Raw genomic sequence first — 57671 nt, 5'->3', positions numbered from 1 at the left:
AGCATTTCTACGGCGTCAGCATCATAATTTTCAATGACAATTTTGACCGGATCCAGAACCGCCATCGCTCTGGGCGCATTCTCGTTCAGATCATCACGAATACAAGACTCTAATGAACCAAACTCAATCATATTCTCTTGCTTCGTCACACCAATGCGTTTACAGAATTCACGAATCGAAGCAGGTGTGAATCCACGACGACGTAAACCAGAAATAGTCGGCATCCGAGGATCGTCCCACCCTGAAACCAGCTTTTCTGACACCAACTGATTCAGCTTACGTTTCGACATCACCGTATATTCAAGGTTTAAGCGGCTGAATTCATACTGTCTTGGATGACAAGGGATGGAGATGTTATCCAGAACCCAGTCATACAGGCGTCGGTTATCCTGAAACTCCAGAGTACATAAAGAATGAGTAATGCCTTCCAATGCGTCCGAAATACAATGGGTCCAATCGTACATCGGATAAATGCACCATTGATTACCGGTTTGGTGATGCTCAGCAAAACGCACCCGATATAAAACCGGATCACGCAAAACAATGAAAGAAGAAGCCATGTCGATTTTGGCACGTAAACAGGCTTCCCCCTCTTGAAATCCACCATTGCGCATTTTTTCAAACAACGCGAGATTTTCTTCAACACTGCGATCACGATAAGGACTGTCTTTCCCCGGCTGAGTTAAGGTCCCTCGGTATTCGCGAATTTGCTCGGGTGTCAGTTCTTCAACATAAGCCAGACCTTTCTCAATCAACTCAACCGCATAGCGATAAAGTTGTTCAAAATAATCAGAGGAATAGCACACCTCACCTGCCCATTGAAAACCTAACCAGTTGACGTCTTTCTTAATTGACTCAACATATTCAATGTTCTCTTTTTCCGGGTTTGTATCATCAAAACGTAAGTTACACTGGCCCTGATAATCCTGAGCAATACCGAAATTCAAACAGATTGATTTCGCATGTCCGATATGAAGATAGCCGTTCGGCTCTGGGGGGAATCGGGTATGCACACTGGTATGTTTGCCTTCCGCCAAGTCTTTATCAATAATTTGACGGATAAAATTCGATGGACGAGCCTCAGCTTCACTCATCTATAACACCTCAATAATTTTGTATTCTCAGGACCGTGACCCATCTGTTTGAATCCAGACAAGTACACCGCGAATAATTTTGCTGTTAGGACATAAAAATTAACACCCCTAATGATCCACAATTCTTTGTGATTACACAATATGATTCAGGGATATTCTTCAGATTATTTCCTGAGATCGATCATTTTAAATCGATAAAGCGGTCTTTCTGGTTTTTAACACCGGAATCGACATTAAAAAATCCCGCCAATGAGGCTCCCTATCCGGGTAAATATTGCGAAAAGTAAACTTAGATGGCGAAAGATTAGTGACCAATGCCACAGCTCCGGTTGGAGAGGACTTTATTTTCTTAGCAATAAGGCAGTATATTACCGCTTTGGCGGGTCATTCGGGACTGAAACAATGACTTAAAATCAGCCATCATCTCACGAGCAAGCTCAGTGAATATACCATCGTCTGCTGGTATAGAAGAAAGTAACATAGACATCACGCTACCAAACCGACACAATAAGCACAATGAATACGTGGTTAGGCTATCATCGATAAAAAATTTTACAATCCGATGACAAGATAAGAAATGATCAAGACGAGCAGCATAAGCAATGAATGATACGCAAAAAGGTAATGTAGATTTAGTCAAACAACTTAATAGTGCCGCTGTGTATCGGCTCATCGATCAACAGGGTCCGATTTCTCGAATTCAGGTTGCAGATATTAGTCAGTTAGCACCAGCCAGTGTCACTAAAATTACCCGTCAACTGCTGGAAAAAGGCCTCATTAAAGAAGTCGCCCAACAAGCATCGACCGGTGGTCGCCGGGCTATCTCACTGGAAACCGAGGTACTTCCTTTTCATTCCGTTGCAGTCAGATTGGGCCGAGACTACGTCCAGATCAGTCTTTATGATCTGGGTGGTAACGAAATAGTTTCCGATTATCATGAGTTTCAATATCTGCATCAAAAAGAACTCATCGAGGGCTTACTGCACTACATTCACCAATTCATCCGAGAAAAACAAACTTATATTCAACAATTAATTGCCATTGGTGTGGTTCTTCCCGGGCTGGTCAATCCAGAAACAGGGGTCGTTGAATATATGCACAATGTCGATGTTGATGAACTCGCGATGGGAGATATCATCAAAAATCACTTTGGCGTCGAGTGTTTTATCGGCAATGACATCCGAGGGCTTGCTCTCGCAGAACATTATTTCGGGTCAAGTCAGGATTGTCAGGATTCGATTTTAATTAGTGTCGGCCGTGGTACCGGGGCCGGGATGATTGTCAATGGCCGGATTTTCCTCGGGTTTAACCGCAACGTCGGGGAAATCGGTCATATTCAAATCGATCCCTTAGGCGCACAGTGTCAATGCGGTAATTTCGGTTGTCTGGAAACCGTCGCCTCTAACCCGGCAATTGTGAAACGGGTCAGACAATTTCTAGACCAGGGCTACCAGTCAACCCTGTCAGATTTAGATCAGATTACCATTAACGACATTTGCGAGCATGCCAATCAAGGCGATGAACTGGCACGTCAGACCTTGATAAAGGTCGGTGATCATTTAGGGAAAGCCGTCGCGATTACCGTGAACTTGTTTAATCCGCAAAAGATTATCATCGCCGGAGATATCACCACGGCGCAGGATCTGATTTTCCCGGCGATCGAACGTAATGTACAGAATCAATCTCTGAAAGCATTCTATAAAAATCTCCCGATTGTGGCCTCACAGGTTTATAAACAACCGCCGATTGCTGCTTTTGCCATGATTAAACGGGCAATGCTCAACGGTGTTCTACTCCAAAAGCTGCTCGAAGAGTCATCATAATATTGTTCAGTAAGGCAACCCGACGGGTTGCCTTACTCTATCCTTCCGACATCTCCCTAGCGTTTGATAATACATATCGACAGTTACATCTGAATAAAAATAAATCAAATCCGCTCCAAAATTAAATTTTATTTAATAAATAAAATTAAAATTAAAATTAAATTCACCACAAAACCAGTTTTAATGGAAATACACTGAACCAAGGGTTGTCTTTTTCAGAAAAAGTGGCACATTAGCATTCAAAGCAAAAATCATAAGGGAATGAGTATGTGTTCTATATTTGGCATCTTAGATATAAAAAGCGATGCATCGAAGCTACGTCCACTGGCACTGGAAATGTCCAAAAAACTCCGTCACCGTGGTCCGGACTGGTCTGGTATTTATACATCGGACCATGCAATTCTGGCGCATGAAAGACTGGCTATCGTTGGTCTGAATAGCGGCGCTCAACCAATCTATAGCCCGAATAAAAAGCATATACTCGCTGTCAACGGTGAAATCTATAACCATAAAGAAATCCGTGCCCGTTACGAAGATAAGTATGATTTCCAGACCGATTCTGATTGTGAGGTCATTCTTGCCCTTTATCAGGACATGGGTGCAGATTTACTCGAAGAACTTAACGGTATCTTCGCTTTCATCCTGTACGATGAAGAAAAAAACCAATATCTGGTCGGTCGTGACCACATCGGTATTATCCCACTCTATCAAGGCACCGATGAGCATGGAAACTACTATATTGCTTCCGAAATGAAAGCACTGGTTCCGGTTTGTAAAACCATTAGCGAATTCCCTCCGGGTTGTTATTACGGTTCATCCGATCAAGAACCGGTTCGCTACTACATGCGAGACTGGAACGACTATAGTGCCGTTGAAGAGAACATGACTGATAAAGAGCAGTTGACTCAAGCCTTGGAAGCCGCGGTCAAACGGCAACTTATGACTGACGTGCCTTACGGTGTCCTGCTGTCCGGAGGACTGGATTCATCGATCACTTCCGCAATCGCGAAACGCTTCGCTGCAATGCGGATTGAAGATGATGAGCAATCGGCAGCCTGGTGGCCTCAGTTGCACTCATTTGCAATTGGTCTGGAAGGTGCCCCCGATCTCAAAGCTGCCCGGGAAGTCGCAACAAAAATCGGCACAGTTCACCATGAGATGACTTATACCATTCAGGAAGGTCTGGATGCCATCCGCGATGTGATTTACCACATCGAAACATATGATGTGACCACGATTCGGGCATCCACACCGATGTTTTTGATGGGACGAAAAATCAAAGCCATGGGGATTAAAATGGTCCTTTCCGGTGAAGGTGCTGATGAAATTTTCGGGGGATATCTTTATTTCCATAAAGCCCCGAACGCGCGCGAGTTCCACGAAGAAACCGTTCGCAAACTACTGGCACTCAACATGTTTGACTGTGCCCGGGCTAACAAATCGCTGGCCGCGTGGGGTGTCGAGGGACGAGTCCCATTCTTGGATAAAGAGTTTATCGATGTGGCAATGCGTTTAAACCCGAAAGATAAGATGTGCGGCAACGGCAAAATGGAAAAACATATCTTACGTGAATGCTTTGAACACTATCTGCCTGATTCAATCGCCTGGCGGCAGAAAGAACAGTTTTCCGATGGGGTCGGCTACGGCTGGATTGATACTCTCAAAGCGGTCGCGGAAGAAAAAATCACCGATCAGCAAATGGAAACGGCACAGTTCCGCTTCCCTTACAATACACCGACAACCAAAGAAGGTTATGTATACCGGGAAATTTTTGAAGAACTGTTCCCACTTGAATCGGCAGCAAGATGTGTTCCGGGCGGACCATCGGTTGCCTGTTCATCGGCAAAAGCCATTGAATGGGATGAATCATTTAAAAACTGTATTGACCCATCCGGACGAGCAGTCAAGAACGTTCATCAGGAAGCTTACTAATTTCAGGGCTTGGGCTTCATTGGGAGTCAACGAAAAACAGCAGGAGAACATCCTGCTGTTTTTTTATGAGGGTAAGACTGACCTGCTTGAATGAGTTCTCATAAAAAATCGTCTAAGAAAACTCCAAATCTCGATTATCAAAGCTCATCGCAACGGTCTGGCTAATCATTTTCACCAACATGATCGAACGCATTTCTCCATCCGCTTCCTGATAAATGGCATCAATTCCGGCAAATTGCCCACCTTTCACCCGAACGACCTGCCCACGCTGTGGCATCCTCTGGAGAGACTGAGGGTTGGCTTCCAACGCTTTTAAGTGTTCGACCAACTCAGCACTCACTTCTTTAGGATGCTGCCCGAAACGGATAAAATCCGTCACACCTCTTGTTGAACGAACGGATACAAAGCTAGGGCCGACCTCATAATCAAAACAGACAAACATATAAGAAGGGAACAGCGGCTCAAGCAAGGTTTGTTTTTTCCCTCGCAGAATTTTCTCAACTTCAATCTCAGGGTAATAGCATTCAACGCCCTGATTCTCCAAATGGCATTTGGCCCGCTGCTGTTCTCCACGCTTACAATAAAGTAAATACCATTGCTTCATATTCTGATAACCACTTTTCGCTTTTACCTTATATAAACCCTAGCAATAGTTTGACAGAAGGTACATGGATAAAAACTCATTCAGGTTTATTTGTTGAATGTTTCACCAATTCAGCGAATAAAGATACATAGGTATCGGAATCGTTCAGACAACCAATGAAGTTGTAAACCTCTCCGCCGGCTTGGAGAAACGTCTCTTTACCCTCTTGTGCGATTTCTTCCAGCGTTTCCAGACAGTCCACCGCAAACGCCGGAGAAATAATATCCAGACTCTTCACACCGTTTTGGGGGAGGTTTTCTAATGTTTTATCGGTATAAGGCTGTAACCACGCTTCTTTACCAAAACGAGACTGATACGTCGTACCGATTTGATGCTCGTCTAACCCCAGTTCAGCCGCGAGAAGCCGGGTGGTTGCGACACAGTGCTGAGGATAAATATCGCCATTATCAGCATAGCGTTGCGGAATCCCATGATAGGAACAGAGCAGATAATCTCCCCGGCCATGCAGCGCCCAAGACTCACGGACTTTCTCAGCCAATGCTTTAATATAAAGGGGATGATGATAATGATCGCGGATGATACGAAGTTCAGGGACGACCGAAAATGACTTCAACGCATTGGCAACCGCATCATAAACCGCGGCTGTTGTTGTACCTGAATATTGAGGATAAAGCGGCAATACCGTGACAGATTCAACTTGCTGTGCCATTAAACGCTGCAATCCATCCCGAACACTGGGCTGGCCGTAAGTCATTCCGACTTCAACCGGCATATCAAGCAATTTTGCCAGTTTGTCACGCTGGCGCATTGAGTACACCATTAACGGAGACCCGCCATCCATCCAAATCTGTTGGTATAAACGCGCAACTTTCGGTGAACGGATCGGTAAAATGACACCATGTAATAATGGGCGCCAAACCCACGGAGAGAGATCAATAACACGCGAGTCAGAGAGGAATTCAGCCAAAAACGCTTTCACTGCAGCGGGTGTTGCTGCAGCCGGCGTTCCCAAATTAACTAATAGTACACCTTGTTTTTTTGCCGGATACATCACGTCAGATTTCACCTATTCAGTAAGACAATCTTCAAAAATGTTATGGGTCATACTCTATCACGATTTTTAACGAGCGCAGCGACTGGATAAAAAAAATCCAGCACCTCGAAAGTACTGGATTTTCTCCATCAAAATAGTCCGTTCTTCATGACTATCAGTCAGCAAGCGCCAAGGATCAACCTAATGCTTTTTCAATATCAGCGCTGACTTCGGCAACCTGTTTCGTCCCATCCAATTTCAGATAACGGGTCTTTCCTGCCGCCGCTTCTTTACTGTAGTAGTCAATCAGTGGTGCAGTCTGCTCATGATAAACGGCCAGACGAGAACGTACGGTTTCTTCTTTGTCGTCATCACGAATCACCAGTTCTTCACCGGTCACATCATCTTTTCCTTCAACTTTCGGCGGGTTATATACCACATGATAAGTCCGGCCTGAGGCCAGATGAGCACGGCGCCCAGCCATCCGTTCAACAATCACTTTATCGGCGACATCGAACTCAATCACGTAATCAATCTCAATCCCCATCGCTTTCAAACCATCCGCTTGAGGGATTGTCCGCGGGAAACCATCGAGCAAAAAGCCTTTTTCACAATCTGGCTGAGCGATCCGTTCTTGAATCAGTCCCAGAATAATATCATCAGAAACTAACTGACCAGCATCGATAACTGCTTTGGCTTGCTTACCAAGTTCAGTGCCGGCTTTAATTGCAGCACGAAGCATGTCACCGGTAGAAATTTGTGGAATCCCATATTTCTCCATAATGAACTGAGCTTGTGTCCCTTTACCTGCACCTGGAGCACCCAGAAGAATGATGCGCATGTTTAATCCTCTTTAGAAAATGATGAATTATACCGAAACTCACTGCATTCACGTTGTCACGGAAAGTTTCGGTATAAGCGTATAATTCAAGTCATCAGACCATTCAATAGGCGAGCAAAATACACGCCTTCCCTAAGACATTCAAGTCTGGAATTCTACCATAAGGATTCATTCTTTAACGTCGGATACGACTAAAGATGGAGAGATATCTAATGTTTTGTGCCAAATATGATACAAAATATCAAACATTTTCATCAAGTTACAGACGCGAAAAAAATAAGCCCGCGGTGCGGGCTTATTGGCATATTCACAACCTTATTGCACCTTAGTCAAGAGTCGGTTGACCGCGCTCAGGAATTGAGCAGGATCTTCCATTGAACCTCTTTCTGCCAGCATTGCCTGACCAAGCAGAATTTCGACCCAGCGACCAAACTGCTCTTCATCCGGTTCATCTGCCATTTTCTTAACCAGATCATGCTCGGGATTAAGCTCCAGAATATATTTCACTTCCGGCGCTGCCTGCCCTGCCGCTTCTAATAACTTCGCCATCTGTGTACCGATCTCATAATCATCGGTGACCACAACAGCAGGCGTAGAAGCAAGTTTAAAGGTGGTACGTACTTCTTTGACACGATCCCCTAAATAAGACTGTGTTCTTTCGACAACGGTTTTAAACGCTTCTTCAGTCTCTTTATGTTTTTCTTTCTCAGCTTCATCTTCAAACTGGCTCAAATCCAGTCCGGCCTTGGTGATAGACTGGAATTGTTTGCCGTCAAACTCAGTGAGATAGTTCATCAGCCATTCATCAATCCGGTCGTACATCAGAATGACTTCAATGCCTTTCGACTTAAACTGTTCTAAGTGAGGGCTATTTTTCGCTGCCGCATAGCTGTCTGCAGTCAGATAGTAGATCTTATCCTGACCTTCTTTCATCCGTTCAACATACGCTTTCAGCGCGACATTCTGCTCAGAACTTTCTGTATGTGTTGAGGCAAACCGCAACAAGCCGGCAATTTTCTCACGGTTTGAAAAATCTTCCGCAGGGCCTTCTTTCATCACCAGCCCGAATTCTTTCCAGAATGTCTGATATTTTTCTTCATCACTGGACATGCGATCCAGCATTGACAGGACACGTTTTGTACATGCACTACGCAGTGACTGAGTCACTTTATTATCCTGCAAAATTTCCCGGGATACGTTCAACGGCAAGTCATTTGAGTCGATCAAACCACGGACAAAACGCAGATAAGAAGGCATAAACTGCGCGGCATCATCCATAATAAACACACGCTGCACATAGAGCTTCAAGCCGCTTTTATGATCGCGGTTCATCATGTCCCACGGTGCTTTAGAAGGAATATACAGCAAGCTGGTATAGTCGTTCTTTCCTTCAACCTTGTTGTGGCTCCAGACAAGTGGATCAGCAAAATCATGAGACACATGCTTGTAAAACGCTTTGTACTCGTCTTCACTGATTTCGGATTTGGGTTGTGTCCATAGCGCTTCGGCTTTGTTTACTTTTTCCCACTCAGTTTCTCCGGTTTCCTTACCTTCTTCATCTGTTTTTACCGACTGAATATAAACCGGAATACCAATATGATCAGAATATTTGGAAACCAGTTCTTTCAAACGCCATTCAGATAAGAACTCTTCACCCTCTTCGCGCAAGTGCAGAATAATATCCGTACCACGACTCTCTTTATGAATCGTTTCCAGCGTATATTCGCCTTCGCCCTGAGAATGCCATAACACCCCTTCATCTGCCGAAAGGCTGGCATCACGAGTCCGGACCGTCACTGCATCAGCAACAATAAAAGCAGAATAAAAACCGACACCAAATTGACCGATTAACTGTGAATCCTTGACCTGTTCATCAGACAGCTTGGCAAAAAATTCTTTGGTACCCGATTTGGCAATCGTCCCAAGGTTATCAATCACACTGTCCCGGCTCATACCAATACCATTGTCTGATATCGTGAGCGTCTTCGCTTCTTTATCGAAAGACAGACGAACGGCAAGGTCAGCATCGCCTTGATATAGCTCTGGATTCGACAGCGCCTGAAAACGTAATTTATCAGCCGCATCAGATGCATTGGAGATCAATTCCCGTAGAAAGATCTCTTTATTTGAATAGAGAGAATGGATCATCAAGTTCAGCAATTGCTTAACTTCTGACTGAAAACCTCGAGTTTCTTTGTTGTTCGTAATCGTTTCGCTCATACTAGCTCCATGACTTCATGCATTCATACCGATTCATAAGGTATACAAATATTATTGCTTGCTAGTAAAATATGGGTCATGAAAGTGAATTCAAGGTTAGAGAATCTAAAAACAGTGTTTTTTTCTAAAAATTTTATTATCCTGTGCTCAAGAAATCTCAATATATCTAAATGGCACCAAGAAAACTTAACTCGCCCTTAACTCAGACATTGAGATAATCACTAGACAAATCGTCAGTATTCAATACATAAAAAGAAGACATTGATGAATACCATAAGCTCAAAGTTCATCCTGGCTGAACGTTTTACATTCGTTCCTAACAATAATTCGTTGGTCGATAAAGAAAATGATAATGAAACGATCCGGCTAGGCAGTAACGAAAGTAGAATTCTATTAATGCTTGCCCAGCATCCTAATGAGGTCATTCGTCGTAATGAACTCCATGATTTCGTATGGCGTAAGCAAGGTTTTGAAGTCGATGACTCCAGCCTCACACAAGCAATTTCAACGCTGAGAAAGATGCTCAATGACTCGACGAAGTCACCCCGGTATATTAAAACCGTTCCCAAACGTGGTTATCAGTTGATTGCGAGCGTCGAGCAACTTCCTACCGTCAGTCCGGCCACATCAGACAAAGATGAGCCTCAGGATCAGCCGGAAGAATTTTTGACACTTCAGGAAGAAGCATTGGTCGAATCTGCCCATGCTGTCGCTGAATTTGAAAAAAACTCACTCGACATATTGCCCGGCCAAGAAATACCAGCGACGACAAAATCGGTTTCTCAGAAAGCCAATTGGAAAACCAGACTATGTTTTCTGATTGCATTTATTTTGCCGATCACAGCGGTCATGTATCACGGCCCGACGCATTCTCAGTTTCGTAATTTAACGGTTATAGATGACATTCCGATTAATACCCCAAAAAATCATCCTGATTTGAGTTCATGGTTGCCATCTATTGAACTTTGCGTCAAAAAATACCGGGCAGCGCATTCGATGGATGCCCCGCCAAGTCAGGTGATCGCAACCAATGGTCAAGACAACAAAATGATATTGAACTATGTCTACCCAGTTGAACATAGTGACAAAAATGCCACGCTAAACATTGTTGTCAATCAAGAGGATCTCACGAAGGTATGCCAGTGAAAAAGATGAACCAACGTATTGCAATGCTTACCCTGCTTGCATCCATTGTTTTAAGTACTTGGTTATACTGGGGCAGCGATCTGAAACTCAAGCAACTACTGACATCAAGTGAGTGGCAGTCAAAAGTCGTCACCCTGATTGAAAGTAAAAATGAAGTTGCCTCTGTTGGACCGCTCCGTCGGGTTGATGTGCTCTCAAACGTAAAATATCTTCCGAATAAAACGTATATCCGTGTCTCCGTGATTCAGTTATATGCCAATGGGAAAGAACCGGAGAGTAAAATCGACATATCAGAAACCGGCACTTGGGCACTGAGTGAGAATTATCTGTTGATCTCCCCGACCGAGTTTAAGGATGTTTCTTCCAGCGAGAGTAAAGATTTTACCCCGAAGCAATTAAATCTGATCAAGCAGTTTTTTAAAATGGATGCCCAGCAGAGCAGACGTGTGGATGTCATTGACAGCAAAACGCTTCTGTTGACCAGTCTGAATCACGATTCAACGATCCTCTTTAAAAACTAAGTCTCAGGATTTTTGCTTTTTTTAGATGTATTTTTATATGATGGCATTCACCCCGTCATTCCTATTTGAGAGTGATATTCGTGCAAAAAATTAATATTCGAATTGTCTACTGCCGTCAATGTAACTGGATGCTGCGCGCCTCCTGGTTAGCGCAAGAGCTACTCCATACATTCAGCGAAGAGATCGAGCAAGTTGCACTCTGCCCGGATACCGGGGGACGTTTTGAAATTTTCTGTAACGATGTTCAGGTTTGGGAACGTCAGAAAGATCAGGGGTTTCCTGATGCAAAAACACTGAAGCAGCGCGTCCGGGATGTATTCGACCCCGAACGGAATCTAGGCCATATTGATCGATAGACTGCCCTCGGGCAGTCTCATATTCAGTGAATCAAAGCTCCCTACTCAAGATCGTCTTCTTCAAGCATCCCATTAACGACAATATTATTGTAGCTCACCATCCCAATCACTTTTCCATGTTCAATAACAGGTGCCCGACTGATACCAAAGCGCTCGAATAAACGGGCACAATATTTCACCTTCATATCAGGATCCACTGACAATGCAGGCTTGGTCATGATCTCATAAATATTGGTTCGCTTCGATGAACGGTTACTGGCAAGCACTTTTTTGGCAATATCATTCATCAATACAATCCCGAATTCATCATCATCGTGACGTTTATTGACAATCAAAGCTTTAATCTGTTGTTGCTTCGCAATACGAATCGCGTCATAGACTGTCATCAAACCATCAACAAGGGCGTAGGTATCCGTCATCACATCACGGACTCTCACGCTATCATGCCTATTCATAATTCATCCTCAACGTATTTGGTTAACTTTTCAACCTGATGAGAGATGCCAACGACATCTTCAATATCAATCTGAAAGGCAATTCCCTGCCCCGATTCCGTTTCAAATTCTCCGACCTCATTAATCGTTTCCAAAATCTGACGAGACAAGTGCTCTTCAACCACAAAAAGCACCATATCCTTCTGTACTTCTAATGTCAGGCCGAAAAAGGTGGTTTTCTGATTGAGGCCTTCTCCTCTGGCATTATTGATTACGGTCGCGCCTGTCGCTCCTGCTTTTCTGGCGGCGTCTAATACTTTGTCTGTTTTGCTATCTTCAACAAAGGCAACAATTAATTTAAAGCGCATTGTCTTTTTTCTCCATCAGAGAACGTTTACGGTTCAACCACTGTGTCACTTGCGCATATCCCATGACCGATATCATGGGAAAAAGGCTCGCAAATGCGATCAAACCAAATCCATCGATCAACGGACTCCGCCCCGGAACCGTTGATGCAAGTCCTAACCCCAGCGCAGTAACCACTGGCACAGTGACCGTTGATGTGGTGACGCCTCCGGAATCATAAGCTAAAGGGACAATCATTTTGGGTGCATAAAATGTCTGAATCACCACCAACACATAACCAATAATGATGTAATAGTGCAGCGGATCACCCACGACAATTCGGTAACACCCCAACGTAATACCGAATGCCACACCTAAAGCAACCGCGACCCTCAAACCATTGACACCAATAGAACCCCCAGATACTTTATTCGCTTTGATCGCAACGGCAATCAAAGACGGTTCAGCGATCGTCGTACTAAATCCAATACAGAATGCAAAAAGATAAACCCAATAGTAATTGATCCAATGTTGTGGGTCTGCGTCATTGAGGCGAACCTGAGCAAGAAATGAGGGCGCGGTCAACTGTTGTGCCATCATTTCTCCCAATGGAAACAGTGCCGCGTCTAACCCCATCAGGAAAAAAGTAAGCCCCAGAATCACATATCCGAATCCCAGAATCACATGGGACAGACGCGCAACAGGCTTGCGCAATATAACCAACTGAAACACAAATAAAATGACCGCAATCGGTAAGACATCCTGAATGGTGGTCCATAGAACCTGAACAAAGTGGGCAATGGTTATCATGTGATTGTCATCCCAAAAATCATGACAAAAATCATCGGAAGTAAGGATGCAAACGCAATCAGTCCAAATCCATCTACCATTGGATTTCGCCCTTTAATCGAAGAGGCCAGTCCAACCCCTAATGCAGTTACCAGAGGAACCGTAATTGTCGATGTAGTCACACCACCAGAATCATAAGCAATCCCGATAATGGTTTCAGGTGCGAAGATCGTCAGAATCATGACACACGTGTAACCCAAAATAATCATCAAATGAATCGACCATCCCTTTAGGATTCTCAAAACCCCTAAAACGATGGCAAAACCAACCGACAGAGCCACTGTCAACCGCAATCCCATGGTATAGTCGTTCATCGATTGCTTTGTCATCTCAATCACACCACCGGAGGCCGCAATTTTTGCAGCCTCGGTTGCAACAGCAGTTAAAGCTGGCTCAGCTATTGTGGTCCCAAATCCCAAGCAAAAAGCAAATCCTAACAGCCCCAGTAAGCTCCCTTTTTTGGCAAATGCCTGTGCCATGCTTTCACCAATCGGAAATAATCCCATTTCTAGACCAAAAATAAAAAACGTCAATCCGAGCACAACGAGTAACAATCCCCCCAAAATTGAAATCAAGTCCGGGAGAGGTTGTTGCAAAATGATCAACTGAAAAAATGCAATGACCAAAATAATCGGGAGTAGATCTTTAAAACTTCCCAGCATTACCTTGAGTAACGCGATGAATGCTTTCATTTCTCCTCACTTGAGCCAAACTGAACCCTCATCCGAGAGAGGAAAAGGTTTTTGTGACAAGTCGCTTCAACGATCTGAATCGTATGGAACAACTTGATTATATGATGACAGATCCGGACAGGATTGCGCGTGACTTTGCTAAATTCATCAATTAAAACCAAGAATGAATCACAAAAAATATAACATGAACACCACACTGGCACCGTGTCCCTACTTTCTGAAAACATTTATGATTATGCTATATATGATGAAATGTTATGAATGAAACCAACGGATAGAATCACCTCAAACCGTAACAAGTCTATTTGGGCAATATAAAATGGGTAGGATATGAAAATACTTATCACCGGCGGTACAGGACTCATCGGCAGTGAATTGATCAAGCAGCTTATCGCCCATGAACATGAAATTGTTGTCTTGACTCGCTCAGAGAAACGCTCCCGGGAAAAGCTCAACCATCTTACCCATGATCCACTCGAATTGATCACGAGCTTAGATAGCTGTCATGATCTCAATCATTTCGATGCAGTCGTAAACCTCGCAGGAGAACCGATTGCCGATCGCCGATGGACAGACGCTCAGAAACAAATCATTTGCCAGAGCCGCTGGCAAATAACCGAAAAGCTTGTTGAGCTGATTCATGCCAGTTCATCCCCGCCATCAGTGTTCATCAGTGGTTCTGCGGTTGGCTTCTACGGTGATCAGCAAGAACACCCGATTGATGAAAATCTTCAGGTGCAAAGTCATGAGTTCTCTCACTCGGTGTGTACTACCTGGGAAAATATTGCCAAAAAAGCTGAATCTGAAAACACCAGAGTTTGCCTGCTCAGGACTGGCGTGGTTTTATCACCGGACGGTGGCGCATTACAAAAAATGCTGCTGCCTTATCGGTTCGGTTGCGGTGGCCCAATCGGCTCGGGCAAGCAGTATCTTCCGTGGATTCACATCCATGATATGGTTCAGGCAATTGTGTTTTTATTAACAACCACTTATGCTCACGGGCCTTTCAATCTTTGTGCGCCTCATCCGGTCCCCAATAAGACCTTCAGTAAAACACTCGCAAAAACATTGCACAAACCCCATTTTATGGCGGTTCCAGCGTGGGTCATCCGTCTGATAATGGGCGAATCTGCCGCTCTCTTGCTTGACAGCACTCGTGCGAAGCCGAAAAAATTAACCGAGCTGGGGTTTGAATTTCAATACTCTCATCTGGAACCGGCACTCAAACAAATTGTGCAGGCATTGCCGTAAATCCCATCGGATGATCAACCCATCGATAAACGGCATACTCGCCTATCAACGAGGAAACGAATGACAAAAACAATACTTATTACCGGATGCTCATCGGGTATCGGCTACGTCACTGCTCATGCTTTACATCAAAAGGGCTATCAAGTCATCGCCTCATGCCGACACATTGCAGATGTCCAACGACTTCAAAATGAAGGTCTGACCGCCATCCATCTCGATGTGACCAATCCGGCAATCATTGATGCAGCAATCGAACAAGTCATGTCACTAACCAACCACCGTCTCGATGCGTTGTTTAATAACGGTGCTTATGGTCAACCCGGCGCACTGGAAGATTTACCCACTCAGGCCATGCGAGAGCAATTCGAAACAAATTTTTTTGGCTGGCATGATCTCACCACCAAACTGCTCCCTCAATTCCGACGTCAGGGGCACGGCAGAATTATTCAGAATAGCTCTGTACTGGGATTTGCTGCGATGAAATATCGCGGTGCCTATAATGCTTCAAAATTTGCGATTGAAGGCTGGAGTGACACGCTGCGTCTTGAACTAAGACAGACCGACATTCATATCAGTATTCTCGAACCCGGGCCGATAGAGACAAACTTTCGTGAAAATGCGCTGGCGGCATTCTTACGTTGGGTATCGCCACACAGCAGTGTTCATGCACAAGCCTATCAACAGCAGATTGAGCGCTTGAATCAAGAAAAATCGAATAATCAGTTCACACTACCACCAGAAGACTGTCTGCCTGCGATTCTTCATGCTTTGGAGAGCCCTACCCCGAAAATCCGCTATCGCATTACCAGACCCACACAAGTTTTTGCCGTCCTTAAACGTCTGCTGCCCACTCGCTGGCTGGACGCTATTCTCAACAAAGCCGCTTAGCGGCCTGAGAATCAAAAATAGAGGAAGGCTGTCATGATTGTTTCATAATCGCCTTCTAATATGCTCATTATTCTCGACCGAGAATACCAATCTTCTGGAACAGGTAAAAATGAGTCTCAATCAGCTAAACTGGCTAAGTATTTGTGTTATCGTTATTTTTTTCATTATATTCTAATCATGCCCCTTCGGGTAAAACACCTCAAATCTCTCAGGCTCAGCGGTGACTGCCACATATTTATGACTGGATATACTCACTTCACTTGATTTTTAGCAACCCGCCCACACTTATAACCTATCGTCCATTGAATTCAGGAAGTTCACCGTATGCATACACCACTTCACGTTGATGTCACCCAAGAAAATATCAGAGAGTTATTAGAAGGCTCTTTTTCTGCACCGATCCTATTTTATTTTTGGGCACCGATGGACGAATCCAGTGCGGCGCTAATCCAACCGTTACAGGGATTAGCACAGAAATATCAAGGAGCCTTTACACTTGCCTTACTGAATTGTCAGGAAGAACAAGCGATCGCGGCACAGTTTGGCATTCAGTCGCTCCCAACCCTGGCGCTCTTCTCTCAGGGCCGCCCGGTTGATGGATTGGGTGGACCACAGACCATCGAGTCCGTGACGGCCATGCTTGAAAAACACCTTCCCAGCCAAGATGAAATGAATTTGCAACAAGCAATGACACTCATAGAACAGCAAGAATATGTTCAGGCGCTGGCGTTGTTACAAGCTCTCCCTGAAACGCTCAAAAATAAAGGCGAAGTCAAACTGGCTCTAGCAAACTGCTTGTTGGAAACCCAGCAATTTGAAGCAGCAGAAGCACTCTTACAACATATTCCGTTAGAATATCAGGATAACGAATACAAAGGTTTGCTCGCAAAATTAGAGTTACATCATCAAGCGTCCAATAGCCCGGAAGTTGTTGCGCTGGAAGAAGCATTGCAGCGTTCGCCACAAGATATGAAAATCGCTTGTGAACTTGCCGCACAGTACCATCAGGTGCAGCGAAACGAAGAAGCATTGACGATACTCTGGTCATTTCTGAGTACCGACCTCAACGCACACGATGGGGAAATGAAAAAGATATTCATGGATATTCTAAGTGCACTGGGTCAGGGCAATCCATTGGCGAGTCAGTATCGTCGCAAACTCTATTCTTTACTCTACTGATATCGGGTTCAACGGTTCGCTCAGTTGACCAACGCATGAACCATCAGTCATTACACGCATGGTTCATCAATGAATCGTTCACAGATGCGATGACTGCCCCTTTAAATCATCAATGATCGGGCAGTCGCTATTATCATCACCGGGACATTCAGCAATCCATTGTTCCAGCTGAGACTGAATGAGCTGTAACTCATTCAGCTTACGCGTGACTTGAGTGAGCTTTTTCCGCGCTTCCGCTTTGACCGCACAACTTTTACGACTCGGATCATTGGCCAGATGGACCAGTAATTTACACTCTTCCAGATTGAAACCAACCCTTTTGGCCCGGGCGATCAGCAGTAAATCATCAATGTGCGACCGCTGATAAACCCGATAACCATTCTCCCCACGTAGCGGTGGTGATAATATCCCTTTTTCTTCATAAAGGCGGATTGATTTGGCCGTCAAGCCTGTCAGTTTTGACACTTCACTGATATTCACCGAGACCTCCCGATGCCGTAGCATTTAAATCAACGACGGATACATGAATATGATCAGGAGATTGAGGCCATCAAGGCCATGAGATCTTGCTCTGATTTCACCTCGATCCCCAACTCCTGCGCTTTGGTCAGTTTAGAACCTGCATTGTCACCTGCAAATAACATATCGGTATTTTTAGATACGCTACCTGTGACCTTTGCGCCCAGCGATTCAAGCGCTGCTTTGGCATCCTGACGGGATAACTCGGTCAGCGTACCGGTCAGAACCACGGTTTTCCCAGCCAATGGTAAAGCATCCGGTGCTTCAGCGACGGTCATCTCCGGCCATGTAATTCCCATATCCAACAGATCATCAACGACATGCTGATTCTTCTCTTCTGAGAAAAATGCAATGATATGACTCGCAACAATCGATCCGATATCGTTCACTTCAATCAAGGACTCGTGCGTCGCATGGCGGACATTTTCCAAGGTGAGGAAATGCTTTGCTAAATTGCTGGCCGTCGCTTCACCGACTTCACGAATCCCCAGAGCATATAAAAAACGAGGTAAGGTGGTTGATTTCGATTGCTGTAACGCTTGCACAACATTTTGTGCCGACTTCGGCCCCATCCGTTCCAGTATTGTTAATTGACCCGCAGAAAGACGATATAAATCAGCCGGTGTTTTGATCAGCTCTTTATCCACCAGCTGCTCAATCACCTTATCTCCCAAACCATCGACATCCATCGCTTTTCGAGAAACAAAATGCTTCAGCGCTTCTTTGCGTTGAGCCTGACACACCAATCCACCGGTACAGCGGGCAACGGCCTCCCCTTCAACCCGCTCAATATCTGAATGACAAATCGGACAATGAGACGGGAACACAATTTCCCGACAGTCGTCAGGCCGCTGTTCCATGACCACGGAAACAATTTGTGGAATAACATCGCCAGCACGACGAATTACCACTGTATCACCGATACGAACGCCTAATCGTTCGATTTCATCAGCATTATGTAAGGTGGCATTACTCACCGTTACGCCACCGACGAATACGGGTTCCAGTTTTGCAACCGGTGTAATCGCCCCCGTTCTGCCGACCTGAAATTCAACATCTTTCAGGCGAGTCATTTCTTCTTGGGCTGGAAACTTATAAGCAATCGCCCAACGAGGCGCTTTTGAGATAAATCCGAGCTGTTCCTGCAACCCAAGATCATCAACCTTAATCACGACCCCGTCAATTTCATACGCAAGGTCTTCCCGACGCTGTAAAATATCCTGATAGTACATCTTCACCATATCCAGATTGGCGACCTGAACTGTTTCAGGACACATCGGCAGCCCCCACTGTTTTAACTGAGTCAGCCGCTCATAGTGTGAGGATGCCAGCGTTGTCCCTTCAATCACGCCAATGCCATAAGCGTAAAAGCTCAGCGGGCGTTTTGCCGTAATCCTTGAGTCAAGCTGTCTCAGGCTGCCGGCAGCCGCATTTCTGGGATTGACGAAGGTCTTTTCGCCTTTCTTGATTGCCGCTTCATTGAGTGCGGCAAATCCCGCTTTAGGCATAAACACTTCACCACGCACTTCAATACGAGCCGGCCAGTCATCCCCCCTGAGCTTTAACGGAATGGCACGAATCGTTTTCACATTCTCAGTGATATTTTCGCCTGTGGTTCCGTCCCCCCGGGTAGCTGCGCGCACCAAAACACCATTCTCGTAAAGCAGACTCACGGCCAGACCATCTAATTTCGGTTCACAACAGAACAGTGCAATACGCTGTCCGGCTAAACGCTCATTCATCCGCCGGGAAAAACTGTCCAACTCTTGATCGTCAAAAGCATTATCTAACGACAGCATCGGGAGCTCATGTTGAACGGTTGCAAATCCATCGAGCGGCATCCCACCGACACGCTGCGACGGAGAATCCGGAGAAATCAACTCGGGATTGGCTTGCTCCAACGCGATGAGTTCTCTCATCAAACGGTCATATTCTGCGTCAGGAATCGATGGATTATCTTCAACGTAATATAAGATTGAGTGATGGTGGAGCGTATCCCGCAATTCTTGAATTTTCTGTTCTATGGTCTGCATGTTTACTTCTCGGATTCATGAAAAAAGGCTCCCTGCCGGAGCCTCCTCATCAGATACTCAAACAACAACATCAAATTATTGTTTGGGTATCTCTATATAATTAAACTGCTTGGGCTTTGAATGCCTGAATCTGACGCCGATAATCGGCCAGTTTGTCCGGGGTCATCAACAAGCGTTGATCATCAAGAACATTACCGCCTAAATCATCCGCAATTTGCTGTGCTGTTTTCAGCATCAACTTAAAATTCTGTTCCGGGTCACCATAACAAGGAAGAGTCATAAAAAATGAAATGCCCTTGGTGGTAAATTCATTCGGATCATCATGCTTTAACGTGCCAGGTTGCATAATATTGGCAACGCTAAACAACACTTTGCCTGTTCCTGACAAATCAGCATGTCGATGATAAATGTCCATTTCACCATAGAGCAAACCATTTTGTTGCAAGCTATCAAACAGCTTGGTACCAACAAAAGACTCGCTACCGGCACAATGCACATTCAAAACAATCACCTGATAATCCGGCGCTGCATCGCTGTCAGGTTGTTGTTGCGCAGATTCACGGGGCTCAATCTCTTGGTGCTGATTCAATTCAACCGCCATTTCCGCGTCATTCTCAGCTTCAATTTCAGCGATAGTCTGGTGTTCCAAATCATATGACCGGCTCTCGTCTTCAGAACCGTATCCGGAAAATAGCGGATCGACTTTATCATGATGCGAGTAATCATCGACGAATGGATCCGTCATATTGTCGTCCAGTGAAAAGTCCGGTTCCTTCCGCGATTTTTTGGGCTCACTCTCCTGCTGAAAAGCTCGGGTATGTTTTACAGATGATGCTTCTTCCTCTATTTTGCCTAACGGCTTATCTCCAAATTTCGATTTACTCTCTTTCCGGCTGGTCAACAGCCCATGAAAAAGTAATGCGGCGATGGCGAGTGCGCCAACGATGATGAGTACGAATCGCAATTCTTGCATCTTTAACTCTCAGTCTTCCCGATAACTTGCTTCTGAACAGAATCGCTTAAGTAAGAAGTCATGCTCAGAGATTCTCTCCACTGATCCACACACTTTAGCAAAAGTCGCCCCTACATTTGAACAAATTAATGTTAGAACTGCGGGATTTTTCTGACTTTCATTCTATATTAGGTCAGTTAGAATACCTGCAAACCCCTCACTTTCTTTTCAACCACAACACAGGGAAACAGAATGACGTTAAAGAAACGTTCAGGATTCGGCTATTTCTTCTTCGGTTTGCAACTGGCGGTCACCCCCGGGATCAGAAGATTTGTGATACTTCCTTTGCTGGCAAATGTGCTATTGCTCGGCGGTGCTCTCTATTATGTGTTTACGCAGATGGGAAACTGGCTTGATCACCTGATGTCTTATGTACCTGACTTTCTGTCATGGCTGAACTACATCATTTGGCCGCTGGCTGTTCTGTCGATACTTTTTGTAACGATGTATTTCTTCAGTGCAATTGCCAATATTATTGCTTCCCCATTCAATGGCTTGTTGGCTGAGAAAGTTGAAAAGCTGCTTGATGGCCATTCCGTAGACAATGAAGGTCTCTGGAGCTTTGTCAAAGATATCCCGCGGGTCTTTGCCCGGGAATGGCGCAAACTACGCTATACCATTCCCAAAATGATTGGCCTGTTTATTCTGCTGCTGATTCCCGGAATAGGACAAACCATTGGTCCATTGGTCTGGTTCATTTTCACGGCTTGGATGCTCGCAATTCAGTACTGTGACTATCCTTTTGATAACCACAAGGTCAACTTCAATACCATGCGGATGCAACTAAAAGGTAAGCAAGGGCGTGCTTATGGCTTTGGTATGCTGGTCACGCTATTTACGACCATCCCGATCATCAACTTAATCGTCATGCCAGCCGCTGTCTGTGGCGCAACGGCCATGTGGGTCAACGAATTTAAAGCCGAAACGCTCAAATAACAAGTATGGAAAAACAGAGTAACGGAAAAACGTTGCTCTGGTAACATGGTTCGGTGAGAAGAACACAGACAAGAGATTAGCCCGAATGATGACTGGTATCGTAAAGTTCAATAACCCCTATAAGATATAACTTTTTAATCCTTTCATCAGATTAACGGACATCCTATGCTCTACAGGTCCCCACAAAAAACGTGTTTTCTCTCAATAAAACGACACGAAAATGTGCAATAAAGGAATATAACAATGAGTAAGATTTTCGAAGACAATTCTCTGACCATTGGTAACACCCCACTTGTCCGTCTGAACAAAGTTAGTCAGGGTAACGTACTCGCTAAGATAGAATCCCGTAACCCAAGTTTCAGTGTGAAGTGCCGTATCGGTGCAAACATGATTTGGGAAGCAGAAAAATCCGGCAAACTCAAACCCGGCGTTGAGCTTGTTGAACCCACCAGCGGTAATACCGGTATTGCACTCGCGTTTGTCGCTGCTGCCCGTGGCTACAAACTCACCCTGACAATGCCGGAGTCAATGAGTTTAGAGCGTCGCAAGCTGCTCAAAGCACTGGGAGCAAATCTGGAGTTGACAGAAGCTGCCAAAGGGATGAAAGGCGCCATCAATAAAGCTGAAGAGATTGTTGCCAGTAACCCAGACAAATACCTGCTGCTGCAACAGTTTGATAACCCGGCCAACCCGCAGATCCATGAAAAAACGACAGGCCCGGAAATCTGGGATGCCACAGATGGTGAGGTAGATGTCTTTGTTGCTGGTGTCGGTACAGGTGGTACATTGACAGGAACCAGCCGCTACATCAAAGGAGAGAAAGGCAAAGCAATTATCTCCGTGGCTGTTGAACCGGATGAATCCCCCGTCATTACGCAAGCTTTAGCTGGCGAAGAAATCAAACCGGCTCCCCATAAAATTCAGGGTATCGGTGCCGGATTTATCCCGGGTAACCTCGATTTATCGCTGATTGACCGTGTGGAACGCGTCACTTCAGAAGATGCCATTAATATGGCGCGTCGCCTGATGGAGGAAGAAGGGATTCTCGCTGGTATCTCTTCCGGTGCAGCTGTCGTTGCCGCGAACCGCCTGGCTGAACTTCCTGAATTTAAAGGAAAAACAATCGTTGTTATTCTACCAAGTTCCGGTGAACGTTATCTCAGTACCGCACTTTTTGCAGGGATATTTACAGAGAAAGAGAACCAGCAATAATATGTGGTGAAATCAATTTTTCTATGAAAAAAGCCCCTAATTGGGGCTTTTTTGTTGATCCTTGCCCAACCTTTGGTAATATCAGACTTGCTTTATTTTTAGGTTCGAAATAAAGAACACAAGAAGCACTATGTTATCTCCACATCGCAAACTAGCGTAATGAGGTAGCAACAGCTAAGCTTCATTTGGTTCTAAACTAAGAAAAAAATAAATTAAATTGGGGTATATACAATGTACGAGAAGCAAGTAGAAATCACTGCTGAAAACGGCCTTCACACTCGTCCTGCTGCACAGTTTGTGAAAGAAGCAAAAGAATTTGATGCTGAAATCACCGTCACTTCAAACGGAAAAAGTGCCAGTGCGAAAAGCCTATTCAAACTACAAACACTCGGCCTTGTCAAAGGTACTGTTGTTACCATCTCTGCCGAAGGTGCTCAAGCGAAGCAAGCTGTTGATCACCTAGTTGCTTTGATGGATCACCTTGAATAATTCGAAGCACTGAATTTTGAAGCCATTTTACTATCATTGTAGAATGGCTTTTGTTCATGATATATGACAAATGCTAACAATATGGTTAGCATTTGATTTTGTAATCTCTCAATAATATTGACCAGTTTAAGGTATGGCTATGATTTCAGGCATCCTAGCATCTCCTGGTATTGCTATCGGTAAAGCATTACTACTTCAAGAAGACGAAATCGTCCTTAACACCAACGCTATCTCAGATGCTCAAGTAGAAACTGAGGTACAAAAATTCTACGACGCACGCGATAAATCCAAAGCGCAGTTGGAAGTAATTAAACAAAAAGCGCTTGAGACATTTGGCGAAGAAAAAGAAGCTATTTTCGAAGGCCACATCATGCTGCTTGAAGATGAAGAGCTGGAAGAAGAAATTTTAGCCCTCATCAAGAAAGATAAACTGCACGCTGACAACGCCATCCATATGGTTATCGAAGAACAAGCTGCCGCTCTGGAATCATTAGATGATGAATATCTGAAAGAGCGTGCCACAGACATTCGCGATATCGGTAACCGCTTTGTAAAAAATGCTTTGGGTATCAACATTGTCAATCTGAGCGCCATCAATGAACAAGTTATCCTTGTTGCTTACGATTTGACGCCGTCAGAAACCGCACAAATTAATCTCGAATATGTTTTAGGTTTTGCAACCGATATCGGTGGCCGGACATCTCATACCTCAATTATGGCTCGCTCTCTTGAGTTGCCCGCAGTTGTCGGTACCAATGAGATCACCAAGCACGTCAAAAATGGCGACACACTGATCCTCGATGCGATCAATAACAAGATTGTGATTAATCCTTCAGAAGATGAGCTTGCTGAAGCGAAGAGCGTTCGTGAAAAATTCTTTGCTGAAAAAGAAGAGCTGGCCAAACTGAAAGATTTACCGGCAGAAACGCTGGACGGACACCGCGTTGAAGTTTGCGGTAACATCGGTACGGTTAAAGATTGTGACGGTGTGATGCGTAACGGCGGTGAAGGTGTCGGTCTGTACCGGACAGAATTCCTGTTTATGGATCGGACATCACTACCAACTGAACAAGAGCAGTACGAAGCGTATAAAGAAGTTGCAGAAGCCATGCAAGGTGAGCCGGTCATTATCCGCACGATGGATATTGGTGGCGATAAAGACTTGCCTTATATGGACTTGCCAAAAGAGATGAACCCATTCCTCGGCTGGCGTGCCATTCGTATCAGTTTGGATCGTCGCGAAATCTTACGTGATCAACTTCGTGCGATTCTGCGTGCTTCAGCCCACGGTAAACTCCGTATCATGTTCCCGATGATCATTTCTGTTGAAGAAATCCGCGAACTGAAAGATGCGATTGAAACCTATAAAGCTGAGCTGCGTGAAGAAAACTATGATTTTGATGAATCGATTGAAGTCGGCGTCATGGTAGAAACACCGGCAGCAGCAGCGATTGCTCACCATCTGGCAAAAGAAGTTTCATTCTTCTCTATCGGTACCAACGACCTGACACAATACACTCTGGCCGTTGACCGAGGAAATGAAATGATTTCTCACTTATATAACCCACTATCTCCAGCAGTGCTGAATGTGATTAAGCAAGTTATTGATGCTTCTCACGCCGAAGGCAAATGGACCGGGATGTGTGGTGAGCTTGCCGGTGATGAACGAGCAACATTACTTCTTTTGGGTATGGGACTTGATGAATTCTCAATGAGCGGAATCTCTATCCCGAAAGTGAAAAAAGTGATTCGTGAAGTAGACTATAAAGCAGTCAAAGCGATGGCAGAGGAAGCGCTTTCTCTACCTACAGCAGAAGAAATTGACGCTTGTGTAGAGAAGTTTATCTCAGAAAAGTCACAATAATGATATAAGCATTTGTAGTGGGCGAACAAAAGTGGTCGCCTACTGCATATCATTAGTATACTATAACCCGAAAGAATAAATTTAAACTTTAGGAGCTGACACAATGGGGCTGTTTGACAAACTTAAAAAGTTAGTATCTGACGACAGTGCTGACACAGGCGCAATTGAAATTATTGCACCGCTATCTGGTGAAATCGTTAATATTGAAGATGTGCCTGATGTCGTTTTTGCTGAAAAAATCGTTGGCGATGGCATTGCCATCAAACCATCTGGAGATAAGATGGTTGCTCCTGTTAACGGCACAATTGGTAAAATCTTCGAAACAAACCATGCATTTTCTATTGAATCAGAAGACGGTGTTGAGTTATTCGTTCATTTCGGTATCGATACTGTTGAACTGAAAGGCGAAGGTTTCAAGCGTATCGCAGAAGAAGGTCAACCGGTTAAAGCGGGCGACACTGTGATTGAATTTGATCTTGCTCTGCTAGAAGAAAAAGCAAAATCAACGCTCACACCAGTTGTGATCTCAAACATGGATGAAATCAAAGAACTGAACAAACTCTCCGGTTCAGTTGTTGTTGGTGAAACCGCAGTACTGCGTGTCACTAAATAAACGCAACAACATCATGAGAATGTTCATTTGCTAAACGCTGCCCCAAAAGCAGCGTTTTTTATATTTCATTTTCAGTTATGACAGACCAATCGCATAACGCAACACTTGTTTCTTCAGTATCCCAGAATGATTTGCCAGTTTTAAAGCTGCATTTCTAACGATTTTAACTGGCGTATGACTGTTACTAAAAGCTTTATAAAAGATGTCCATTCCTGTTTGCATCAGTAAATTATCTGGCCTTCTGCGCTGTTCGTAACGCACAAAAACGCTTTCCTCGAGTGTACTCGATTCTGAAATTTGCTTGAGCAGGCAAGCCACATCTTTAAAGCCAAGATTCACACCTTGTCCGGCAAGCGGATGAATCGTATGAGCGGCATCACCAATCAACACGCATCGCTTGGCCACATACTGCTGTGCATGACGCCGCGTTAAAGCAAAGGAACCGTGTTGGACCACCTCAATCTCACCGAGCTCTTCAGGAAAATGCATTTGAATTTCCTGTGCCAGCTGCGTTGCAGATAGCTGACTCAACTGACGAATGCGTTGTGGCGTATCGTACCAGACAAGCGAAGCTTGATGTCCGTTCAACGGTAAAAATGAGCGCGGCCCTGTGGGGTAGAACCTTTGCCAGGTAACATCCTGCTGTGGCAATGCAGTTTTCACATGAATCAACATACAGTGCTGACGATAATCCCATGCGGTGACACCAATCTGGGCAAAATCACGCACCTGAGAATGAGCGCCATCAGCCCCAACCACCCACTGCGCCTGAATCACCTGACCATCATCAAGATGCAGGTCGTTACTCTGCTCACCAAAATCAATATGCTTTAATCGAGTTGGACACTGCAGCGTCAGATTAGGATGTTGCTGAAATGCCTGCCAGAGACCAAGCTGAATAATCCGGTTCTCAACCATATAACCTAACTGCGCCAATCCAAGCGCATCGGCATCAAAACAGGTCCGACACGCTGCAGATTCCCACGTTTCAAGGCGGCGGTATGGACACACCCGCATCGACTCAATCTGTGACCACACGCCCAATGACTCAAGCAGTTTAACCGAAGCCATTGAGATAGCAGATACCCGTACATCCATCGGCTGTGTGGCTGCAAAAGGCTGTGGCTGATGACTTTCCAGTAAAACAACTTTTTTACCCTGCTGTGCCAGCCCCAAAGCTAACGCGGCACCGACCATGCCACCTCCGACAACAGCAACTTGATATGTTTCCATAATGCTGACTACTTATGACTAATTCTGACCACGACGATTGTACGGACTCACAGTCATCTTGAGAACCCATTTTGTCTTATTTACGCTGTCAAAATAAAGATATAGCAGACGATGACATCCGAAATCACACTGAACATTGGATTGCTATTTTCATTGTATATTGTGATCGGTGTTAAACACTGGTCAGCAGGTTTTGAAAACAGTACAATACGCCGCTTACCGTTAGTGCGGTAATTTCAGTATATACTAGGGACATAGGCTCCCAAGCATTCAGACAGACAAAACGAGCGAAAGTGAGATGAGTAAGAAACTGCTAATTAAAACCTGGGGCTGCCAAATGAATGAATATGATTCATCTAAAATGGCCGACCTACTCAATGCAGCCAGTGGCTATGAGTTAACAGAAGAACCAGAGGAAGCAGATGTCCTACTATTGAATACCTGTTCAATTCGAGAAAAAGCTCAAGAGAAAGTATTCCATCAATTAGGTCGCTGGAAAAACTTAAAAGATAATAAGCCGGGTGTGGTCATTGGTGTCGGCGGCTGTGTCGCTACACAAGAAGGTGATCATATCCGTGAGCGGGCACCATTCGTGGATGTGATATTCGGCCCACAAACGCTGCACCGCCTGCCAGAAATGATTAAGCAGTCTCAATCTGCCGAAGCGCCTGTCATGGACATTTCATTCCCGGAAATTGAAAAATTTGACCGTTTGCCTGAACCTCGGGCCGATGGCGCAACAGCTTATGTTTCCATCATGGAAGGTTGTTCAAAATACTGTACTTACTGCGTGGTGCCTTATACCCGAGGAGAAGAAGTCAGCCGTCCGATGGACGACGTCCTGTATGAAATTGCGCAACTTGCCGAACAAGGGGTGCGTGAAGTCAATTTGCTCGGACAAAATGTGAATGCCTACCGCGGTGCCACACACGATGGTGAGATTTGCTCATTCGCAGAGCTGTTACGTTTAGTTGCCTCAATTGATGGCATCGACCGGATCCGCTTCACAACCAGCCATCCGTTAGAATTTACCGATGATATTATTGCAGTTTACGAAGATACCCCTGAATTAGTGAGCTTCTTGCACCTGCCGGTACAAAGTGGTTCGGATCGTATTCTGACGATGATGAAGCGGCCACACACCGCCCTTGAATACAAATCGATCATCCGTAAACTCCGTAAAGCCCGTCCGAATATTCAAATCAGTTCTGATTTCATCGTCGGCTTCCCTGGCGAGTCAGATAAAGACTTTCAGGATACGATGAAACTCATTCGGGATGTAGATTTTGATATGAGCTTCAGTTTTATCTTCTCTCCTCGCCCGGGTACGCCGGCAGCAGATTACCCGTGTGATCTGAGTGAGACGGTAAAAAAAGAGCGTCTGTATGAATTGCAACAGACCATTAATAGTCAGGCGATGCGCTACTCGCGTCTGATGTTAGATACAGAGCAACGTATTCTGGTTGAAGGCCCGTCGAAAAAGAATTTGATGGAATTACGCGGCAGAACCGAAAACAATCGCGTCGTGAATTTTGAAGGCTCCGCCGACCTGATCGGTCAGTTTGTCGATGTCAAAATTGTCGATGTTTTCCCGAACTCTCTGCGCGGTGAGTTAATCCGCACCGAGCAGGAAATGGATCTACGAGTGGTGATGTCACCACTGGAAATGATCCAAAAGACACGTCGAGAAAATGAACTGGGAGTGGCTACGTTTACCCCTTAATCTCGAACTATTTACCATCCGGTTTCCGGTCAGAATCGGAAACCCGGGGATGGCAACATGAGAGGTCACATTGAGTAATAAAATTATCACACTGGAAATCAGCCTAGAACCATCCGATAACCGTCGCCTGGCAAGTCTGTGTGGACCGTTTGACGATAATATCAAACAACTTGAACGTCGCCTGGGCGTTGAAATCAATTACCGTAATCAGCACTTTACCGTGGTGGGTAAACCACATACGGCAACAGCAGCCATTGATATTCTCAAAACCCTTTATGTGAATACCGCGCCGGTCAGAGGCCATATTCCTGATATTGAGCCGGAACAGATTCATCTGGCGATTAAAGAGTCCGGTATTTTGGAACAACACACCGAAGCGACTTTTGAGCATGGCAAAGAAGTCTTCGTTAAAACGAAGAAAGGGATGATCAAACCCAGAACGCCGAATCAGGCGCAATATCTGATGAATATGGTCACCCATGACATCACGTTTGGTGTCGGCCCTGCCGGGACCGGGAAAACCTATCTTGCAGTTGCCGCTGCCGTTGATGCACTCGAACGACAAGAAATTCGTCGGATCCTGCTTACGCGTCCGGCAGTTGAAGCAGGTGAGAAACTGGGATTTCTCCCCGGTGATTTGAGTCAGAAGGTTGATCCATACCTTCGTCCGCTGTACGACGCCCTGTTTGAAATGCTTGGCTTTGAACGGGTCGAAAAGCTGATTGAGAGAAACGTGATTGAAGTTGCCCCACTCGCCTACATGCGAGGCCGGACCCTCAATGATGCATTTATCATCTTGGATGAAAGCCAGAATACCACCGTCGAACAGATGAAAATGTTCCTGACCCGGATCGGTTTCAACTCAAGAGCCGTCATTACCGGCGATGTCACTCAGATTGACTTGCCTCGTGGCGCCAAATCAGGACTACGACACGCGGTCGAAGTACTGAATGAAGTCTCTGAAATCAGCTTTAATTTCTTTCAGGCTGATGATGTGGTTCGCCATCCTGTGGTTGCCCGGATTATCAATGCTTATGAGAAATGGGAAGCTCAGGATCAAAAAGAACGCAAAGAGTACGAACGCAGACGCCGTGAAATACAACAAAACCGGGCGACGGAAGAACAACAAGGTACCTCTCCTACCGTACCGGAGTCTGATCAGTCATGAGTATTGTACTTGATTTGCAAATCGCAGTTGATGAGACAGATGGCATCCCTTCCGAAGCGGATTTTTCCCGCTGGCTCACGGCTGCAATTACCCCGTTTCAGGCTCAGGCAGAAGTCACGATTCGAATTGTTGACCAAGCTGAAAGTCAGCAACTAAACTGTCAATATCGCGGAAAAGATAAACCGACAAACGTGTTGTCGTTTCCGTTTGAATCACCACCAGAGGTGACACTGGATCTATTAGGCGATTTAGTGATTTGCCGTCAAGTGGTCGAACAGGAGTCCAATGAGCAGCATAAACCGTTACCTGCTCATTGGGCGCATATGGTTGTACATGGTAGCCTTCATCTGTTAGGTTATGATCATATCGACGATGACGAAGCCGTAGAAATGGAGTCACTCGAAACAGAAATCATGTTGAAATTGGGATATCAAGACCCATATTTAGCAGAGAAACAGTAGCACAGGTTCTTCATATCCCCTGTTCTACGATGTGTGCTATCACACGTCTGATAGCGTGACTGAATAGAGTAACAATGAACGAAGACAATTCGCAGAATTCTGAAGGTCCGAGTAGGAAGTCCTTTTTTGGACGTTTAGGTCAGCTTTTTCAAGGCGACCCCAAAGATCGACAGGAATTGGTGGAAGTGATCCGGGATTCGGAAGTCAACGACCTGATCGACCACGATACAAAAGCAATGTTGGAAGGGGTCATTCAGATATCTGAAATGCGGGTTCGCGATATCATGATCCCCCGCTCCCAGATGGTGACCATTGACCGGGATGCATCGCTCGACAAATTAATCACCCTTATCACCGATGCCCAGCACTCGCGGTATCCGATCATCAGTGAAGATAAAGACCACGTTGATGGTATCTTACTGGCAAAAGATCTGCTCAAATATCTCGGTTCAACCTGTACCCCATTTCATATTGATGAAGTGATCCGTCCGGCAGTAATCGTTCCTGAAAGTAAACGCGTTGACCGGTTGCTGAAAGAGTTCCGGGAAGAGCGTTACCACATGGCCATTGTGGTCGATGAATTCGGTGGCGTATCAGGACTGGTGACGATCGAAGATATCCTAGAAGAAATTGTCGGCGATATCGAAGATGAGACCGATGATGAAGAACAACAAGATATCCGTAAGCTTAGCAAGCATACGTTCTCCATCAACGCACTCACAACGATTGAAGACTTTAATCAGACCTTCGGTGCCAACTTCAGTGATGAAGAAGTGGATACCGTTGGCGGACTAGTGATGACAGCATTCGGCCATCTGCCTGAACGGGGCGAAGTCGTACAACTGGCTGACTATCAGTTCAAAGTAACCAGTGCGGATAATCGGCGCGTTGTCCAGCTCCAAGTCACAATTCCTGACATTGAAACCGTTTCAGAAGAGTTTCAGGAATAGTAATATAATCAGTAATCACCCTCTATCGAGCAAAACAATAATAAGCTGATGTCTCATTCAAACTATTCTCGTTTTATACGGCCACTCATGGCCGTTTTTTCTGGTGCCATCGGCTCATTTGCTTTTGCGCCCTATTCCCTGTGGCCGCTGGCGTGCTTCTCCCTGTATTTTTTATTTCTCCTGCTATCTCAGCGCTCAGCCAAACAAGCGTTCCTATTGGGATTATGTTGGGGGCTCGGTTTTTTCGGTCACGGCGTTTACTGGATTCACGTCAGTATTGATACGTTTGGCGGAGTACCCAAAGTGGTCAGTATTCTACTGATGGGGTTACTCTCCGCTTATCTGGCACTTTATCCGGCTTTGTTTGGTTACATCCTGAACCGACTCTTTCCTCGAGAGTCCGCTATCCGCTATTTGCTGGTAATCCCTGCCCTTTGGCTCGTGAGCGAATGGCTACGGGGCTGGGTATTTACCGGATTCCCATGGCTTTGGCTTGGGTATAGCCAAATCGATACGCCGCTGGCTAATTATGCCCCGGTTGGTGGCGTCGAACTGATCACACTGGCAGTTGCCTTGATTTCTGCCGCAATGACATATTTTACCTTGAAGCGGCGATGGCTTATATTGCTTGCTCCATTGAGTGTTTACGGCATCGCAGCTGGCTTGCATGCTGTTCACTGGGTTGCCCCGCAACCAGAGCGTCAGACAACAATAGCCCTTGTTCAAGGTAATATCGACCAAGCGCTGAAATGGCGTCCCAGTCAGCGCTGGCCAACACTGATGAAATATGCAGATTACACACAACAAAACTGGGATGCAGATATTATCATTTGGCCGGAAGCCGCGATTCCTGCTTTTGAACACGAACTACCGGAATATCTCAGTTCGCTTGATGAACTTGCCCGACAAAATCATTCCGCGCTGCTCACCGGTATATTAACCCGTCCAGATAGCCAAACCTTCTACAACAGCATTCTCGCCCTCGGGCAGGGGACACCAGCGTACCCCAGCGCAGACCGCCCCCAATATAAGAAACACCATCTCCTGCCATTTGGTGAATTTGTTCCGTTTGAACAATGGCTACGCCCACTGGCACCACTGTTCAACCTCCCAATGTCATCATTTTCTCCGGGTCCTTATATTCAGCCGAATATTGAGGCAAACGGTCGCTTTTTCGTTGCCGCACTTTGCTATGAAATCGTCTTTAACGAACAAATTCGGGAAAATGTTACGGATCAAACAGACTTCCTGCTGACCTTGTCAAACGATGCTTGGTTCGGACGCTCGATCGGACCGCTCCAACATATGGAAATCGCAAGAATGCGGGCACTGGAACTGGGCATTCCCCTGATTCGTTCAACCAATAATGGGGTCACGGCTGTGACGGACTATCGGGGTAAGATCACCGAGCAACTGCCACAATTTGAAGCCGGTGTTCTCAAAGTAACGCTGACGCCGACACAGGGAGAAACCCCTTATCGCATGCTGGGTTCATGGCCACTTTATATCTGGATAGCGTTCAGTCTGTGCTTCGGGTTTGTCACCACCCGCACACGCGAATGATGACAAATTACAGTGAAGAAAGTAACTCAAGTATTTATGATGCTTTAGGACGAACCGACACTCGGCTGAACTGCTGATGACCGCAGGACATACAAGGGATCACTTCTGTCGGGTGGTTATATTCCATTTTATGACCACATCGATCACAAACCAGCACTCCAAGGCCAATCACATCTCCGGCTTGGTAGGTTCCCTGATGTTCGAGCTCATGATGCAGTTCGGTCCATTCGACCACCGTTCTGTCGGTAATCGACGCGAGCGCCTCCCAGATTGAATTAGAAATCATCACTGAAAAAGGGCCGCTCTTGCTTTCCTCGTAATGTTCCGCAAACTCATGCAAATCGGCTTTCATATAGGCGGAGATCAATGCCAATTCATCTTTGGTCATATCCGACGCGGCCTGAACGACTTTCTCAGAAGTTTCGATTGCATTCTGAAGTCCTTCTGGACTGTGTTTTACGGTTTCAATCACCTCTTGTAACAGAGTTTCATATCCCGATTTATGTTTTGACATGACAAACCTCTTCCAAACTAGATTGACTATTGTTGTGTACTCTCGCTTTAGGTATTCTATGTCGATCTATTCGTACCTGTTCTAACTGAACTCACAAATCCAAGATAATCGGACATCATCGATGCAAGAACAATATAATCCACAAGAAATTGAGCCCAAAGTTCAAGCGTATTGGGAAAACAGCAAAACATTCACTGTTACAGAAGATTCTACCAAAGAAAAATTTTACTGTTTATCTATGTTTCCGTACCCAAGTGGCCGACTACACATGGGACACGTCCGTAATTACACAATCGGTGATGTGATTTCCCGCTTTCAACGCCTACAAGGTAAAAATGTCATGCAGCCCATCGGATGGGATGCCTTTGGTCTTCCGGCTGAAAATGCAGCGGTCAAGAATAAAACGGCACCGGCACCATGGACCTATGAAAATATCGAATACATGAAGAACCAGTTGAAGCTACTGGGATTCGGTTATGACTGGAACCGGGAATTTGCGACCTGTCGGCCTGAATACTATCGCTGGGAGCAAGAATTCTTTACCAAGCTCTATGAAAAAGGCCTCGTTTATAAAAAAACCTCTTCTGTCAACTGGTGCCCGACCGATCAGACTGTTCTGGCCAATGAGCAGGTTGAGAATGGCTGTTGCTGGCGTTGTGATACTCCTGTCGAACAGAAAGAAATCCCACAATGGTTTATCAAAATTACCGCTTACGCTCAGGAATTGCTTGACGATCTGGACACGCTGGACGGCTGGCCGGAAATGGTCAAAACCATGCAGCGTAACTGGATTGGCCGCTCAGAAGGGGTTGAGTTGCAGTTCGACGTGCCAAACTATGGTGCATTGGAAGTCTATACAACCCGCCCGGATACCTTGATGGGTGTCACTTATGTCGGTATCGCAGCAGGTCACCCGCTGGCTGCCCTCGCAGCAAAAAATAATCCAACGATTGAGCAGTTCATTGATGAATGTCGGAATACGAAAGTCGCAGAAGCCGAACTGGCAACGATGGAGAAAAAAGGCATCGACACCGGTCTGAAAGCCATTCATCCGCTGAACGGGCGTGAAGTGCCGATCTACATTGCCAACTTCGTTCTGATGGATTACGGCACTGGCGCTGTGATGGCAGTTCCGGCTCACGATCAGCGTGACTTCGAATTTGCGACCAAATATGGTTTAGATATCCAGCCTGTTATTCAACCGGCGGATGGCAGCACTCTTGATATTTCGGAAGCGGCTTATACCGAAAAAGGCATTTTGTTCAACTCTGGTGAGTTTGATGGTCTCGACTTCGAGCAAGCACTCAATGCCATTGCCGCCAAACTTGAAGCAGAAGGGAAAGGACACAAGACCGTCAACTTCCGTCTACGTGACTGGGGTGTCTCCCGCCAACGTTACTGGGGCGCCCCCATTCCGATGGTCACAACACAAGATGGTGAAGTCCATCCGGTTCCAGCGGATCAACTCCCGGTCCGGCTTCCGGAAGATGTTGTGATGGATGGCGTGACCAGTCCGATTAAAGCGGATAAAACATGGGCTGAAACGACTTATAACGGCCAGCCGGCACTGCGCGAAACCGATACATTTGATACCTTTATGGAATCATCATGGTATTACGCTCGCTACTGCTCGCCACAAGCAGATCAAATCGTAGACGCAGAACAAGCCAACTATTGGCTGCCTGTCGATCAGTATGTCGGTGGGATTGAACACGCTTGTATGCACCTGCTCTATTCACGTTTCTTCCACAAACTGCTGCGTGATGCCGGCTATCTTGCTTCTGATGAACCATTCAAGAAATTGTTATGTCAAGGTATGGTTCTGGCTGATGCATTCAGCTATCAGAATGAAAAAGGCGGCAAAGAGTGGGTTTCTCCGACAGAAGTCAAAATTGAGCGTGACGGCAAAGGGCGGATTACCGCCGCGATTGATGCGCAAGGACGTCAGGTCGAGCATTCCGGCATGGTCAAAATGTCGAAGTCGAAGAATAACGGTATCGACCCGCAAGAAATGGTTAACAAATACGGTGCTGACACCGTCCGGTTGTTTATGATGTTCGCCTCCCCTGCGGATATGACGCTGGAATGGCAGGAGTCCGGTGTTGAAGGAGCAAACCGCTTCCTGAAGCGTGTCTGGAAACTGGTTCTTGAACACACAACACAAGGTGTTGCCGTGGCTGTGGAACCCCAATCCCTGAACAATGCGCAAAAAGCTCTCCGTCGGGAAGTGCATAAAACCATCGCCAAAGTCACCGATGATATTGAACGTCGTCAGACATTCAATACTGCGATTGCAGCAATTATGGAGCTGATGAACCGATTGGGTAAAGCGCCGCAGGAAAATCCTCAGGATCGTGCCATTTTGGATGAAGCGCTCAAAGCCATTGTGGTGATGCTGTCTCCGATCACGCCGCACATCTGTTTTGAAATGTGGCAAGCACTGGGCGGTACGGATCTCGATCATGCCCCTTGGCCGACCTACGATGAAAAAGCGCTGGTTGAAGATGAAAAACTGATTGTTCTGCAAGTTAATGGTAAGGTACGTGGTAAATTAACCGTTGCCGCTGATGCCTCTCAAGAACAAGTTGAAAGCTTGGGACTTCAGGACGAGAATGTTCAGAAATTTATTGATGGCCTGACGATCCGCAAAGTGATCTATGTTCCGGGTAAACTACTGAGCATTGTAGCAAACTAATCGTGATGAACTAAATCACTGAATACGAGTCAGTAAACAGGTATTTATAATGTTTACTGACTCTCGTGATTGACGGACAGAGGATTTTATTTCATCGATGGGTTGTTCAACAACCAAATGATCGTTTGGAATGACCACTGTACAATTGATTAAAATAGGACTCGAATGCGTTCACTTCATCCCTCATTACTACGACATGTTTTCCTGACACTATTGACGATATCGTTGACTGCCTGTGGTTTTCATTTACGGGGAGATTATGATGTTCCCGAAGCTTTAGATAAGCTATCTGTGACCAGTTATGACCAATACAGTCAATTTACCCGAATGGTCAAAAACCGGCTCAGGCTGAATGAGATTGAGATCGTTGAACCGGCAGAAAATATTCCTAATTTACATTTAGTCAGCGAAACGATTTCATCAAGAACACTGTCTATTTATCAGAATACGATCGCGGCGGAAAAAGAACTGACTCTCAATGCGACATTCCGGGTCACCGTGCCCGACGTAGGGACCAAAACATTCACCACAACGGTTACCCGCAGCTATCTGGACAACCCGTTGACAGCGCTGGCCAAATCAATGGAAAGTAACATGCTCATCGATGAGATGCGTCAGCTTGCTTCATCTCAAATTATTCGCCTCATGGCCCGTTTAAAACCAGACCTGACTTTATCAGAACGTTCCTCACGGCAGCGCAAAATGTCAGATCAAGGAGGTGACAAGAGTCATGTATCAACCATTGAGGTTTCAACGGATCAGCACACGACAAGCCAATAGAGTCTGACTGAGATTTTGATGCGTATATTTGCGGAAAAATTGCCGGAACACCTGCAACATCAATTAATGCCGGTTTATCTCCTGTTCGGAAATGAACCGTTATTATTGCAAGAGTCCCGGCTCACCATTGCCCAACAAGCCAAAGCGCGAGGTTTTGCTGAAATCTACCGCTATCAGGCGGACAGTACACTGGATTGGCAGCAAGTCTTCGACCATTTTCAGGCGTTCAGCTTGTTTTCGAGCCAACAATTGGTCGAATTAACGCTCCCGGACGGTAATCTGAATGCCCAGTTAACCGCACAGCTCCTCGCGTTGGGAGACATGTTACATCCGGATACGATCTTAGTCGTCATCGGCAATAAACTCACCAAAGCGCAGGAAAATACCAAATGGTTTAAAGCGTTAGCCACACAAGGCTGTCTGGTCAATTGCCTCACACCGGATCTCAATCGTCTGGCGCAATTTGTCATGCAGCGTTGCCGGAAACTAAAGCTCGTTCCCGACCCTGAAGCCCTACAGATGCTGGCACAATGGCATGAGGGAAACCTGCTCGCCCTGGCTCAGAGTCTGGAAAAACTAGCGCTGCTCTATCCTGACGGTCAGCTGACGTTGATCCGAGTCGAAGCATCACTATCGCGACATAATCATTTTACCGTCTACAACTGGACAGATGCTTTGCTGGACGGAAAAGCCAACCGTTGTCAGCGCATTTTGCGCCAGCTGGAAGCCGAGGGCACTGAACCCGTACTACTGTTACGCTCAATCCAGAAAGAGCTACGGTTACTCACCACGCTTCATGCACAACAGCAAGAGGCATCGCTGCATACACTGATGGATAAACACCGGATCTGGAAAAATAAGCGCTCTCTTTATGTGAATGCATTAAACCGACTCAGTGCAGAGAAACTATATATGCTAATCCAAGCCCTGAGCCACATTGAACTGGCGGTAAAAACACGCTACGACATTGACCCATGGCCCTTATTGCAAGCGTTTAGTTTGCAATTTACCCAAGCCAATTTGACGCCCGCTTTTTCGACCTAAAAGCATGATATACTTTAACGAGATTTACAGCGATCCGCGGATTAAAATCGGATCGTTTTAAAATAAATCAATTGAAAGTAGAGACCAAGTCAGAGGAAATTTCATTGCAACACGAAGACCTGAAAAATTTTTTAGTGGATAAAGCAGATGATATGAAGGCAGAAAATATTACCGCACTTCATGTAGCCGGGATATCCAGCATCACGGACTATATGGTCATCTGCACCGGCACATCCAAACGCCATGTATCATCGATTGCCAATCATGTCGCCAGCGAAGCCAAAAAATTAGGGATGTCTCCCCTCGGTATCGAAGGTGACTCAGAAGGAGAATGGGTCGTTCTGGATATGGGAACCTCGATGTTACACGTCATGCAGGAAGAACAACGATCGCTCTATCAGCTTGAAAAACTCTGGAGCTAAAGTGTGAAGATTCAGCTAGTTGCTGTGGGTACAAAAATGCCCCAATGGGTTGAACAGGGATTCAACGAATACCAACGTCGCTTCCCGCATGATATGCCTTTAGAGCTTGTTGAAATTCCCGCAGGAAAACGGGGTAAAAACGCAGACATCCCCAGAATACTGGATAAAGAAGGGGAAGCGATGCTCGCTGCGGTTCCGAAAGGACATCGCATTGTCACGCTCGATATTCCGGGAAAGCGCTGGGATACCCATCAACTGGCACAACAAATGGAAAGCTGGAAATTAGATGGCCGTCATGTCTCAATCCTCATCGGCGGGCCGGAAGGGTTAGCTCCGGCCTGCAAACAAGCCGCAGAACAGAGCTGGTCTTTATCACCACTCACGCTCCCTCATCCTTTAGTCCGTATTGTGATGGCTGAAAGTTTGTACCGGGCCTGGAGTGTCACGACCAACCATCCTTATCATCGAGAATAGAACAAGATGCTTCGCAAACGCAGTCAGATCCGAGACTACAAGTCAGAAGACAGTCTGTTTCGAAACAGGGCTATTATCTCCTTTTTAGCGATTATCATTCTGGTTGGTGTGTTAATCGCAAACTTGTATACCCTTCAGGTCGTGCAATTTCAGGATTACAGAACCCGCTCTAACGACAATCGGATTAAAATTGTCCCAATCGCCCCGAACCGCGGGCTGATTTATGACCGCAATGGTGTGCTACTGGCGGAAAATCGCCCGATCTTCGATTTGGAAATTACCCCGGAACAAGTCGATGATATGAATGAGACCATTCAGCAATTAAGACAAATCCTTGATATTTCACCGGAACAAGTTGATTCTTTCCGCAAAGAATTACGCCAAACCCGACGCTTCAATTCCGTGCCGATTCTGACACAATTGACGCCGGAAGAAGTCGCTAAATTTTCAGTCAATCAATATAAATACCCCGGCGTTGCCGTCACAGCCCGGCTGAAACGTTACTATCCTTTCGGTAAAATGCTGACTCATGTGATCGGCTATGTTTCCCGAATCAATGATCGGGACATTGAACGACTCAAGCGAGAAGCAAAAGAGGCAAACTATCAGGCAACCCGTGATATCGGTAAGCTCGGTATCGAGCGCTACTATGAAGATATTCTCCATGGAATGCCCGGTTATCAGGAAGTTGAAGTCAACAGCCGTGGGCGCGTTATCCGCACCCTCAAATATGTGCCTCCTGTGCCGGGCAAGGATCTGGTTCTGAATATAGACATTAATCTACAACGTTACGTTTATCATTTGCTTGATGGCAAAAGAGGCTCCGCGGTCGTCCTCGACCCGAAAGATAACGGCGTTCTGGCAATGGTTTCCAGTCCAAGCTATGACCCTAATGCTTTTGTCCACGGGATTACCGGCAAAGATTACCGTGCGCTGCTGGAAGATAAAGACCATCCTCTGGTCAATCGAGCCACATTGGGGATCTATCCGCCGGCATCCACAGTGAAACCGTTAATTGCCGTCTCCGCATTACAAGAAGGTGTGATCACCCCCACCACAACCCGGAATGATCCGGGATACTGGCGAATTCCCAATTCAAAAACGAAACCTTTCCGGGACTGGTTAAGATGGGGACATGGTAAAGTCAACATCACCAAAGCACTGGAAGAGTCCGTTGATACGTTCTTCTATCAAGTCGCTTATGATATGGGGATTGATCGCCTGTCACGCTGGATGAAGATGTTCGGTTACGGGGAATACACCGGGATTGATATCTTTGAAGAAAGTAAAGCCAACATGCCGACCAGAGAGTGGAAAATGGCTCGCCACCGAACCCCTTGGTATCAGGGAGACACCATTCCCGTCGGTATCGGTCAGGGCTATTGGACAGCAACACCGATGCAGATCGCGAAAGCGATCTCGGTTTTAGTCCATCACGGCAAGGTTCTGGCACCACATTTCCTCCGGGCAACCATTGAAAATGGAGAGTCCTTTGACAAACAGAAACTCGCAGAAGTAGAAACCTATCCGCCTATTACCGGCGTGCCTGAGAAATACTGGGATATCGCTATTAATGGGATGTATCTGGTCAATCACGGCCCACGGGGAACCGCCCGTCACGCATTTAAAAATCTCAAATATAAAAGTGCTGGCAAGTCAGGCACCGCACAGGTCTTTGGCCTCGCCGAAGGGGAAGAATACAATGCTGATGAGCTTGCCGAACATTTACGCGACCATGCACTGTTTACCGGATTTGCGCCCGTCGATAACCCGAAAGCCATTGTCACAATCGTATTGGAAAATGCGGGCGGCGGCTCCAGTCACGGTGCTCCCGTGGTGCGAAAGATATTTGACCACATCATTCTAGATGAAGACCAACAAGAGAAGAAAGACTAATGGAATTCAATCCGTCTACAGGCAAGAGCCGGGCATTCTTTGAACGTTTGCACATTGATCTTCCGCTATTACTCGGTCTACTACTGGTCATGGGATTTGGTCTGGTGGTGATGTACAGTGCCAGTGGCCAAAATATGGCGATGATGGAACGTCAGGCCATGCGGATGGTTTTGGCTCTGACCATTATGGTTGCGCTTGCTCAGCTATCGCCACGAAATTATGAATCTTTGGCACCTTTTCTGTTTTTCTGTGGTGTCTTATTACTCTTCGGGGTTCTGCTTGCCGGAGAAGTGTCCAAAGGCGCGCAGCGTTGGCTCGATATTGGTGTGATCCGGTTTCAGCCGTCAGAGCTGCTTAAATTGGCCGTACCGCTGATGGTCGCCCGCTATATCGGCAAACATCCACTCCCCCCATCATTCAAGACGCTCTGTGTTTCATTGGTTATGGTCTTTGTCCCGACCATTCTGATTGCCAAACAGCCTGATTTAGGCACATCGATTCTGATTGCCGCTTCCGGTATCTTTGTCATTTTTCTCGCAGGGATTAGCTGGCGTATCATTTTTGCTGCGCTGTTTGCCACCGGGGCTTTTGTTCCGATACTGTGGTTCTTTTTGATGCGTGAATATCAGAAAGTGCGTGTCCGGACCTTATTTAATCCAGAGTCAGATCCTCTTGGGGCCGGTTATCACATTATTCAGAGTAAAATCGCTATTGGCTCCGGCGGGATTTTGGGGAAAGGTTGGTTACACGGTACTCAGTCACAACTTGAATTTCTGCCAGAACGTCATACCGACTTTATTTTTGCCGTAATTGCCGAAGAATGGGGACTCATCGGGATTGTAGCTTTGCTCTCCGTCTACCTGTTTATCATCGGACGCGGACTGTATCTGGCTAGCAATGCCCAGACCGCTTTCGGAAAAATGATGGGCGGGAGTGTTGTGCTCAGCTTTTTTGTCTATGTATTTGTCAATATTGGTATGGTGAGTGGAATTTTACCTGTTGTTGGCGTTCCGCTGCCATTAATCAGTTATGGTGGGACATCCATGGTGACTCTCATGGCAGGCTTTGGCATTCTGATGTCAATTCATACTCACCGAAAAGCATTTTCAAAGGCAAACTGATGAGCATTCGACTGCTTCTGTATTATAGCGCAATCCTCTTATTCATGGCGGGCTGTAGCTCTTCCGGCCGTTATGATATTCGTGATGATGTGGCCCCGAAACGCCCCATCTCCGTTGATAATATCGAAGATGCCCACCCCAAATATGAACCTTATAGTCTTGGCGGAAACAGAGACTATACGGTTCGGGGAAAGAAGTACCATATTATTAAAAATCCCAAAGGATTTCAGGAGCAAGGGCTTGCCTCTTGGTATGGCAAAAAATTCCATGGTCATCAAACCTCCAATGGTGAGATTTATGACATGTATTCGATGACCGCAGCCCATAAAACGTTACCGATCCCCAGTTATGTCCGGGTCACCAACACCAATAATGGTAAAACGGCAATTGTACGGATCAATGATCGCGGACCGTTCCACAGCGGAAGAATTATCGATTTAAGCTATGCTGCGGCATACAAGCTTGACATCATCCGAACGGGCACAGCCCCGGTTAAAATAGAGGTACTCACTTATGATCGCCCAACCGTCACGGCGGCGACTCCCCCAAAAAAACACCCATCTGACTATGTCATTCAGGTTTCTTCCTCAGCACATTTGGAAAGAACCCGAACTTTATCGCGAGATTTGAGTCAGAAGTTATCTGTGACCAGTTATATCGATAGCCTCAATGGTAGTCATCGGGTCTTTCTAGGACCATTTCATGACTACTCCCAGACCCGACAAACTCTGGAACAGGTGAAACAACTGGGCTACAGCAGCGCCTTTATCAGGAAACACCGGCTGATACAATAAATCCCGGAAAATCTGGCCGAATCGTCCTTTGGGTCTGGCTTGAGAAAATGAGTTTCTGTTAAGATATACACAACTAATTGTAAAATTCTGCATTTATCATGAATAAAAAAATACTTTTGAAGTCGATTTCTACTCCTTTTATTGCCTTAGCCGCAATATTTACATTCACTGCTTCAGCTTCGCCAATCGTGGTCCCGGATGCACCGCAAATTGCAGCCCGAGGCTATGTTCTGATGGATTATCATTCAGGTAAAATCCTTGCAGAAAAAGAGATGAACACCAAATTGCCACCAGCCAGTCTGACCAAAATGATGACCAGTTATGTCATCGGCCAAGAGTTAGCACGTGGCAATATCTCCCCGGATGACGACGTGGTCATCAGTAAAAATGCCTGGGCGAAAAATTTTCCCGATTCATCCAAAATGTTCATCGAAGTCGGCACGACCGTAAAAGTGAAAGACTTGAACCGCGGAATCATCATCCAATCCGGTAATGATGCTTGTGTGGCAATGGCAGAGCATGTTGCAGGTTCCGAGGACGCGTTTGTCGATTTGATGAATGCCTGGGCCAACACCATTGGCATGAAAAATACTCATTTTGAGAATGTTCATGGATTGGATCACGGTAATCACTATTCAACCCCATATGATATGGCGATTTTGGCCCAAGCCCTGATTCGTGATGTACCGAACGAGTACAAACTCTATTCTGAAAAGAAATTTACCTATAACGGAATTACGCAATATAACCGCAACGGCCTGCTCTGGGATAAGAGCATGAATGTTGATGGTATCAAGACCGGTCACACCAGCCACGCTGGTTACAGCCTTGTCAGTTCGGCTACAGAAGGCAACATGCGGTTGATTGCTGTGGTGATGGGTACGAAAAGTGCCAATGCTCGTAAGTCCGAGAGTAAAAAACTTCTCAGCTACGGTTTCCGCTTCTTTGAAACAGTTGCACCGCATAAAGCCGGAGAAACATTCATTAACGAACGGATCTGGATGGGTAGCAAGGACACCGTTGCATTGGGCGTGGATAAAGATACTTATGTCACGTTACCAAGAGGACAGGCGAAAAACCTGAAAGCCAGCTTCGTTCTGGAGAAAGAGCTGGAAGCGCCGATTAAGAAAGGAGATGTCGTCGGTAAACTGTACTATCAGCTCGAAGGTAAAGATGTTGCTCAATATCCATTGATTGCACTGGAAGATGTCCAGAAAGGTGGTATCTTCAGTCGCCTATGGGATTACATCGTCTTGTTATTTAAAGGGTTATTCTAATTCCGACCCATAAATGACATACCCTGTTTCACACAAAAGCCTGATATCATATCAGGCTTTTGTTGTTTAACAGCTTTGTCTGCTCGAACCATTCACCTCATACGCTGGTTGTCGATTGCTCGTCCCGGTCAACAGCCCGTTTTGGCCAGAGCCGCGACTCACGACGTAATACTCTTTCAATATCTTTCAATTGTGCGGGTTTCGGCAGTACATCATCCATCCCGCATGTTTTGTACTGTTCAAGATCTTCTTCACTTGCATTGGCGGTATAAGCCACAATATAAGGCTGCTTCATCTCTGTATGACGGCGGATTTCACGTGTTGCTTCCATCCCATTCATCGTATTCATATAGATATCCATCAGAATCACGTCATAATTACTGTCTTGGACCGCCTTCAGCACTTGAGTCCCATCTTCGATGGTATAAACCCGGTGACCCAGTTTTTCTAACATGAAGCGTGCTAGTGATTGATTCAGCGAACTATCATCGACCACCAAAATATTGAGCGACTTACAATGCGGGAGCGATTGCTGTTTTTTATCGGACGGGTCACTGACCGGGCCAGCCTCCTGATAGGGAAGATCAAACCAAAATGTCGCCCCAAGTCCGGGGATACTTTCAACCTGAATCGTTCCCCCCATCATCTCAACAAAACTTTTACAAATCGAAAGACCTAACCCCGTACCACCGACATGAGAGCCGACTTGCATGAAAGGCTGGAACAAGCGTTTCAGATGTTCCTGTTCAATACCGATGCCTGAATCCTTGATCTTAAACACAAGACGAGGCTCGTGGTCATGATCCCCGCTACGCGCTAAACTCACGCTGAGATGAATCTCACCGTGATAGGTAAACTTCGCGGCATTGCCCAATAAATTGATCAAAATCTGTTGCAGTTTTTTCGGATCGCTGCGGATATATTGAGGTACAAAATCACCAATCTCGTAACTCAGTTGAATCTCCGGAGATTTTAGTTGGGGCCGGATTAAATCAATCACGGTGGATATAAGTGGACGAAGTTCGAAGTTATCAGGCTCAAAGGTAATTTTATCGGCCTCAATTTTTGACAGATCAAGGATATCATTCACAATTGCCAGTAATGAACTCCCGCCAGACTCGATAATATTAAGAAACTCCTGCTGCTTGGCATCCAGATGAGAATGACTCAGAAGTTCAGTGGCACCGAGAATACCATTCAACGGGGTCCGGATTTCATGACTCATCACCGCAACAAACTTGCTTTTGGCCCGGTTAGCTGACTCGGCTGTTTTTCTGGCTGCCTGTAACGCAGCAGTACTGCGGCGTAACTGCATCAGGTTATGGCGGATGTATGTTAAATAAACACCGACTAAGATACTGAAATTAATGAAGAGAAAAATAGAAAACCCTGCCAACCGGATACGTGTCTCACCTTCTTCGGCCTTCTGATGTGCGTAATATTCTCTCATCGACATCTCAGCGGCAGCAATATAGCGCGAACCATCAGCGGAACGCATCGGGACAAACACCGCACGAAAATCGCCCCAATGGTCATCATAATCCGCCCAGATAATGCGATTTTCATGCAATGCAGTCAGTAACTGGTGACTAGCATCAGGATAAGGATCGAAAAAACGAACATAGGTATTGTTTTGCAATTCATCTTCGGACGCGCTGGATGATACGAGAACCGCCTGCCCATGCCGCTCAATCACGGTATAAATATAAGTCAGATCCATCTTTCTGCTATATTCGGTCAGTCGCTCAATCGCATGCCAATCTTCGGCTTCGGTTTTAGAATGCTTATCGACCAACCCGTCATGGTAATGTTCACCTAAAGCCGCAGAGGCCATCAAAGCACCGTGATAGAGTCGATTATTCAGATCATCTTCAATCGACTGCTTTGCTTGAACATACAGATATGCAACAAAAGAAACACAGGAAATCACGTATACACAACTGAATAAAATAAATTTCCATGTTTCTTGAATACGAAATTTTCCACGATGAGCGCTTTTAGCAATCTGCTGCATTATTTCTTAACCTACTAAACTCACGACAAAATCAATGTCATCTCTATCAGAATAACCCCAAGATGCAGTTTCAGCATACACCAATCCGTTGCACAAACCAGTTGCATAAACAATGTGCTCAATATAGAACTTACAGCGGTCAATGACTCTTATCTGTATAGCATTTCACTAACATATTAATCTTTATACAGTTATTTTCTCTCCAGAGCCACTCTCTTCACGAAAGCTGCATACCGGTAACTTAGCCATAAAAATCCCCATTCACTTTATATAACTAAAATCATTCAATAAACCGATAAAGTTTGCGTGAAACCACACAAATACACACAATTTGAGCGTAAAAGTGCATCTTGAGATCCATGTCATTAATCAGTATTATTCCCCTCCTTATCTATCGACCTCAGCCGGAGTTGCACTTATGTTAACAATTAACTCAGATGCGAAACTGAAAGACTTGCTTGAATTTCCTTGTTCATTTACCTACAAGGTGATGGGCCATGCAAAACCGGAGTTACCTGAACTCGTTCTTGAGGTCATCCAGCGCCATGCCCCCGGTGATTACAGTCCAACAGTCAAACCCAGCGCGAAAGGAAACTATCATTCTGTTTCCGTCAATATTACGGCTACATCGATCGAACAGGTTGAGACGCTCTATAAAGAATTAGGTGAGATCGAGATTGTTCGAATGGTGCTGTAAGCCAAACAGATCGCTGGACGTTCACCCACAAAACTCTGTTGTTTTTTGAAAAATTCAATTTTTTTTGAACAACAAAAACAGCAATCTTCCCTTATCAATCAAATTGTTAGAATGGCTCATCCCAAGGTGTGGCCATTTTTTATCATCATTGAGTAGTTCCATAACCCGAAGCAGTTTATAATCCAAATACTTTATTTATCGCGGATGAGTCCTATTATGGAGAACCAACTCGTTATCAAACGACTCGGTCAACAAGACTATCAGCCTATCTGGCAAGCGATGCACGATTTTACCAACCAGCGAACAGACGAAACCTGTGATGAAGTCTGGCTGGTTGAACATCATCCTGTTTTTACTCAGGGTCAAGCCGGAAAAGCAGAGCACATTCTCAATCCGGGAGACATCCCCGTCGTCCAGAGTGATCGCGGCGGACAAGTCACCTATCATGGTCCCGGACAACTGGTCGTTTATTTTTTGCTCGATTTAAAGCGCAAGAAGCTTGGCGTCAGAGCGCTTGTCACACACATCGAAAATATTGTCATCGAGACACTGAATGCATTTGATATTCAGTCACAGGCCAGAGCCGATGCCCCCGGTGTGTATGTCGGAAATAAAAAGATCTGTTCTCTGGGGCTACGGATTCGCAGAGGCTGTTCTTTTCATGGGCTGGCTTTGAATATTAATATGGATTTATCACCATTTTTAAGGATCAATCCTTGTGGCTATCAAGGTATGGAAATGGTTCAGGTCAGTGAGCTCGGTGGTCCGTCCGACATACAAACCGTCGAAACACAACTCATTAAAACGCTTGTATCAGCACTGGGTTACGAGCATATAGAATTCAAAACAGAAGCAATATCATGAGCAAACCGATTCAAATGGAAAAAGGCGTCAAATACCGTGACGCTGACAAAATGGCACTGATTCCGGTCAAAAATATGCCGACCGAACAGAAAGAGCAATTGCGTAAACCTGCGTGGATGAAGATTAAACTACCGGCAGATAGTCAACGCATTCAGGATATTAAATCCGCCATGCGTAAGAATAATCTGCATTCGGTCTGTGAAGAGGCTTCCTGCCCCAATCTGGCAGAGTGCTTTAATCATGGCACTGCCACTTTTATGATTCTGGGAGCAATTTGTACGCGTCGCTGTCCTTTCTGCGATGTCGCACATGGGCGTCCTTTAACACCTGATGCGCAAGAGCCGCAAAAACTCGCACAGACTATCCGGGATATGAAGCTCAGATATGTGGTTATCACCTCGGTTGATCGTGATGACTTACGCGATGGTGGTGCGCAACATTTTGTGGATTGTAACCGAGAAATTCGGGCACTCAATCCTGAGATTCGCATTGAAACACTGGTTCCCGACTTCAGAGGCCGGATGGATACCGCACTGGATATCCTGAAAGATAATCCGCCAGATGTATTCAATCACAATCTGGAAACTGCGCCGCGCTTGTACCGGAAAGTGAGACCCGGAGCAAACTACAAGTGGTCTCTGGAATTATTACAAAAATTCAAACAGCAACACCCGGACATCCCAACCAAATCTGGTCTGATGATGGGGCTGGGTGAAACAAAAGAAGAGATTGTCGAAGTGCTCAAAGATCTGCGTGCCCACGGCGTCACGATGCTGACCTTAGGTCAATATCTGGCACCGAGCCGCCATCACTTACCCGTAGAACGCTATGTCCCACCGGAAGAGTTTGATGAACTGAAAGAGATTGCGCTGGCACTCGGCTTTACTCATGCCGCATGTGGTCCGTTTGTTCGTTCCTCCTATCATGCTGATTTGCAAGCTAAAGGCATTGAAGTCAAATAATGCCAATCAGCCGGTGCCCCCACCGGCTGATTAGCCGCTCAACGGCCTATCACCAACATGACCATTTGAGGATAAACACGGCACAAGCCTTCCGCAAATGTGAAACAATTGCCATAATTTGAGCTGTAATATTGAATCTATGATGGTTGTTCTATAGTCTAGAGAGCAACTCGAATTCACTGTCGATGTAAGGATATATATGATGAAAACAGCCACGATCTGGGGCATTATCGGACTCGCGGTCACACTCGCAGGTTGTGCTTCAAATACCAAAGAAGACAACTACCGTGAAGCGTCTTTTGAGCTTTGTAATACCGACGTGAAAGTCTACTCGCTGGATAATGCAGGACGAGTCCGCATCGTTTGTGCCGACGGCTCTAAATTTGCCCTCAAATCAGAAAGCACGCTCGAAGTGATGCGTGGGATCAACATTGATTATTGTGACGGCGAAGGGTTAGGCAAATTTACTGAAAGTGAAAACTACTACTTATTCAAATGTAAATCAGGTACAACACTGAGCATCTCTAAAGATTAATCCCCGTATTGAGATAATATTCTCAATCGCTGATTGCCCTTTCACAGACACTTTTGAATCTCTTGTTTCGTTGTGAATATGCTTTATTTCAAAATAATAAACCCGCGGAAAGCGGGTTTATTTTTATCACCAAAATGATTCGGTCACTTATGCGTAAACTGGGAGGCGCTTACAAATTTCGAGAACTTTTGCTTTCGTCGCATCAATCACACTTGGATCATTGATGTTGTCCAACACATCACACATCCAGTTTGCCAACTCTTTCGCGTCATCAGCGGTAAAACCACGTCGAGTGATTGCCGGTGTGCCGACACGAATACCTGAAGTCACAAACGGACTCCGAGGATCATTCGGTACTGAGTTCTTATTAACGGTAATATTCGCTGCGCCGAGAGCCGCATCCGCTTCTTTCCCTGTGATATCTTTGTCGATCAAATCAACCAGGAACAAATGGTTTTCAGTACTGTTCGACACGATTTTATAGCCACGCGCCTGGAACTGAGCAACCATCGCTTTGGCATTTTGCACGACACGCGCCTGATAGGCTTTAAACTCAGGTTCCATCGCTTCTTTAAACGCAACTGCTTTTGCCGCAATCACATGCATCAGAGGACCACCCTGACCGCCAGGGAATACAGCAGAGTTCAGTTTTTTGTACATCTCTTCACCGGCGTTTGACAGAATCAAACCACCACGCGGACCAGCCAGTGTTTTATGGGTTGTCGTGGTCACAACGTGAGCATGTGGGACTGGTGTCGGATACACGCCCGCAGCGATCAGACCCGCCACATGCGCCATATCGACAAACAGGTAAGCGCCGACTTTATCTGCGATTTCACGCATCCGAGCCCAGTCAACAACTTGTGAATATGCAGAAAATCCGCCAATAATCATTTTCGGCTTATGTTCAACCGCCAACGATTCCATTTCGTCGTAGTTAATCTGACCCGTTTCATCAATGCCATAAGGAATCACATTGTAGTGTTTCCCGGAGAAATTCACCGGAGAACCATGTGTCAAGTGACCACCGTGAGCCAGACTCATCCCTAAAACAGTATCACCGGGATTCAACAATGCCATATAAACAGCACTGTTTGCCTGAGAACCTGAGTGAGGCTGGACGTTTGCATATTCACAATTAAACAGTTCGCATGCGCGCTCAATCGCTAATGTTTCAACTTTATCGACGTACTCACAACCACCATAATAGCGCTTGCCCGGATAGCCTTCCGCATACTTATTGGTCAGCTGAGAGCCCTGAGCTTCCATCACGCGTGGGCTGGTGTAGTTTTCTGAAGCAATCAGTTCAATGTGTTCTTCCTGACGAAGAGTTTCTTCTTGAATGGCTGCGAAAAGATCCGCATCATAATCAGCGATATTCATATCACGCTTAAGCATCTGTATCTCCTGACTCAGATTGACTGAAATGTTTAATAAAATGACATTTTGACTTAACGCAAACGTTTTCGCCATCTAATTTAGCGCGTATTCTACCTAAATTGATTTAGGTCATAAAGCCCAAATAGACAAATTATCATGCAGTTTTTTCATGATACCGAAAAGTCACACCACAATAACCATCATGTGTGTCAACTTTGCTGTTTACATCATGTAAAGTATCAAAGACATAGGTTTACCTGAATTTAGCCTATCTAGCTACCGAAAACGTCACCTTTTCTTTAGTATTCTCCGCAAATTGTCCCAATCCTTTTGACTATCGATGGAAAAGCACACATTTCAGGAAGACATTATTGCCATGATTACCGGGAGCTTTTTAGTTGCTCAGGGAATTATGTTTCTACAAGCAGCAAATGCCATTACCGGTGGCACAGCCGGATTAGCACTATTATTGAACCACTTAACGCCATACTCTTTTGGTGTGCTGTATCTACTGTGCAACACCCCTTTTTATTGGCTTGCCTGGAAACGATTCGGCCAACGGTTCGCGTTGAACAGTTTCATTTCCGGACTACTGGTTTCCCTGTTTACCGGACTATTTTCACCGCTGGTACAACTCACCGACACCAATCCTGTTTACGCTGCCATCAGCGGCGGCCTCCTGATGGGATTGGGTATGTTGATTCTCTTTCGCCACCGGTCAAGTTTAGGCGGCTTCAACGTATTCTGCCTGTTTGTTCAGGATAAATTAGGCATTTCTGTCGGTAAGACACAATTATGTATTGATGCATCGATTGTCTGTGCATCTTTCTTTTATCTCCCACCAGAGACAATTGCTGTTTCCATACTCAGCGCAGCTGTCCTCAATGTCGTCCTTGCGATGAACCATAAACCATCACGATATTGTGTCACTTACGGTTCATCATAAAGGGTCAAGTTCAGTGTTTTTTATCTTCTATAACTTGATATTGAACAAGAAATAGCACATTTGTCCAAAAAGACATCATTCAGTCATAAATTATTAGAAAAGGCTTTACAGGCTGCATAGGTTTGCTATGATGCGCCCCGCACCGAAGAGATGAATCGGGAATATTTCTTCAACACAACGTGCACACCCTGGAGGGGTTCCCGAGTGGCCAAAGGGAGCAGACTGTAAATCTGCCGGCTCCGCCTTCGATGGTTCGAATCCGTCCCCCTCCACCATATTCAACATGGTTGAATTATTTGATTCAGGCATGAACAAAACACTCTGGAGGGGTTCCCGAGTGGCCAAAGGGAGCAGACTGTAAATCTGCCGGCACTGCCTTCGATGGTTCGAATCCGTCCCCCTCCACCATATAGAAAAGCCAGCATATTGCTGGCTTTTTTTCTATCCGTTGCTTTTCTATCCGGTGACTCAGACCACTCAATTCACATCAGACTTCAGCGATACCCGTTGCTACTTCATATTGCAATAATTGCAAGCAAAGAGACTCGAACCAATACAGTGTCTCCCTGCTTTAATGACATCATCTCAATATGGCATCAATACTATCTTTTCTGAGTACAGAAAAACCATCAAGCCAAATAAGCCGGAACATCTTTGATGCTATCAAGCACCACATCGGCAAGTGATTCACCGGCTTCAGTCACGGGTTTTCCGGTACGGACCAGAATTGAAGTCCCGACGCCAGCCGCCTGAGCTGCAATCAGATCTGAGGGTTTATCCCCCACCATCACTGACTTCGCCATATCAATGTTGAGAAAATCACGGGCAGAGATAAACATGCCGGGACGCGGTTTTCGACAATCGCAGTTCTGCTTATATTTCTCGTCGCCATGCTCAGGATGATGCGGACAATAATAAATCCCATCCAACTCGATCCCACGGTCAATAAAGTTCCAGTCCATCCACTGCGTCAGGCTCAAAAAGCGCTCTTCGGTAAACAATCCCCGGGCAATTCCGGCCTGATTGGTCACCACTACTAAAAGATATCCCATATCCTTCAGGCGTTTTGTTGCCTCAAATACCCCATCAATGAAGTGAAAATCATGTTCATCATGAACATAGCCACTATCCATATTGATCACACCATCGCGATCCAGAAACACTGCTGGTTTAGCCAAAGCTTTACCCCATCCGACTGATTAATGTCGGCTATTATACTCAAACTCACACTTGGAGATACACCCAAATCCCTTCGTCTCCTGTTACAGATTTTTGATTGCTTTTTCCAGCCTAATCGCCACAATAATAACTTTAGACGTCTAGACGTCGAAAATGATTGACTTCATTATCATGAAGCCATAGCATCCATTACCAAATCGCAGGTGTTGTTCCGGATTGAATACAAATTCATCACGCAACACACCATACCTCAGCATACAATGCTTGATCTGAGGTGAAATGAATCAACTAAGTAGGTCCTAGTCAGGGTTTCTAATGATTGAAATAAATCACGTCAACAAAATGTTTGGTCAAGGCGACAATCAAATACTCGCCCTGAAAGACATTAATCTCCATATCCGGCAAGGGACGATCTTTGGTGTGATCGGCTCTTCCGGTGCCGGGAAAAGTACGCTGATACGCTGTGTCAATATGTTGGAGTCTCCCACCAGTGGTGAAGTCATTGTGGACGGTGTTGACCTGACCAAATTGAGTGCGGCTCAATTGTGTCAGGCCAGACGCAATATCGGCATGATATTCCAGCATTTTAATCTGTTATCATCCCGAACTGTATTTGACAATATTGCTTTACCGCTAGAACTTGCAGGTCAGAATCAGCAATATATCCATAATAAAGTCAATGAATTACTGACACTTGTCGGTCTTGCCGACAAAAAACAAGCCTATCCGTCCAACCTCAGTGGCGGGCAAAAGCAACGCGTTGCAATTGCCCGCGCACTGGCGAGTGATCCGAAAGTGCTGTTATGTGATGAAGCCACCAGTGCATTGGATCCGGCCACGACCCAATCAATTTTACAACTGCTTAAACAGATTAACCGTCAGCTAGATATCACGATTTTGCTCATCACACATGAGATGGATGTAGTGAAAAGCATCTGTCATGAGGTCGCCATCATCGGTGACGGAGAGTTGGTTGAAAAAGGTAGTATCAGCGATATTTTTGCCCATCCGAAAACCGAGCTCGCACACCAGTTTATTCGCTCGACACTGGATTTATCGATTCCGGAAGATTACGAAAATCGCCTGCATCCTGAACGGGTTCCGGGCAGTTATCCGCTTGTCCGGATGGAATTTACCGGCGCGACGGTTGATGCCCCGTTGGTTTCACATATCTCACGGGATTTTAATATGGATGTGAATATTCTCAGTTCTGATCTCGATTATGCCGGCGGTGTCAAATTTGGCATGTTGGTCGCAGAACTCCTTGGAGAAGCGGCCAACGATCAGGCCGCAATCGAATATCTCCGTTCACAGCATGTAAAAGTAGAGGTCCTTGGGTATGTCAATTAACCTCATCGTTGACTGGATCAGTCAAAACAGCCATCTGATTTTGAACGCCACTTGGCAAACCGTTTATATGGTTGCATTTTCAGGTCTGGTCGGCTTCCTCATTGGTATTCCGCTCGGGGTCATCCTGCATATTACGAAACCGAAGGGATTATTAGAAAACAGACGCCTTAATCGTATTTTAGGTGCCGTGGTCAATGTCGGTCGTTCGGTACCGTTTTTGGTCTTAATGGTTGCTATTATTCCGTTCACCAAACTCTTGATCGGTACATTTATCGGCACCACCGCAGCCATCGTCCCATTGACCATCGGTGCGATTCCGTTTGTTGCCCGGCTGATTGAAGGGGCGCTGCTCGAAGTCCCTGCCGGTCTGGTTGAAGCCGCCCAAGCTATGGGGGCGAAACCGCTGCAAATCATTACCAAAGTGCTGTTACCGGAAGCGATGCCAACCATTCTCAATTCAGTCACGATTACGATGGTGACACTGGTCAGTTACTCGGCGATGGCAGGAACGGTCGGTGGCGGCGGTCTCGGGGATGTGGCCATTCGTTATGGTTTCTACCGTTATGACATTACCGTGATGGCGGTGACCGTTGTCATGCTCATTGTTCTGGTTCAGATTATTCAGTCAATTGGCGATGCGATTGTGCGCCGGGTTGACCATCGATAACCGACCGTCCAACTAAACAATAACAACACCGATGATTGATGATCATCGTTCAGGATTAAGCCAAGGAGAAGTACATGAAATTAAGTCTAAAGGGTTTACTAACGATTGCGACGGCAGCTTCAGCACTCGTGCTGGCCAGTTGTGGCGATAAAACTGCCGATAATAACAAAATCAAAGTAGGTGTCATTGCCGGGGCAGAAACTCAGGTTGCCGAAGTTGCTAAGAAAGTGGCAAAAGATAAATATAACCTCGATGTCGAGCTGGTCACATTTACTGATTATGTCACGCCTAATGCTGCACTTGATGATGGTTCTGTTGATGTAAACGCATTCCAGCACAAACCCTATCTGGACCAGCAAATTGCAGACCGTGGCTACAAATTAAAGATTGCTGGCAAGACGTTCGTTTACCCGATTGCCGGATATTCCAAAACAATCAAATCGGTTGATGCTCTGAAAGCAGGTGACCGAATTGCGGTTCCGAATGATCCAACCAACCTTGGCCGCTCATTGATTCTCCTTCAACAGCAAGGTCTGATTACCTTACGTGATGGTGTTGGTCTAAAAGCCACAGTGCAAGATATTGTCAAGAATCCAAAGCAGTTAGAAATCCTTGAATTAGATGCAGCCCAACTGCCACGTTCACTGGATGATGTGACGATTGCAATCATCAATACAACCTTTGCCAGCCAACTGCACCTCTCTCCAGAAAAAGATGGTCTTTTTGTCGAAGACAAAGAATCACCATATGTGAACCTGATCGTCGCACGTGAAAATAACGTCAATGACCAAAACGTGCAAAACTTCGTCAAAGCCTATCAGACAGATGAAGTTTATCAGGCTGCGATGAAAATCTTCAATGACGGTGTTGTCAAAGGCTGGTAAAACCAATAACAGCGGTCAGCGTGATAACAGGCTGCGTCTTACGACAAAAAAAGGGCATTCAATGCCCTTTTTTATGGCTTCATTTTGCTGAACACTTACTTCAGGTAATCCCACGACAGGTTCGACACAATCCGGCATGCATCACATTTGAAATGGAAAATATCATGCAGAGGCCCGGCTAACCGCCATTCACCACCACATTTCGGACAACGACGATGTTGTTCATCTTCCAGGCTGGTTCCGCCGACACGGTACTGATAATAGTAAGTGGGAATTTTCGTCAAATACTCAATGCGTCCCCGCAAATCCCAGCCACGTCGGAACAAATCACTATCCGGCATCATGATCTCGGTTAAAGCAGCGTGTTCCGCCTGACACCCACCGGCCATCTGTAATTCATCACAAGCCTGCCATTCTGTCTGCCACTTAATCACCGCTTTATGATCCCCATTGAAGGTCGCTGGAATCCGGTACAAAGGAATCGGCAGAAGCGTTTCACCATTGCGCAATGGCGAGCAAGTATGCACATAGGTCGTATAAAGCACCTGCCATTGACGCGGTTCATCGGGATCGGTTTGCTCCGAGTGAATATCCCGCCCCAGAACGCGCACTTTGGGAGCCAGTAAGCTCGCCTCTGCCAATCTGGCGAGACAACGCCGGACAAAATCGGAGTGATAACGCGGATGCAAGCTCTGTTTCTCCGCACACACCGCACGGACAAAAAACTCACCGTCGCCCATCACCACCGGAAATTCCCGACCCAGAATCTGGCCGTTAAACCGCAGGGCTTCCAGTAAACCGGAAATCACCCCTTCAACGGCAGCAACCGTGGTGTTATCAAAACATTCAAACTGGAGTTCAACAACGTACATCCGTTACACCATCGGTTCTAATTGATCTAAGAAAGTATCGAGCGTCGGTGCCAGTACATCCCGTTTCGAGGTGCCGAGACGCTCCAGAATCACTTCACCACTGAGATTACAAATCGAAATCACATCAAGTTCTGCATCGGTAGCCGCAATAAAAACCGTTGGTTTGAGTTTCAACCGGCGCTGGGTGACCAAATGACCCAAGATATTCTCCTGCAACCGGGTGAAATCGGCCTCACTCCAGACTTGGAGTAACGTCAGTGACTCACCCTGCCAGCGAGCCGCCATATCGGCACAAAACTGCGTGCCGTAAAACGCCTTGATATCCTCATGTAAAGTCAGCTCAATCGCCTGCTCAGTACTTGAAAAGTCAGCAGGTTCACCCCGGCTGACAGGCTGCCAGTACACCATGTCGCCCCGGGTCGTCTCAATACAAGGTGAAGGCCAATCGGCTAATTCGGAATTCATTGGCAAACAACCATGTTCCTGTTGATATGCCAAGACATAACGCTGACAAAACTGCGTCAGGGATGATAATAGAACCATTTCATTCATGCGATTCTCCGAATGATCACTGTAATACCGCCATTTTCTTCGGCCCGTGCCAAAGAAAGCAATCGCGCTCCGTTGATGATCAGGCTTATCCGATAATTTACCGATCATTTCACGAAGAAAGCCCACGCCTAATGACATTGGCAAGTGGATTGCGTAAAATTCCCCGTATTCTAAACGAATTTAGTCCTGAGCATGAGCAAATATTCCGATAACGAGTCCTTGGCTGACCTAAAATTAGGCCAACAGACTGTCTATGCAAGTCATTATGATCCATCACTCCTACAAGCCGTTCCGCGAAGTCTGAACCGAGATGAACTGCAGTTAGCGGCTCCTCTGCCGTTTCAGGGATGTGACCTCTGGACGCTGTACGAACTCTCATGGCTCAATGCCAAAGGATTACCTCAGGTCGCGATTGGATACGTGTCAATCCCGGCCACCAGCCCAAACCTGATCGAATCCAAATCATTTAAACTGTATCTAAATAGTTTGAATCAGACAAAGTTTGACGATTGGCAAGCGGTTCATGCCAGACTCAGTGCCGATCTATCTGACTGTGCCGGTGAAGAGGTCACGGTCAACCTCCGGCATGTCAATGATTTTACTCACCAACACATCATCACAATGGAAGGTGAATGCATTGACGAGCAGGAAATTGAAATCGAACAGTATGCATTCAATGCCGCTTATCTGGAACAAGCAACCGGCGAGACCTTTGTTGAAGAAACGCTGCACAGCCATCTGTTGAAATCCAATTGTCTGATCACCAAT

General features: G+C 45.8%; 55 protein-coding genes and 2 tRNA genes (2 of these 57 only partly in view). 38 read left to right on the top strand and 19 right to left on the bottom strand.

Translation table 11 applies throughout. The annotated features are described in order from the left end of the window. Positions 1 to 1094, bottom strand: partial view of a glutamine--tRNA ligase gene (glnS, locus tag OCV37_RS04975; protein ID WP_038181914.1) — the 5' portion only. The gene continues 577 nt to the left of window position 1, outside the view; only the first 1094 of its 1671 coding nucleotides appear in the window; the start codon lies at positions 1092 to 1094; its stop codon lies off the left edge, out of view. 602 nt (positions 1095 to 1696) lie between these two features. Here glnS and nagC point away from each other — a divergent pair. Further along, positions 1697 to 2917 (top strand): DNA-binding transcriptional regulator NagC, encoded by a 1221-nt coding sequence (nagC, locus tag OCV37_RS04970; RefSeq protein WP_038181917.1) that lies wholly within the window; start codon positions 1697 to 1699, stop codon positions 2915 to 2917. A gap of 267 nt (positions 2918 to 3184) precedes the next feature. Then, on the top strand, positions 3185 to 4849 hold the full coding sequence (gene asnB, locus OCV37_RS04965) for an asparagine synthase B (protein WP_038181921.1): 1665 nt from the start codon (positions 3185 to 3187) through the stop codon (positions 4847 to 4849). A 112-nt stretch (positions 4850 to 4961) separates the two neighbouring features. On the opposite strand, the gene rfaH is transcribed toward asnB, so the two are convergent. The 4 genes from rfaH to htpG form a co-directional block, all read right to left on the bottom strand. Continuing rightward, the gene (gene rfaH / locus OCV37_RS04960) at positions 4962 to 5453 is read right to left on the bottom strand and encodes a transcription/translation regulatory transformer protein RfaH (protein WP_038181924.1); all 492 of its coding nucleotides are present in this window, start codon (positions 5451 to 5453) and stop codon (positions 4962 to 4964) included. 76 nt (positions 5454 to 5529) lie between these two features. Further along, a complete protein-coding gene (gene hemH / locus OCV37_RS04955) occupies positions 5530 to 6504 on the bottom strand; it encodes a ferrochelatase (protein ID WP_038181927.1) in 975 nt (324 codons plus the stop codon). 178 nt (positions 6505 to 6682) lie between these two features. Next, complete coding sequence (gene adk, locus OCV37_RS04950) at positions 6683 to 7327, bottom strand: adenylate kinase (RefSeq protein WP_038181930.1); 645 nt, start codon at positions 7325 to 7327, stop codon at positions 6683 to 6685. A gap of 315 nt (positions 7328 to 7642) precedes the next feature. Further along, a complete protein-coding gene (htpG, locus tag OCV37_RS04945; protein ID WP_038181934.1) occupies positions 7643 to 9547 on the bottom strand; it encodes a molecular chaperone HtpG in 1905 nt (634 codons plus the stop codon). Positions 9548 to 9811: 264 nt separating this feature from the next. On the opposite strand from htpG, the gene OCV37_RS04940 reads away from it, so the two are divergent. The 3 genes from OCV37_RS04940 to OCV37_RS04930 all read left to right on the top strand — a co-directional run bounded on the left by OCV37_RS04940 (position 9812) and on the right by OCV37_RS04930 (position 11570). Next, complete coding sequence (locus tag OCV37_RS04940) at positions 9812 to 10693, top strand: transcriptional regulator (RefSeq protein ID WP_038181936.1); 882 nt, start codon at positions 9812 to 9814, stop codon at positions 10691 to 10693. Positions 10694 to 10698: 5 nt separating this feature from the next. Continuing rightward, a complete protein-coding gene (locus OCV37_RS04935) occupies positions 10699 to 11214 on the top strand; it encodes a regulatory protein ToxS (protein ID WP_038182707.1) in 516 nt (171 codons plus the stop codon). A 128-nt stretch (positions 11215 to 11342) separates the two neighbouring features. Continuing rightward, positions 11343 to 11570: a SelT/SelW/SelH family protein gene (locus OCV37_RS04930; RefSeq protein WP_245609134.1), complete on the top strand. Its 228-nt coding sequence runs from the start codon at positions 11343 to 11345 to the stop codon at positions 11568 to 11570. A gap of 41 nt (positions 11571 to 11611) precedes the next feature. On the opposite strand, the gene OCV37_RS04925 is transcribed toward OCV37_RS04930, so the two are convergent. The 4 genes from OCV37_RS04925 to OCV37_RS04910 are packed head-to-tail and all read right to left on the bottom strand — an operon-like array spanning position 11612 to position 13890. After that, positions 11612 to 12025: a CBS domain-containing protein gene (locus OCV37_RS04925; protein WP_038181941.1), complete on the bottom strand. Its 414-nt coding sequence runs from the start codon at positions 12023 to 12025 to the stop codon at positions 11612 to 11614. Then, positions 12022 to 12372 (bottom strand): P-II family nitrogen regulator, encoded by a 351-nt coding sequence (locus OCV37_RS04920; protein WP_038181943.1) that lies wholly within the window; start codon positions 12370 to 12372, stop codon positions 12022 to 12024. The genes OCV37_RS04925 and OCV37_RS04920 overlap by 4 nt, the downstream gene beginning before the upstream one ends. Next, entirely contained in the window at positions 12362 to 13159 is a 798-nt protein-coding gene (locus tag OCV37_RS04915; RefSeq protein WP_038181945.1) for a DUF1538 domain-containing protein, read from the bottom strand. Before OCV37_RS04915 ends, OCV37_RS04920 begins: the two co-directional genes overlap by 11 nt. Beyond that, entirely contained in the window at positions 13156 to 13890 is a 735-nt protein-coding gene (locus tag OCV37_RS04910) for a DUF1538 domain-containing protein (RefSeq protein ID WP_038181947.1), read from the bottom strand. The genes OCV37_RS04915 and OCV37_RS04910 overlap by 4 nt, the downstream gene beginning before the upstream one ends. Before the next feature lie 330 nt (positions 13891 to 14220). Here OCV37_RS04910 and OCV37_RS04905 point away from each other — a divergent pair, with 330 nt between their 5' ends. From OCV37_RS04905 to OCV37_RS04895, 3 genes are all read left to right on the top strand, one after another. After that, positions 14221 to 15141 (top strand): TIGR01777 family oxidoreductase, encoded by a 921-nt coding sequence (locus tag OCV37_RS04905; protein WP_038181949.1) that lies wholly within the window; start codon positions 14221 to 14223, stop codon positions 15139 to 15141. A gap of 60 nt (positions 15142 to 15201) precedes the next feature. After that, positions 15202 to 16029, top strand: a complete 828-nt coding sequence (locus tag OCV37_RS04900) for an SDR family oxidoreductase (RefSeq protein WP_038181950.1) — start codon at positions 15202 to 15204, stop codon at positions 16027 to 16029. Between the two features lie 324 nt (positions 16030 to 16353). Then, a complete protein-coding gene (locus OCV37_RS04895) occupies positions 16354 to 17208 on the top strand; it encodes a co-chaperone YbbN (RefSeq protein WP_038181952.1) in 855 nt (284 codons plus the stop codon). A gap of 78 nt (positions 17209 to 17286) precedes the next feature. On the opposite strand, the gene cueR is transcribed toward OCV37_RS04895, so the two are convergent. From cueR to zipA, 3 genes are all read right to left on the bottom strand, one after another. Further along, entirely contained in the window at positions 17287 to 17688 is a 402-nt protein-coding gene (gene cueR, locus OCV37_RS04890) for a Cu(I)-responsive transcriptional regulator (protein ID WP_038181954.1), read from the bottom strand. A gap of 53 nt (positions 17689 to 17741) precedes the next feature. After that, on the bottom strand, positions 17742 to 19760 hold the full coding sequence (ligA, locus tag OCV37_RS04885) for an NAD-dependent DNA ligase LigA (protein ID WP_038181955.1): 2019 nt from the start codon (positions 19758 to 19760) through the stop codon (positions 17742 to 17744). Positions 19761 to 19860: 100 nt separating this feature from the next. Beyond that, the gene (gene zipA / locus OCV37_RS04880; protein WP_038181957.1) at positions 19861 to 20733 is read right to left on the bottom strand and encodes a cell division protein ZipA; all 873 of its coding nucleotides are present in this window, start codon (positions 20731 to 20733) and stop codon (positions 19861 to 19863) included. Between the two features lie 231 nt (positions 20734 to 20964). On the opposite strand from zipA, the gene cysZ reads away from it, so the two are divergent. The 5 genes from cysZ to crr all read left to right on the top strand — a co-directional run bounded on the left by cysZ (position 20965) and on the right by crr (position 25886). After that, on the top strand, positions 20965 to 21708 hold the full coding sequence (cysZ, locus tag OCV37_RS04875) for a sulfate transporter CysZ (RefSeq protein WP_038181959.1): 744 nt from the start codon (positions 20965 to 20967) through the stop codon (positions 21706 to 21708). Between the two features lie 243 nt (positions 21709 to 21951). After that, the gene (gene cysK, locus OCV37_RS04870; RefSeq protein ID WP_038181960.1) at positions 21952 to 22920 is read left to right on the top strand and encodes a cysteine synthase A; all 969 of its coding nucleotides are present in this window, start codon (positions 21952 to 21954) and stop codon (positions 22918 to 22920) included. 231 nt (positions 22921 to 23151) lie between these two features. Further along, positions 23152 to 23409: an HPr family phosphocarrier protein gene (locus OCV37_RS04865; protein WP_021019443.1), complete on the top strand. Its 258-nt coding sequence runs from the start codon at positions 23152 to 23154 to the stop codon at positions 23407 to 23409. 139 nt (positions 23410 to 23548) lie between these two features. Continuing rightward, positions 23549 to 25273, top strand: coding sequence for a phosphoenolpyruvate-protein phosphotransferase PtsI (ptsI, locus tag OCV37_RS04860; RefSeq protein ID WP_038181961.1), 1725 nt, complete (start codon positions 23549 to 23551; stop codon positions 25271 to 25273). A gap of 103 nt (positions 25274 to 25376) precedes the next feature. Further along, positions 25377 to 25886, top strand: coding sequence for a PTS glucose transporter subunit IIA (gene crr / locus OCV37_RS04855; protein WP_038181962.1), 510 nt, complete (start codon positions 25377 to 25379; stop codon positions 25884 to 25886). A gap of 75 nt (positions 25887 to 25961) precedes the next feature. Here the strand turns inward: crr and OCV37_RS04850 are convergent, their stop codons facing one another. Then, entirely contained in the window at positions 25962 to 27119 is a 1158-nt protein-coding gene (locus OCV37_RS04850; RefSeq protein ID WP_038181964.1) for a 2-octaprenyl-3-methyl-6-methoxy-1,4-benzoquinol hydroxylase, read from the bottom strand. 298 nt (positions 27120 to 27417) lie between these two features. On the opposite strand from OCV37_RS04850, the gene miaB reads away from it, so the two are divergent. From miaB to lnt, 5 genes are all read left to right on the top strand, one after another. Then, positions 27418 to 28842, top strand: coding sequence for a tRNA (N6-isopentenyl adenosine(37)-C2)-methylthiotransferase MiaB (gene miaB / locus OCV37_RS04845; protein ID WP_038181966.1), 1425 nt, complete (start codon positions 27418 to 27420; stop codon positions 28840 to 28842). A gap of 70 nt (positions 28843 to 28912) precedes the next feature. Then, positions 28913 to 30010, top strand: coding sequence for a PhoH family protein (locus OCV37_RS04840; protein ID WP_038181967.1), 1098 nt, complete (start codon positions 28913 to 28915; stop codon positions 30008 to 30010). Further along, positions 30007 to 30471, top strand: a complete 465-nt coding sequence (gene ybeY / locus OCV37_RS04835) for an rRNA maturation RNase YbeY (RefSeq protein WP_038181969.1) — start codon at positions 30007 to 30009, stop codon at positions 30469 to 30471. The genes OCV37_RS04840 and ybeY overlap by 4 nt, the downstream gene beginning before the upstream one ends. Before the next feature lie 74 nt (positions 30472 to 30545). Further along, a complete protein-coding gene (gene corC, locus OCV37_RS04830; RefSeq protein WP_038181972.1) occupies positions 30546 to 31421 on the top strand; it encodes a CNNM family magnesium/cobalt transport protein CorC in 876 nt (291 codons plus the stop codon). A 48-nt stretch (positions 31422 to 31469) separates the two neighbouring features. Continuing rightward, on the top strand, positions 31470 to 32984 hold the full coding sequence (gene lnt, locus OCV37_RS04825; RefSeq protein WP_038181974.1) for an apolipoprotein N-acyltransferase: 1515 nt from the start codon (positions 31470 to 31472) through the stop codon (positions 32982 to 32984). A gap of 34 nt (positions 32985 to 33018) precedes the next feature. Here the strand turns inward: lnt and OCV37_RS04820 are convergent, their stop codons facing one another. Further along, positions 33019 to 33498: a zinc ribbon-containing protein gene (locus tag OCV37_RS04820; RefSeq protein WP_038181976.1), complete on the bottom strand. Its 480-nt coding sequence runs from the start codon at positions 33496 to 33498 to the stop codon at positions 33019 to 33021. 121 nt (positions 33499 to 33619) lie between these two features. Here OCV37_RS04820 and leuS point away from each other — a divergent pair, with 121 nt between their 5' ends. From leuS to OCV37_RS04775, 9 genes are all read left to right on the top strand, one after another. Continuing rightward, a complete protein-coding gene (gene leuS / locus OCV37_RS04815) occupies positions 33620 to 36193 on the top strand; it encodes a leucine--tRNA ligase (RefSeq protein WP_038181977.1) in 2574 nt (857 codons plus the stop codon). Positions 36194 to 36358: 165 nt separating this feature from the next. Beyond that, positions 36359 to 36973, top strand: coding sequence for an LPS-assembly lipoprotein LptE (locus tag OCV37_RS04810; protein ID WP_038181981.1), 615 nt, complete (start codon positions 36359 to 36361; stop codon positions 36971 to 36973). An 18-nt stretch (positions 36974 to 36991) separates the two neighbouring features. Next, a complete protein-coding gene (gene holA / locus OCV37_RS04805; RefSeq protein WP_038181983.1) occupies positions 36992 to 38017 on the top strand; it encodes a DNA polymerase III subunit delta in 1026 nt (341 codons plus the stop codon). A 104-nt stretch (positions 38018 to 38121) separates the two neighbouring features. Next, a complete protein-coding gene (gene rsfS, locus OCV37_RS04800; RefSeq protein WP_038181984.1) occupies positions 38122 to 38439 on the top strand; it encodes a ribosome silencing factor in 318 nt (105 codons plus the stop codon). Between the two features lie 3 nt (positions 38440 to 38442). Continuing rightward, positions 38443 to 38913 (top strand): 23S rRNA (pseudouridine(1915)-N(3))-methyltransferase RlmH, encoded by a 471-nt coding sequence (gene rlmH, locus OCV37_RS04795; RefSeq protein ID WP_038181986.1) that lies wholly within the window; start codon positions 38443 to 38445, stop codon positions 38911 to 38913. A 6-nt stretch (positions 38914 to 38919) separates the two neighbouring features. Continuing rightward, entirely contained in the window at positions 38920 to 40809 is a 1890-nt protein-coding gene (gene mrdA / locus OCV37_RS04790; protein ID WP_038181987.1) for a penicillin-binding protein 2, read from the top strand. Next, a complete protein-coding gene (gene rodA / locus OCV37_RS04785; protein WP_038181988.1) occupies positions 40809 to 41930 on the top strand; it encodes a rod shape-determining protein RodA in 1122 nt (373 codons plus the stop codon). Before mrdA ends, rodA begins: the two co-directional genes overlap by 1 nt. Further along, positions 41930 to 42724, top strand: a complete 795-nt coding sequence (locus OCV37_RS04780; RefSeq protein WP_038181992.1) for a septal ring lytic transglycosylase RlpA family protein — start codon at positions 41930 to 41932, stop codon at positions 42722 to 42724. Before rodA ends, OCV37_RS04780 begins: the two co-directional genes overlap by 1 nt. 98 nt (positions 42725 to 42822) lie before the next feature. Next, positions 42823 to 44001 carry a serine hydrolase gene (locus OCV37_RS04775; protein ID WP_038181995.1) on the top strand — a complete coding sequence of 393 codons (1179 nt, stop codon included), beginning with the start codon at positions 42823 to 42825 and terminating at the stop codon, positions 43999 to 44001. 97 nt (positions 44002 to 44098) lie between these two features. On the opposite strand, the gene OCV37_RS04770 is transcribed toward OCV37_RS04775, so the two are convergent. Continuing rightward, entirely contained in the window at positions 44099 to 46015 is a 1917-nt protein-coding gene (locus OCV37_RS04770; protein WP_051680574.1) for an ATP-binding protein, read from the bottom strand. Between the two features lie 418 nt (positions 46016 to 46433). Between OCV37_RS04770 and ybeD the strand changes: the two genes are divergently transcribed. The 4 genes from ybeD to OCV37_RS04750 all read left to right on the top strand — a co-directional run bounded on the left by ybeD (position 46434) and on the right by OCV37_RS04750 (position 49073). Next, a complete protein-coding gene (gene ybeD / locus OCV37_RS04765) occupies positions 46434 to 46712 on the top strand; it encodes a DUF493 family protein YbeD (protein WP_038181998.1) in 279 nt (92 codons plus the stop codon). Between the two features lie 216 nt (positions 46713 to 46928). After that, positions 46929 to 47576: a lipoyl(octanoyl) transferase LipB gene (gene lipB / locus OCV37_RS04760; RefSeq protein ID WP_038182001.1), complete on the top strand. Its 648-nt coding sequence runs from the start codon at positions 46929 to 46931 to the stop codon at positions 47574 to 47576. Next, a complete protein-coding gene (gene lipA, locus OCV37_RS04755) occupies positions 47573 to 48538 on the top strand; it encodes a lipoyl synthase (protein ID WP_038182005.1) in 966 nt (321 codons plus the stop codon). Before lipB ends, lipA begins: the two co-directional genes overlap by 4 nt. Before the next feature lie 202 nt (positions 48539 to 48740). After that, a complete protein-coding gene (locus OCV37_RS04750; RefSeq protein ID WP_038182008.1) occupies positions 48741 to 49073 on the top strand; it encodes a hypothetical protein in 333 nt (110 codons plus the stop codon). A gap of 147 nt (positions 49074 to 49220) precedes the next feature. Here the strand turns inward: OCV37_RS04750 and glyA are convergent, their stop codons facing one another. Then, entirely contained in the window at positions 49221 to 50471 is a 1251-nt protein-coding gene (gene glyA / locus OCV37_RS04745; protein ID WP_038182710.1) for a serine hydroxymethyltransferase, read from the bottom strand. 322 nt (positions 50472 to 50793) lie between these two features. On the opposite strand from glyA, the gene OCV37_RS04740 reads away from it, so the two are divergent. The 3 genes from OCV37_RS04740 to OCV37_RS04730 all read left to right on the top strand — a co-directional run bounded on the left by OCV37_RS04740 (position 50794) and on the right by OCV37_RS04730 (position 51807). After that, on the top strand, positions 50794 to 51399 hold the full coding sequence (locus OCV37_RS04740) for a YitT family protein (RefSeq protein ID WP_038182013.1): 606 nt from the start codon (positions 50794 to 50796) through the stop codon (positions 51397 to 51399). Between the two features lie 190 nt (positions 51400 to 51589). Continuing rightward, positions 51590 to 51674 (top strand) — tRNA-Tyr (locus OCV37_RS04735). A 48-nt stretch (positions 51675 to 51722) separates the two neighbouring features. Continuing rightward, positions 51723 to 51807: transfer RNA gene (locus OCV37_RS04730), tRNA-Tyr, on the top strand. 221 nt (positions 51808 to 52028) lie between these two features. Here OCV37_RS04730 and gmhB read toward each other — a convergent pair. Beyond that, entirely contained in the window at positions 52029 to 52577 is a 549-nt protein-coding gene (gene gmhB, locus OCV37_RS04725) for a D-glycero-beta-D-manno-heptose 1,7-bisphosphate 7-phosphatase (protein WP_038182016.1), read from the bottom strand. Between the two features lie 316 nt (positions 52578 to 52893). Here gmhB and metN point away from each other — a divergent pair, with 316 nt between their 5' ends. The 3 genes from metN (at position 52894) to OCV37_RS04710 (ending at position 55479) form a co-directional block, all read left to right on the top strand. Beyond that, positions 52894 to 53928 carry a methionine ABC transporter ATP-binding protein MetN gene (metN, locus tag OCV37_RS04720; protein WP_038182018.1) on the top strand — a complete coding sequence of 345 codons (1035 nt, stop codon included), beginning with the start codon at positions 52894 to 52896 and terminating at the stop codon, positions 53926 to 53928. Next, the gene (locus tag OCV37_RS04715) at positions 53918 to 54595 is read left to right on the top strand and encodes a methionine ABC transporter permease (RefSeq protein WP_038182021.1); all 678 of its coding nucleotides are present in this window, start codon (positions 53918 to 53920) and stop codon (positions 54593 to 54595) included. The genes metN and OCV37_RS04715 overlap by 11 nt, the downstream gene beginning before the upstream one ends. A 74-nt stretch (positions 54596 to 54669) precedes the next feature. Further along, the gene (locus OCV37_RS04710) at positions 54670 to 55479 is read left to right on the top strand and encodes a MetQ/NlpA family lipoprotein (protein ID WP_038182024.1); all 810 of its coding nucleotides are present in this window, start codon (positions 54670 to 54672) and stop codon (positions 55477 to 55479) included. Between the two features lie 95 nt (positions 55480 to 55574). On the opposite strand, the gene OCV37_RS04705 is transcribed toward OCV37_RS04710, so the two are convergent. After that, on the bottom strand, positions 55575 to 56351 hold the full coding sequence (locus tag OCV37_RS04705; RefSeq protein WP_038182027.1) for a Zn-ribbon-containing protein: 777 nt from the start codon (positions 56349 to 56351) through the stop codon (positions 55575 to 55577). A gap of 3 nt (positions 56352 to 56354) precedes the next feature. Beyond that, positions 56355 to 56894 carry a SecY-interacting protein gene (gene syd, locus OCV37_RS04700; RefSeq protein ID WP_390902289.1) on the bottom strand — a complete coding sequence of 180 codons (540 nt, stop codon included), beginning with the start codon at positions 56892 to 56894 and terminating at the stop codon, positions 56355 to 56357. A gap of 201 nt (positions 56895 to 57095) precedes the next feature. Between syd and queF the strand changes: the two genes are divergently transcribed. Further along, positions 57096 to 57671: the 5' portion of an NADPH-dependent 7-cyano-7-deazaguanine reductase QueF gene (queF, locus tag OCV37_RS04695; protein WP_038182030.1), read on the top strand. 270 nt of this gene lie beyond the right edge of the window; 576 of the gene's 846 nt are visible here — the first part of the coding sequence; its start codon is at positions 57096 to 57098; its stop codon lies beyond the right edge, outside the window.

It is taken from the genome of Vibrio rhizosphaerae, from assembly GCF_024347095.1.
In the GTDB taxonomy this organism is placed as follows: Bacteria; Pseudomonadota; Gammaproteobacteria; order Enterobacterales; family Vibrionaceae; genus Vibrio; species Vibrio rhizosphaerae.
The sequence above is the reverse complement of the archived record's forward strand: the minus strand, read 5'-3'. Positions and strand labels throughout refer to the sequence as shown.

Coding starts and splice junctions, on each gene's coding strand:
- holA (WP_038181983.1), top strand. CDS start 36,992: ATGCGTATATTTGCGGAAAAATTGCCGGAACACCTGCAACATCAATTA.
- corC (WP_038181972.1), top strand. CDS start 30,546: ATGAACGAAGACAATTCGCAGAATTCTGAAGGTCCGAGTAGGAAGTCC.
- adk (WP_038181930.1), bottom strand. CDS start 7,327: ATGCGCATCATTCTTCTGGGTGCTCCAGGTGCAGGTAAAGGGACACAA.
- OCV37_RS04850 (WP_038181964.1), bottom strand. CDS start 27,119: ATGGAAACATATCAAGTTGCTGTTGTCGGAGGTGGCATGGTCGGTGCC.
- cysZ (WP_038181959.1), top strand. CDS start 20,965: ATGACGTTAAAGAAACGTTCAGGATTCGGCTATTTCTTCTTCGGTTTG.
- OCV37_RS04930 (WP_245609134.1), top strand. CDS start 11,343: ATGCTGCGCGCCTCCTGGTTAGCGCAAGAGCTACTCCATACATTCAGC.
- lipB (WP_038182001.1), top strand. CDS start 46,929: ATGGAGAACCAACTCGTTATCAAACGACTCGGTCAACAAGACTATCAG.
- OCV37_RS04705 (WP_038182027.1), bottom strand. CDS start 56,351: ATGTACGTTGTTGAACTCCAGTTTGAATGTTTTGATAACACCACGGTT.
- ptsI (WP_038181961.1), top strand. CDS start 23,549: ATGATTTCAGGCATCCTAGCATCTCCTGGTATTGCTATCGGTAAAGCA.
- leuS (WP_038181977.1), top strand. CDS start 33,620: ATGCAAGAACAATATAATCCACAAGAAATTGAGCCCAAAGTTCAAGCG.
- ligA (WP_038181955.1), bottom strand. CDS start 19,760: ATGCAGACCATAGAACAGAAAATTCAAGAATTGCGGGATACGCTCCAC.
- asnB (WP_038181921.1), top strand. CDS start 3,185: ATGTGTTCTATATTTGGCATCTTAGATATAAAAAGCGATGCATCGAAG.
- OCV37_RS04710 (WP_038182024.1), top strand. CDS start 54,670: ATGAAATTAAGTCTAAAGGGTTTACTAACGATTGCGACGGCAGCTTCA.
- lipA (WP_038182005.1), top strand. CDS start 47,573: ATGAGCAAACCGATTCAAATGGAAAAAGGCGTCAAATACCGTGACGCT.
- OCV37_RS04740 (WP_038182013.1), top strand. CDS start 50,794: ATGGAAAAGCACACATTTCAGGAAGACATTATTGCCATGATTACCGGG.
- OCV37_RS04775 (WP_038181995.1), top strand. CDS start 42,823: ATGAATAAAAAAATACTTTTGAAGTCGATTTCTACTCCTTTTATTGCC.
- lnt (WP_038181974.1), top strand. CDS start 31,470: ATGTCTCATTCAAACTATTCTCGTTTTATACGGCCACTCATGGCCGTT.
- rfaH (WP_038181924.1), bottom strand. CDS start 5,453: ATGAAGCAATGGTATTTACTTTATTGTAAGCGTGGAGAACAGCAGCGG.
- OCV37_RS04895 (WP_038181952.1), top strand. CDS start 16,354: ATGCATACACCACTTCACGTTGATGTCACCCAAGAAAATATCAGAGAG.
- OCV37_RS04925 (WP_038181941.1), bottom strand. CDS start 12,025: ATGAATAGGCATGATAGCGTGAGAGTCCGTGATGTGATGACGGATACC.
- crr (WP_038181962.1), top strand. CDS start 25,377: ATGGGGCTGTTTGACAAACTTAAAAAGTTAGTATCTGACGACAGTGCT.
- hemH (WP_038181927.1), bottom strand. CDS start 6,504: ATGTATCCGGCAAAAAAACAAGGTGTACTATTAGTTAATTTGGGAACG.
- OCV37_RS04780 (WP_038181992.1), top strand. CDS start 41,930: ATGAGCATTCGACTGCTTCTGTATTATAGCGCAATCCTCTTATTCATG.
- metN (WP_038182018.1), top strand. CDS start 52,894: ATGATTGAAATAAATCACGTCAACAAAATGTTTGGTCAAGGCGACAAT.
- OCV37_RS04810 (WP_038181981.1), top strand. CDS start 36,359: ATGCGTTCACTTCATCCCTCATTACTACGACATGTTTTCCTGACACTA.
- nagC (WP_038181917.1), top strand. CDS start 1,697: ATGAATGATACGCAAAAAGGTAATGTAGATTTAGTCAAACAACTTAAT.
- OCV37_RS04935 (WP_038182707.1), top strand. CDS start 10,699: ATGAACCAACGTATTGCAATGCTTACCCTGCTTGCATCCATTGTTTTA.
- miaB (WP_038181966.1), top strand. CDS start 27,418: ATGAGTAAGAAACTGCTAATTAAAACCTGGGGCTGCCAAATGAATGAA.
- cysK (WP_038181960.1), top strand. CDS start 21,952: ATGAGTAAGATTTTCGAAGACAATTCTCTGACCATTGGTAACACCCCA.
- OCV37_RS04915 (WP_038181945.1), bottom strand. CDS start 13,159: ATGATAACCATTGCCCACTTTGTTCAGGTTCTATGGACCACCATTCAG.
- glyA (WP_038182710.1), bottom strand. CDS start 50,471: ATGCTTAAGCGTGATATGAATATCGCTGATTATGATGCGGATCTTTTC.
- OCV37_RS04715 (WP_038182021.1), top strand. CDS start 53,918: ATGTCAATTAACCTCATCGTTGACTGGATCAGTCAAAACAGCCATCTG.
- OCV37_RS04905 (WP_038181949.1), top strand. CDS start 14,221: ATGAAAATACTTATCACCGGCGGTACAGGACTCATCGGCAGTGAATTG.
- rodA (WP_038181988.1), top strand. CDS start 40,809: ATGGAATTCAATCCGTCTACAGGCAAGAGCCGGGCATTCTTTGAACGT.
- OCV37_RS04900 (WP_038181950.1), top strand. CDS start 15,202: ATGACAAAAACAATACTTATTACCGGATGCTCATCGGGTATCGGCTAC.
- ybeD (WP_038181998.1), top strand. CDS start 46,434: ATGTTAACAATTAACTCAGATGCGAAACTGAAAGACTTGCTTGAATTT.
- OCV37_RS04770 (WP_051680574.1), bottom strand. CDS start 46,015: ATGCAGCAGATTGCTAAAAGCGCTCATCGTGGAAAATTTCGTATTCAA.
- OCV37_RS04910 (WP_038181947.1), bottom strand. CDS start 13,890: ATGAAAGCATTCATCGCGTTACTCAAGGTAATGCTGGGAAGTTTTAAA.
- zipA (WP_038181957.1), bottom strand. CDS start 20,733: ATGCAAGAATTGCGATTCGTACTCATCATCGTTGGCGCACTCGCCATC.
- htpG (WP_038181934.1), bottom strand. CDS start 9,547: ATGAGCGAAACGATTACGAACAACAAAGAAACTCGAGGTTTTCAGTCA.
- mrdA (WP_038181987.1), top strand. CDS start 38,920: ATGCTTCGCAAACGCAGTCAGATCCGAGACTACAAGTCAGAAGACAGT.
- OCV37_RS04940 (WP_038181936.1), top strand. CDS start 9,812: ATGAATACCATAAGCTCAAAGTTCATCCTGGCTGAACGTTTTACATTC.
- OCV37_RS04865 (WP_021019443.1), top strand. CDS start 23,152: ATGTACGAGAAGCAAGTAGAAATCACTGCTGAAAACGGCCTTCACACT.
- ybeY (WP_038181969.1), top strand. CDS start 30,007: ATGAGTATTGTACTTGATTTGCAAATCGCAGTTGATGAGACAGATGGC.
- OCV37_RS04920 (WP_038181943.1), bottom strand. CDS start 12,372: ATGCGCTTTAAATTAATTGTTGCCTTTGTTGAAGATAGCAAAACAGAC.
- OCV37_RS04820 (WP_038181976.1), bottom strand. CDS start 33,498: ATGTCAAAACATAAATCGGGATATGAAACTCTGTTACAAGAGGTGATT.
- OCV37_RS04750 (WP_038182008.1), top strand. CDS start 48,741: ATGAAAACAGCCACGATCTGGGGCATTATCGGACTCGCGGTCACACTC.
- syd (WP_390902289.1), bottom strand. CDS start 56,894: ATGGTTCTATTATCATCCCTGACGCAGTTTTGTCAGCGTTATGTCTTG.